Raw genomic sequence first — 57,671 nt, forward strand, 5'->3', positions numbered from 1 at the left:
GGTTACATGCTGATAGAAGCGGCGTTTGTCATTTCGATGTCTGCTTTCAGCATTGCCATTATGTTTCGGATTCTGAGATCGAATGATTCTGTGCTCAATGCCAAGCTTTTAACAGAGTACATCTAGCAGTTGAACTTGTGATGAACGTGTATACGACATACTTATCAAAAAAAGAGAACATCTATTTTTACAATCATCAACGCTTTCAAGAGCGCAACAACGGCCTTGCCCCTCTTGAAATGAGGAACAAGGCCGTCGCCTAATCTTTTATTATTTCATTGTCCACTTGACAGGGAGCTGTTCAGTCTTAAACGGATTTACGCAGGAGTTAGTTAGCGCTAACTCCTTTAATATTTTTATTATAAACCAATGAACTTGATTTTTTAAGTAAAATACCTGGGAAATTATATGAATGCTAAGAAATATTTCCTGGGATATGTAGAGGTTTCGTGACCTATATTATATAATCCTAGCTACTTATCACCCATTTTTTCCTGCTCATAAAACGCCTGCAAGGCCTCTTGCCATGTCGGGATGACAAAGCCAGTCGCTTTCGCCTTGTCCAAGCTCATAGTCGAGTTGAAAGGACGTTTTGCCTTGGCTGGGAATTGGCTAGAATCTACTGGCAAGACTTTTGTATCAGTATCTTTGAGGATTTCCGTCGCAAAATCAAACCAAGTTGTATCCTCTGTCGCATCATTGGACAAATGGTAATAACCAAATGCTTGCTTGGTTTCCACCAAATGTACCATAAATTCTGCCAAGGTCCGTGTCCAAGTTGGACGACCATGCTGGTCATTGACAACTGTCAAAGTATCGCGGGTCTGTGCAAGGTTTTGCATGGTAAAGACAAAGTTCTTACCGTAATTTCCAAATACCCAAGCCGTGCGAATAGTGTAGAACTTATCTGCGTATTTCTCAACGGCCTCTTCACCCAAACGCTTGGTACGGCCGTATTCTGACTGAGGATCGGGTTGGTCATCTACTTGCCACTCTTGACCGACTGGCAACTCCCCATTGAAGACATAGTCTGTTGAGATATAGACAAGGGTTGCACCGTATTTGGCTGCAGCCTTGGCAACATTCTCAGAGCCCGTTACGTTAATCTTGTAGTTGAGTTCCTTGCCCTCATCTTCTGCCATATCAACAGCTGTGTAGGCTGCACAGTGGTAAACAACGCTAGGCTTCACCTCTGCAAAGAAGGCATCTACCTTGTCTGCATCCGTGATGTCCATTTCTGCTACGTCAGCGGCAACATACTCGACACCACGCTCATCCAAGAGATAACGCAATTCTGTACCCAACTGACCATTTGCACCTGTAATTAAAATCATGTTTGCTCCTTATTTCAAGAAAGGCTTGGGCAATTGCCCCAGCCTTCTGTTTTTTTTACTTAATAACTTCTTGCGTTTTTGCGTAGTTGGCTTCAACAGCTTCTTTTTCAGCCTTCCACCAGTCTTGGTTATCTGTGTACCACTGGATTGTTTCTTCCAAACCTTGAGAGAAGTCTGTAAATTGCGGTGTCCAGCCAAGCTCGTCACGAAGTTTGCTTGCGTCAATAGCATAGCGCAAATCATGTCCTGCACGGTCAGTCACGTGGTCGTAAGCATCTTTGGGTTGACTCATTTTTTCAAGAATCAATTCAAGAACTTCCTTATTGTTCTTCTCACCATCGGCACCAATCAAGTAAGTTTCGCCCATGCGACCTTTTGTCAAAATCGCCCAGACACCTGTTGAATGATCATTGGTGTGGATCCAGTCGCGAACATTCTTACCTTCACCGTAGAGTTTTGGCTTGATACCTGCCAAGATATTGGTGATCTGGCGCGGAATGAATTTCTCAATATGCTGGTAAGGACCGTAGTTGTTTGAACAGTTGGAAATGGTCGCTTTGACACCAAAAGAACGAACCCATGCTTTGACAATCAAGTCTGAAGCAGCCTTAGTTGATGAATAAGGTGATGATGGGTTGTAGTTGGTTTCTGCAGTAAATTTCTCACCTGGACCTTCACCATGACCTGGCAAGTCTTCACGCAAAGGAAGATCGCCGTAAACTTCATCTGTTGATACATGATGGAAACGGATGTCGTATTTACGAGCCGCTTCAAGCAAAGTGTAAGTACCGATAAAATTTGTATGGATGAATGGGCTTGGATCGTTGAGGGAGTTGTCGTTGTGGCTTTCTGCCGCATAGTGAACGATTGCATCTGCCTTAGCAGCCAATTTGTCAACCAATTCAGCATCTGCAATGTCGCCAACAACCAGCTCCACACGGTCACCAAGAATAGCTTCCAAGTTGGCCTTGTTTCCAGCATAAGTCAATTTATCCAAGACAGTCACATGGACGTCTGGATGGTTATTGTAAACGTAGTGCACAAAGTTTGAGCCGATGAAACCAGCTCCACCTGTAACGATGATATTTTTATACATTTTTTTCTCCGAAAATGTTTTTTATTTTTTTGAGCTGCTTAAGGTAGCGTGGGGCGCAAGCAACCGCCTTAGGCGTTTCATTGCTTATTTTCGAGCCAAAAGTCTCGAAAATCCCCTGTACCCGAACTTCCAAAGCAGTTCGGGTACTATCGCTACAGCAGCAACTCCCCTTTATAGGCTCGCTTTGCTCGCTTATTTTACTTCAAGATTTCTTTTAAGTAAGCAATCTTAGCAAAGTCTTTTTGATTGTTGTTTTCTGCACGGTAGGAATCTTTTGAAGAGGCTTGGTAGATTTTCAGGTATTGTTCAAGTGTCGGTAGGTAATAGCGAACACCTGCTGTTTCTAGTTCTTCCAAATCTTCTAGCTCTACACCAGCAAATTCAGGCAGTGAATGTAGGCCTCCGAATTCAACAGATAAGCCGTCTTTATGAAATTCATGTTCATGACGGTCAACAAGGACGTAACCTAGTTGGTTCATCATAGCAATCAAGGCATCCGCCTGATAAATCCTTTCGTCGTCTGGGGCTTCCCAGCCACGCGGATCACTTGGAACATGGATGTCCAAATCTCCTGCCTGCCAGTCCCTCCCTGTGCGCCTTTCCAAACCAACTGAGCCCATTAACAAGGGAGTGATTCCTAACTTGTTTAACTGCTCTGCTATTTCCAAAAAGGCTTGAAACATTAGAGGTCCTCTTTTCTCAAAGGCTTGACATCCTTGAGGAATGGATGGTTTTCATCTGCTTCTGAAACTTCTGCTTCTTTTAGGTTTTCCCATTTAATGTCGAGACTAGGGTCTGCGTAGTTGACAAAAGCGTACTTAGGCTTGAGTTCCAATGCCCAATAGTCATTAACCAAGTAGCTGTAGGCCACGAAGTCTGACAAGACTTGGAAACCATTGGCTACTCCGCGCGGAACGAAGATACCTTTTGAAGCATCGATAACGGTTTGGTAGGTATTACCGAAGGTCTCTCCTTCACGAAGATCCACCCAAGTTCCCAAAACCTTACCGCCGTCTGCTACTGAAATGTATTTATCCCAAGGCTCTGCGTGAAGACCACGAAGAACGTTTTTACGAGAGAAGGAAACATTATTCTGCAATTTTCCTTCTGCAAAGAAACTTTCTGGGAAACCAAGTGGCAACATTTTTTCCTTCTGAAAATTTTCCTTGAACCAGCCACGGTTATCTCCGTGCACTGGAATGTCAAACTCCAGCATACCAGGAATAGCATCAACTGGACGAGCCGCAAGCTCTTTACCGAAAAAGTTTTCTGTCATTAAGCCTCTCCAATCAAACGGAGCAAGTATTGTCCGTATTCATTTTTCTTAAGCGGTTGTGCCAATTCATGCACTTGTTCTTTTGTAATGTAGCCCATGCGGTAAGCAATTTCTTCCAAGTTCGCGACTTGAACGTTTTGCAAGCGCTGAACCGTTTCGATGTACTGAGCCGCTTCCAAAAGGCTCTCGTGTGTACCTGTATCCAACCAGGCAAATCCGCGTCCCATAAGCTCTACTGACAAGTCGCCACGTTCCAGATAAGCCTTATTGACATCTGTGATTTCCAACTCGCCACGAGGTGATGGTTTAATATTTTTCGCGATTTCCACAACATCATTGTCATAGAAGTAGAGTCCAGTAACCGCAAAGTTTGATTTGGGAACCTCTGGTTTTTCTTCAATGGAAATAGCGTTCATGTTTTCATCAAACTCAACGACACCAAAACGTTCTGGATCCTTGACTTGATATCCAAAGACTGTCGCACCTTTTTCCTTGCTGGCTGCCCGTTGGAGCATCTTGGTCAGGCCATTTCCATGGTAAATGTTATCCCCTAAGATAAGGGCTACATGGTCATCACCGATAAATTCTTCACCGATGATAAAGGCTTGCGCAAGTCCATCTGGACTTGGCTGCTCTGCATATTCCAAAGAAATACCCAGCTCAGAACCGTCACCCAACATATCCTTGAAGCGTGGAAGATCCTGCGGCGTGGAAATGACTAAAATCTCCTTAATCCCAGCCAACATCAGGGTTGACAACGGATAGTAAATCATGGGTTTGTCGTAAATGGGCATGAGCTGTTTGGAAGCTGCACGCGTCAGCGGATAGAGGCGAGTGCCTGAACCACCGGCTAAAATAATACCTTTCATAGTCTTACCTTCCTGCGTATAATACCAGTCCATTATACCATATTTTCAGCGTTTTTGTCATAAGGAAAAAGCCCCCGAAGAGACTTTCAAGTTTATCCAAGAGCCACGTCCAGAATCATCATGATGATGAAACCAGCCATGAGGCCCAGCGTTGCAATATCCGTATTTCCATTGGTCTGGGACTCCGGAATGAGCTCCTCGACCACGACGAAAATCATAGCACCGGCCGCAAAAGATAGGGCATAGGGTAAAATCGGTGTCATGTAGGTCACCGCCACTGCCCCAATCACAGCAGCAATAGGCTCAACAATGGCCGACATGGACCCCCAGAAAAAGGCCTTACTTCGAGTCGCGCCGTCTGTCCGAATAGGGATGGCCAGGGCTGCTCCCTCAGGAATATTTTGCAGACCGATACCGACTGCTAACCCAATAGCACCTGCAAGGGCAGCAGGACTAAAGTTCGACGCCAGAGCACCAAAGGTTACCCCGACCGCCAACCCTTCAGGAATATTGTGGATAGTTATGGCCAAAAATAGCAGAGCTGTTTTAGACAGATTTTTCCTGTCCTCCTCACCCCCACCTTCGGCCTGAGATTTGTCGTGCCCCAGGTGCAAATGTGGCACCAGAGCATCGACCAAGCGTAAAAAGATGCCTCCAAAAGCAAAACCAAGAGCTGCAGGCACCCAAGCCCAGGCACCATAGGTCTCCTCCGCATAGCTAATCGAAGGAGCCAAGAGAGACCAAAACGAGGCCGCAATCATCACTCCAGCCGCAAAGCCCAACATGGTATCCAAGAGCCTCCGACTAATCGTTTTAAAGAAAAAAACAACCGCTGACCCTAAAATAGTACAGGACCAGGTAAAGAGCCCTCCCAACAAGGCCTGTACAACAACTGATTGTTCCATAAACCAGGTCATAGAAGAACCAACTTTCTAAATCAATATCTTAAGTTCCTCTAGCATAACCCAAATTCAGAAGAATTGCAAGCTCAGATAGTTTGGATAAGTTTTGGAACCGAAAATAGAGCAAAGGTTGTTGCCACTGCCTTCAACCTGACCCTTGCTCACTGGTATCTTTCTATTTTGGTTAAAAAAAGCACCACTAGGGTGCCAAGCATAATTTTTACAAATGTCGAAAGGGATTGGTCGACACGGTTGAAGGCAAGATTTCCACATCCCAGCCGTTTTCAGCCTTCCAGTTCTCTAGCAAATCAGCGATTTTCTTAATAAAGAGCACCTCAATGTGATGACCTGGGTCAATGGCCAAGAGGCCCTGGGTCAGCATGTCCTGACCAGTATGATAGTAAATATCACCAGTGATATAGACATCCGCATCCTTCGCAATCGCATCCTGATAGAATGAACCGCCACTACCGCCACAAATAGCCACTCGACTAACATATTGCTGGGCTTGATGACCATAGGTAACCAGGCGAACCGCATCCAGACCAAAGACGGACTTAACCTTCACTGCCAGCTCCTCCAAGGTCTGCTCTGCTATGGTGCCCACACGACCAATCCCGTGACCTTCAATAGTCTCATGAAGAACGGTTGTCTCCTCTATCCCCAAGAGTTCACAGAACCAGTCGTTCAGACCACCCTCGACCACATCAATGTCCGTGTGGCTGACATAGACCGAAATATCGTGCTTAATCAAATTCAGATAAATCTGATTTTCCAGCTTATCCGCCACCAAATCCTTAATCGGACGGAAAATAGGGGCATGCTTGACAATAATCAAATCCACCTGCTTGTCAATGGCCTCTACCACTGTCGTTTCACGAATATCCAAGGCCACCATAACCCGCTTGATTTCCTTTTTCAGCGTCCCGATTTGCAGACCGCTGACATCCCCTTCCATGGCTAGATGGGGCGGACAAAAGGCTTGATAACGCGCGATGAGTTGACTAGCTAACATGCAAAACCTCCTTGATGTGGTTGATTTTTTGGGAAATAGCAGAGCGGTCATCCTGTCTTTCAAGGGGCACTTGTTCCAGGGCATAAGTGAGCTTATCCAGCTCCTTCAACCATTTATTAACAAAGACAGCAGACTGCTGCTCCAATAAATAAGGTCCAAATCGCTCTTCTGTTGCAGACAAGCTCATCTTTCCTGGCTCCGCTACTAGGATTTCATAGAGTTTGTCATTTTCTTCCAGGATTTCCTCGGCAATCAGACGATATCCACTTTCCTGGAGCCAGCGCCGCACATCGTCCTCTCGGTTATTTGGCTGGAGAATCAAGCGCTCAACGCCTGCTAACTTATCCTGACCGGCCTCCAAGATGTCGGCGATGAGCCTACCGCCCATGCCTGCGATAGTCACAGCAGTAATCTGGTCAACAGCTTCTACGGCCGCCAGCCCATTGGCCAAACGAACCAAAATCCTGTCCGTCTGTCCCGCCTGCTCGACGTTTTGAAGGGCAGACTGATAGGGGCCCTGGACCACTTCACCTGCCACGGCGAAGTCAATCCTACCCTGCTCCACCAAAAAAAGAGGGAGATAAGCATGGTCACTCCCTACATCGACTAAGCGTGCTCCGGTTGGCACGAAAGATGCGACTGTTTCCAGCCGTTTTGATAATTTTGTTTCCATTTTACTCTTTCCAGAGATCCATGGCCGCCAGAAAATCGCTGGATACAGTGACATTCTTGGGCGATGACAAATCTCTTTCTGCATTTTTTGCCTCTACTTGAGCGACGGTGGTAATGCCCTCCCGACGCCAGTTGCGCAGAATAGCTTGAATATATTTCCAGTTGGTCTTATTGTTGAATACGGCCTCTTTGAGGGCTGCTCGAATGAGCTCAACGGAGGTCTTGTCCTCTTCAATCGTCTTCTGCAAATCCTCAATCTCAAAAGGCGACAGGAGACGGCCAAGTTCTCGCTCAAAATCTCCCACAATGGTCTTCAAATCATTAGCAGGAGCAAGAATCTCCACAGCAGATTCCTTAGGCGCAGCAAACAAACCATCCAGCTTTTCTAGGGCTGGGGCTGCATCAAAAATCATCTCAATCTCACCATCTAAGATAATGGTTTTCATCTCCAGCAAGCCTGAATCCTGCAGCTGTTCAATGGCCCGATTCACCTCGGCCACCGTAGCTCCAATGGCCTGAGCGATGTCACTTGGGGCAAGGGTTTCTACTTTACTGGTATTTTGAAAATAGAAAAACTGCCAAACCAAAAAAGTCTGTGATGAGGGAAATACATCCTTAAAATGAAATAGTAAGGCAGAAGGCAGGACCAAGTGGCCCTGCTGAAATTGCTGTGAATAATTCATACTTCCTCTTTATAAACTCGCTGAAAGAGCTGATAATTCTGCGTGATTCCAGTCGTAAGGTGTTTCTTGATAGACCGCATAGTTGACCCAGTTTGTAAAGAATTGTGCTGCTGGCAAATTCCAAGACAGAGCTGGTCTGGTGGTCGGATCATCGTTTTTGAAATAATTCTCTGGCACATGGGGATTTTTCCCAGCCAGGCAATCTCGCTCATATTCCTTAGCCAGAGTGTCACGGTCGTACTCCAAATGACCAAAACTATAGACTTCGCGCAAGTCCTTGCTGGCTAGAATAGACAGGCCGACATCTGCTCCTTGGGATAGAATTTCCAGCTGTCCTAAATGAGCAATATTTTCCGCCTTGACCTCAGTATAGCGGGAATGAGGTGAGCGAAACTCATCATCAAATCCACGCATGAGGGGATTGTTTGCCCCTACTACTTCTTGGCAATAGACGCCGGACAATTTGCGATCCATCTGGTATTTTTCGACACCGTAGCGGGCGTACAGTCCAGCCTGTGCCCCCCAACAAATATGCAAGGTTGAGTAGACATTTGTCTTGGACCAGTCGAAAACCTGGACCAGTTCCTGCCAATAGTCCACTTCCTCAAATTGTAAATTTTCCACTGGAGCACCAGTGACGATGAGCCCGTCAAAGTAGCTATCCTTGACCTCCTCAAAGGTCTTGTAAAATTGGTCCAAGTGGTCAGCGTGAATATTCTTGGATTCATGACTGACCATATGCAGAAATTCCACTTCAAGCTGCAGGGGCGTATTGGCCAAAAGACGGAGCAACTGGGTCTCCGTCACAATTTTTTGGGGCATAAGATTAAGAATTAAAATCTTTATCGGACGGATGTCCTGATGGCTAGCTCGGTCGCTATCCATGACAAAGATATTCTCTTGTCTCAAAATATCTACTGCTGGTAAGGATTTTTCAATCTTGATTGGCATGGGCAACCTCCTAATTATCTTATTATCTATTATAAAGCAGGTGTCCAGACAAATCAAATAGCTTAAAATTAGTACCAGTTATAGATTATAACTATATCCTTGATAGATAATCTTAATAATGCATCAAAACCTTGTAGTCGTAGTCGCCGATAGCTTCTCGGCCTTTGAGGTCATCTAACTCAATCAAGAAGGCACATCCAGCAACAATTCCACCCAATTTTTCAATCATTTCGATTGTTGCTTTGACCGTACCACCAGTAGCCAACAGGTCGTCTACAATCAGGACACGTTGACCAGGTTTGATAGCATCTGCGTGCATAGTCAAGGTATCCACACCGTATTCTTTTTCATAGTCAGCCGAAATCACTTCGCGTGGCAATTTCCCTGGCTTACGAACTGGTGCAAATCCGATACCCAGTTCAAAAGCAACAGGACACCCTACGATAAATCCACGCGCCTCAGGACCAACAATCATATCAATATCCTTGCTAACAGCATACTGCACAATCTCACGAACAGCATAGCTGTAGGCATTTCCATCAGCCATCAAGGGGCTAATATCACGGAATTCGATACCCTCTTTTGGATAGTCAGGAATAGTTGCGATGTAATCTTTTAAGTTCATATTTTTCTCACTTTTTAAAAATAATTTTACTCTTTATTATACCATGATTTTATCTTTTGGCATAATCTAAATCCTATGTCTCTGGAAAATTCCTTTCGCAGTTTAGCTACCTGGGCTGCTCTGCTATTTCCACCTGAGGAAAATATTCCCTGCCGGTTGAAATAGGAATGGTTCCAACCCGCCTTGGACTTGCGCAGTTGGAACCAGTAAATTCTAGCCGGAGACAGATAAGCCCCTGCCTTGGAACGGAGGATTTTCTTACGGTAGACAGGGTCGTGGGGACCAACCGGTTTCATGTCCAGCTGGTAGTGCCTGAGATTATTGGCCCTGGCATAGTTAAAGGAGGCACCGTTGACCTGACCATTTAAGGTCGGAGTCTCATCCAAAATCAAGGCAAAGTTCCCCTTTTCATCCAAAATAAACTCGCTGTGAAAATGGATGAGGATCTTGATGTTGAGGGGCAGGCTCTGTGTTAATTTTTCTCTGCGAAAGAGTTGCTTGTTGTGGAGGCGGGCAGATTGCCGCAGCTGGTAACTCCGGCGTGGCAAAGTAGACAGATAGCTAGTCAAGGCCTGCCAGTCTGATTTCCCCTGCCCGTAGTGCCTGCGGACCCAAGCCGCCTGCTGGTAGGAAATCAAGTAACGGAGCTGGTGAACCTGCTTAGGTAGGCTCTCATCAGGGTAAGCTAAGTCAACTAGCCGAGCAAACTCCCTCCAAAAGGCATGATGTGGAGGCAGATTTTGGTCCATCTGTCCCATTAACCAGGTCAGGTGCTTCTGCTCCAATTCCTCTGGAAATTCAAGACTGGCAATAATCTGGTCCACCAACTGAGCAGAGCTTGCCTGGTCCAAGTTTCTTCTCATTTCCTTCAAAGTCTCCGCACAGGCTAGGCTGGCAAAGGTCAACTGGTCTAGTCTCTTAGCTTGAAGAGGAATGCTACAGGTCCGACACTTACGCCAGGGTAAGAAGGGCAGACAGATAAGGACTGCCAATAATAAGACCTGCCAGATCATGATGAACTACACAGCCAATCATATATTTCTTGGACCGTTCCCAGGGCAAAAAGCTCCTGCTGGACGACCGTTTTCTTCAGGTCTTGGTAAATCTGACTGTCCGAAATCTCCCGCTTCTGGGCATCCTTATTAACCCTCATCACCCCATCTGAAATGGTGACAAACTCCAATTCCTGGAAAATCTGAATCATCTTGACCAGCAAGCTGTCCTTAATTTTCAGATAAGCAGCCAAATCCTTGAGTTTATAACGCACATCAAACTCATCAAACTGGTAAATGGTCTTATAGAGCTTGGCAAATTGCTCCCTACTCCCGTATCCATCCAAATAATAGGGCTTAGCTATCTCATTTTTGAAGTAGATAGCCTCGAATTGATGTTCTTGGAAATAGCTGCGCAGACTTTCTAAATCCTCTGGCAAACTAGCTAGAGCAATGACAGGCGAACTCGTCTGCTCTGCCATGTCCACCAGAGGAATGCCAGCAGGAATCGGATGCTGTTTACTGCGAATGTTATAGAGCTGAACACCGTCCACACGCGCGTCCACCAGCATGAGCTGCAGGCTGGTATTGCCATTCCATCTGTTGACAGAAAGGGTCACAGCCAGCTCCAGATCCTTGGCCTGAGAAAATTCCAGAGCCAGATTGCCCTTGCCAAAGGCAACGACGTCAAATCCGGCTGCTCCCTTACTAATCCGGAGCTTGAGGTGGGCATTGTTTTGCCCCATAGTCCGGGCAGACTCAACCTGAAAATCCTTGACATAAAAGACAGGTTTTTTGTTGTCCATGCCGTAGGGAGCTAGCTTGTCAAAGGATTTTAAAGTATCCAGGGTCAATTCCTCTAGGTCAAGCTCCTCATCAATAACCAGTGCAGATTTCTGAGACAAGTCCAGTTTATTCTCTTCGATAAAGGTCGCTAAAGTGTCCGCCAGCTGGTCTAATTTATCCACTTCCAGCGTCATGCCAGCAGCTCCAGCGTGACCGCCAAAGGCGATAAAGAGGTCCTGGTGGTCCTTGAGGGCTTGGAAAATATCAACAGCCTCCGGTGACCGGGCAGAGCCCTTGGCCCGCCCTTCCTCAATGGACAGGACAATGACCAGCTGGCCCAGCTCTTCCAAGAGACGGCCTGCAACGATCCCCAGCACACCAGGATTCCAGCCTTCCTTGGCTAGAACCTGTACAGGCCGACTGGTATCTAGCATGGTCTTGGCCTCATCGTAAATAGCCTGGACAATATCCTTGCGTTCCACATTTTTAGCATCAATCATGAGGGCAATTTCATGGGCCTCTTCATCGTCAAAGCCAGTCAAGAGTTCAAGGGCTGGATTGGGGTCATCCAGGCGGCCCAGGGCATTGAGGCGGGGGGCAATTTGAAAACCGACCGTTTCTTCATCAAGGCCATCGAGCTCAATCCCAGCAATCTTCATCAATTCTTGTAGGCCAGCCCGCTCAGTTTGTTTGAGCAGAGAAAGGCCGTATTTGACCATAACCCTATTTTCATCGGTCAGGCTGACCATATCGGCTATGGTTCCAATTGCGACTAGGTCCAATAGGTCTGCATGAACCGTCTCCAAAAGTGCGCATGCCAATTTGAAGGCGACGCCACAGCCAGCCAGGTGCTTAAAGGGATAGTTGCCTTCGGGATGCTCTGGATGAACAATGGCATAAGCAGCCGGTAAAGTCGCCTGAAGGGAATGGTGGTCCGTCACAATCACATCAACACCCATCTCTTGGGCATAGGCAATAGCTTCATGACCCGCTACGCCATTGTCAACCGTAACAATGAGAGAAATCCCCTGCTGCTCAATGAAATACTTGTAGACAGACTGGTTGGGGCCGTAGCCATCGGTAAAGCGGTTGGGCAGGTAGACCTGGACCTCCGCCCCTAGCTCCTCCAAGGTCTCCTTCAAAATCGAAGCTGATGTCATGCCGTCCGCATCGTAATCACCATAGATCAGAATCTGCTCGTAGTCCTCAATGGCCCGACGAATCCGCTCAACGGCCTTGTCCATGTCATGCAGTAGATAAGGATCATGCAGGTCTTCAAGGCTGGGCTGCAAAAATTTCTGCAAATCCTCCGCTGTCTGGATGCCCCGCTCGTAGAGGAGCTTGGCTGCGATAGGGTCCAACCCTTCTTTCTTTGCCAATTTGACAAATGTTTCATCAGAAAAACTGGGCATCAATTGCCAGTCATATTGTGGTTTAATCACACTTTTTTCTCCTTAGCATCTATCTTTCCATTATACCATGTTCAAAGGAAAAAACGACAGGGAAAATCTGTCGTTTTCTATAATAAGGGGGCAATAATGCGCATAATGGCTCCGGCCAGTCGTTTGTTCCACGAATAGGTTTTGATAAAGGGCAGGAGCTTGATTTGCTGGGATTTCTTGAAGGACTGGTCAAAGTCTTCCTTGATTGCTGCTAGAACACCTGAATGGTTGTAGATATAAAGACCACACTCGAAGTTTAGATAGAAAGAACGGAAATCCATGTTGACCGTCCCCACCGTTGCCTTTTTGTCATCCACAAGGACCACCTTGGAATGGACAAAACCTGGCTGGTATTCGTAAATTTCGATGCCTGATTCTAGGTAGGTCGGAAAATCTGTCCGAGCAGCCAACATGGCTGATTTTTTATCATAGATATGAGGCAGGAGTAACTTGACCTTGACGCCGCGTTTGGCCGCGTAGGTTAGATTGTCAATCATCTCGTCATCCAAGACCAGGTAGGGCGTCATGATGTAAATGTAATCTGTCGCAGACTGAATCATGTCCAGATAGACACGTTTGGCCACCTCATCTCCATCAAAGGGATTTTCTCCGTAGGGCAGGAAGAAACCTTCGCCATCAATGGTCTCTGTCTCCAAGTCCTTGTGGGATTTGAGGTACTTGAGGTCCTCAGTCTCCCCTTTTTCGTCATAGTTCCACATCTGCAGGAACATGAGGGTAAAGTTGGCAACCGCCTCCCCCCTAATCATGATAGCAGCATCCTTCCAGTAGCCAAACCGAACGATTTTATTGATATATTCGTCCGCAATATTAACCCCACCTGTAAAGGCGACTGCTCCGTCAATGATGGCAATTTTGCGGTGGTCGCGGTTGTTTTGAATAGTGGAAAGGGCCGGGATAATCTGTGAGAATACCTTGGCCTTGATTCCAAAGGTCCGCAGCTGCTTATAGTAGGAATAGGGCAGATTGGTCAGAGAATTGGTCCCGTCGTACATAAAGCGCACTTCCACTCCCTGCTCTGCTTTTTCCTTCAAAACAGCCAGAATAGAGTCCCACATATAGCCCTGGTCCACAATGAAGTATTCCATAAAAATGTAGTTTTCTGCCTTTTTCAATTCCTCCAAAAGAGCTTCAAACTTGGCCTCTCCACTGGAAAAATACACCGCATCCGTATTAGTATGCAGGGCATAACCGACATGGCCACTCATATAGTTGGCTAGCTTGAGCTGCTCCTTATCCTCCTTGGCCAGTGCCTTCATGACCTTGTCAGAAGTGCTGGAGAATTCGCGCAAGCGCTCAGCCTGTTTATAGAAATTCTTCCGATAACGCTTCGTTTCAATATTGGATTGGAGAATGAAATAAAAGAGGGCTCCAAAAATGGGAATGCCACTGACAAATATAATCCAGGTCAGCTTAAAACTAGTATTCATTGGACGATTGATAATGGAAATGGCCACCAGAACAGAAAAAATCTGCATAATGGACCAAAATGCCGGCATATAATTGGTCGCCTCAACCACAAACCAAAAAATCAGAAAGACCGTCAGAGCAAGCAGGCTAATGACAATAAAAGTCCTCGAATAAATAATCTTCCACAGTTTTTCCATAGTCGTCTCCTAAATCTTTATACCAGTATATCACAAATCCCCTAGATTGAAAATACGAAGGGAAAAGAAGGACTGACTTACCCAGCCTGACCAGATGTTGGCCAAGTTAAAAGAAACTTTGACTACAAGCTACCGAAGTATTCTTGGACATACCATCGAAATTCCAGAAACCAACCAAGAATCCTTTAAAGTCGGATTCTATGCTGTCCTCAGGGGCATCAACCACATGGCCAGCAAGCCTGATAATTTGATAAACATGCGCCTCACCTTCTATTCACGCGGTGTGAATAAGGTAGAAGATCCAAAGGCTGTGGCAGAACTGGTCGGACCAGACGGAGAAGTCGTAGGTCGTATTAAGAATGATCAACCAAAATTCTTCCCTGACTATTATGACATCCCAATGTCTCTGGAATAGAATAATGACATGGAAGAAGCCTTTAAAATGATTGACTACTTCAAGCGCAACGGCGTCCTTGTCACCGAGCTGACAGAGAATGCCGGTCCATTTAACAAGGGCGACTTGGTGGTAGATATGGCACAAGCCAAGCGTGGATTTGCCAACCACGTCCTCTACACTGGTTAAGATGAGTCCAAATGGGGAGCTATGTATGCTGAACACCTCTACAAGCAACCTGTAGGCACAGAATTGAAAGCTATTAAGGTCTACGCTCCTTCACACAGCTATAGATGGGCTGGAGATTTTGCCATCCGCGCCAACACCGCCTTGGTAGTGGAACGCAGGGGATTTGAAACCGTTGAAACTCCTGATGAAGCTGATGCAATCATCCTGGAATCCGAACAATTTGATGCCAGCATGTTTGGGCAGAAACCAGTCATTGTTGTCGGTGGTGCGGCTGTGCAGAAACTGGAAGAATTAGGTATTATAGAAGGCTTTAATGCAGAAATGTTTGATGGTGGTTATGACTTTGAAGGACTAATGAAGACAGTCGTTGACGATAGTGACCCTCTGACAAGCGGATATGCCATGAACGACCTCTTCTATTCCAATTCTGGTAACTGGATTGAGGGTATCCCAGAAGGCTTCCGAACCCTGGTTAAAATTGCTGACCAGGATTATTATATCGCTGGCTGGTGGCCTGGTCATGAGGGACTGGCTAGCAAGACTGTCGCTATAGCTGGCATGTATCAAGACCAATCTATCTTTATCTATGCAGGAATCCAACCAACAAGGTTCACCCTGTTCATTTCTTCCGCTGGGTGTCAAATGGCCTCTTCGGTAGCCAATTGGCAACTCTTGAAGACCTACCTCCAGTAGAAATTCTAGTTCCTCAGCCAAAACCAACTAGTCCAGACCAAGCCGATGATGCGCCCGCTCATCCTCTCTACCTATGCCTGTGACTATTCGTTTTGATAAAGCTGAAAGCAAGGAATCTTCTAGTCAACATGAAAACGAAGAAACTAGCTTGCCGAAAACAGGATCAGAGTTCAACTATTTCGCTACAGCACTGGGTAGCGTCATATTAGTGGCTAGTTTCTATTGGAAAAAGCAACACTAAGTTGGTCACCGATTTTCACCTGGAGACAATAAAAAAATAGACCCCCAATTTTAGAAGCTGTGAATACAAGTTCTAAGATTGAAGTGCCTATATATGCAGTCTTGTCTACTGCTAAGGGACAAGGCTGCTTTTATTTATGTCAATTCATTAAAATCCCAGACATCATCTACCCATCCTTCATAGAAATCAGGCTCGTGGCAGACCATGAGGATAGAGCCCTTGTAGGCTTGAAGGGCGCGTTTGAGTTCGTCCTTGGCATCCACATCCAAGTGGTTGGTTGGCTCGTCAAGAACCAAGACATTGTTTTCACGGTTCATGAGCAAACAGAAACGAACTTTGGCCTGTTCACCACCTGAAAGAACTTGAATTTGGCTTTCGATATGCTTGGACGTCAGACCGCAACGGGCCAAAGCTGCCCGCACTTCTGCTTGATTGAGGGCTGGAAAGGCATCCCAAACAGCTTCCAGCGGGGTCTGACGATTGCCACCAGCAACCTCTTGCTCGAAATATCCGATTTCCAGGTACTCTCCACGTTCCACCTGACCATTTAGTGCTGGAATAACCCCCAACAAACTCTTGAGCAAGGTTGATTTCCCGATACCGTTGGCACCGACAATAGCAATCTTCTGGTTGCGTTCAAAGGTCAGATTGAGCGGCTTGCGGGTCAGGACACGGTCATAACCAATTTCCAAATCTGTCGTCTGGAAGATAAAGCGGCTTGGCGTCCGAGCCATTTTGAAATCAAAGGACGGCTTTGGTTTCTCTGCTTGAAGCTCGATAATGTCCATTTTGTCCAATTTCTTCTGGCGGGACATGGCCATGTTTCGTGTCGCAACGCGGGCCTTATTTCGATTAACAAAGTCCTGCAGATCAGCGATTTCTTTCTGCTGGCGTTCGTAAGCCGCCTCCAACTGAGCCCGCTTCATTGCATGAACTTCTTGGAATTGGTAATAATCGCCTGTATAACGGGTTAAGAGTTGATTTTCCACATGATAGACAATGTTAATCACATCATTCAAGAAAGGAATATCATGGGAAATGAGGACAAAGGCATTCTCATAGTTCTGCAAGTAACGTTTGAGCCAGTCGATGTGTTCAGCATCCAGATAGTTGGTCGGCTCGTCAAGGAGCAAGATATCTGGCTTTTCTAGAAGGAGTTTAGCCAAGAGGATCTTGGTCCGTTGACCACCAGATAGCTCGGTCACATCCTTGTCCATGCCATAATCCATAACGCCCAGAGCCCGTGCCACGTCGTCAATTTTGGCATCAAGAGTATAGAAATCACGGCTTTCCAGACGGTCTTGCAGTTCGCCAACTTCTTCCATAAGGGCATCCATATCGGCTCCCTCTTCTGCCATGGACATGTAAATGTCATTGATACGAGCCTCCGTTTTGAACAGTTCATCAAAGGCTGTTCGCAAGACATCACGGACAGACTGGCCTTTTTCTAGTTTAGCATGCTGATCCAAGTAACCTGCAGTCACATAGCGGGACCATTCTACTTTTCCCTCGTCTGGCTGTAACTGGCCTGTCACAATGGACATGAAGGTCGATTTCCCCTCGCCATTTGCTCCAATCAGACCGATATGCTCCCCCTTGAGCAAGCGGAAAGAAACATTCTCAAAAATTGCACGGTCACCAAAACCATGACTTAAATTCTTTACTTCTAAAATACTCATATTTCCTCACAAAAGAGGCTGGAAATCCTTCCAGTCTCTGTCTTTTTCTTAATCCAAACCGATTTCCGCACGCACCACATCTGCGATGGTATCGACATAGTAATCTACCTCTGCGTCGGTCGGTGCTTCTGCCATGACACGCAGGAGTGGCTCGGTCCCGCTTGGACGGACTAAGATACGCCCGTTTCCAGCCATTTCTGCTTCCATTTTTTCGATAATGGCTGCAATAGCTGGCACTTCCATTGCCTTGTCTTTCATACTATTTTCCACACGGATATTGACCAGTTTTTGCGGATAAATAGTGACTTCTGCTGCCAATTCAGACAATTTCTTACCTGTTTCTTTCATGATTTTGGTCAATTGCACAGCGGTCAGCTGACCGTCGCCTGTTGTATTGTAGTCCATGAGGACAACGTGTCCAGACTGTTCACCGCCGACATTATAGCCAGACTTCCGCATTTCTTCAACGACATAGCGGTCACCAACTGCGGTCACGGCTTTTTCAATTCCCTCGCGGTCCAAGGCCTTATGGAAACCGAGGTTAGACATGACGGTTGTGACAATGGTGTTTTTAGCAAGAAGTCCCTTGTCTGCTAGGTACTTGCCGACGATATACATGATACGGTCGCCATCTACCAAGTCACCATTTTCATCAACGGCAATCAGGCGGTCACTGTCTCCGTCAAAGGCAAGTCCAATCTGACTTCCTGTTTCCTTGACCAATTCTTGCAATTTTTCAGGATGGGTTGAACCGACTCCCTCGTTGATATTCAAACCGTCTGGATGTTCAGCCATAACTGTCAATTCAGCACCCAGATCTGCAAAAACTTGACGGGCACTGGTTGCAGCTGCACCATTGGCTGTATCCAAAGCAACTTTCATCCCTTCCAATTCCAAGCCTGTTGACACCAGGAATTGCTGGTATTTACGCAAGCCTTCTGGATAATCCACCACATCACCCAAGCCTTGGGCAGATGGGCGAGGGAGGGTATCTTCTGAAGCGTCCAACAGTGCTTCAATTTCAGCTTCCAAGGCATCGTCCAATTTGAAACCGTCACCCGCAAAGAACTTAATTCCGTTATCTTGAGCAGGGTTGTGGCTGGCAGAAATCATGACACCAGCGCTAGCTTTTTCCGTCCGAACCAAATAAGCCACACCTGGAGTTGCCAAAACGCCTAACTTGTATACATGAATGCCGACTGAGAGAAGGCCGGCAACCAAAGCCGCCTCCAACATCTGTCCAGAAATACGCGTATCACGCGCCACAAAGACACGTGGCGTATCCGTTTCGTGTTGACTGAGAACATAGCCACCAAAACGACCCAACTTGAAAGCCAATTCTGGCGTCAATTCTACGTTTGCTTCACCACGGACACCGTCCGTACCAAAATATTTACCCATTTTTCAATTTCCTCAATATGTATTTGATTTATTTCATTTCTTTTACAGTTACTTGAATATTTGTAGTTCGTTCTGACAAAACAACCGGCAATACATTGCCGTCGGCGTCAACAGCCTGAATGGTTGCCTTACCACTGTAGTCCTTGTCAAGCTCTGCCAAGTCCATGACCACTGCTTCTATGTGGTCGATTTGTGCTAAGGTATCGGCATCAGACGTGACCTTAACCGAGTCTAGGGTCACAGACACCTTGTCTATAGCATAACCTGTTTTGAGCTGATTGCTATAAACCTTTCCTTCAACTGTATAACTCCGGCTAACCTTGTAGCCAATTTTCACCTTCATCTCAGCCGGAGAAAGAGTGGCATTCAAACCAGAAGGCAGGTTGGTCACCTGCAGCTCTACCGCCCGTTGACCAATCTCAAGATTATTTAAATCTGCTGTTACATGGAAGGTCCTGGTCAGTGGATCAGATTCCCGTTGCAAAATAACCCGGTCTGAGCCAGTCAACTCTACAGTCACACTAGGCGAAAAGCCTGAAATAAAATATTTATCACTGTCATAGCTAATATCAATCGGCACATTGGCTAGTGTATAAGTGTAGGTTTCCGACTCTTTCTGCGTTGTTGCACTAGTAGCGACTAAATTATTCTTATAATTGGTCGTGGTAGCATAGAAGAAGAGCAACAAAGACAGGAGAATAGACAGGACCAAATGTCCAATCTGCTTATATTTTTCGTGCATCATCGTCCACCTAACCTCCTCAACCAAGATTTTTTGGCCGCAACTGTCGGCACAAATAGGTCACGCAATTCCTGCTCAAATTCTTCCAAGCTCAGATTATGCCTGAAAATACCATTATGAGCCGTCGAGATGCCGCCTGTTTCCTCTGAAACCACGAAAACAAAGGCATCAGAAGCCTCTGAAAGGCCGATAGCAGCCCTGTGTCGCGTACCAAATTCTTTTGAAATACCCGCACTTTCCGTCAATGGCAAGTAGGCACATGCCACAGCTACCTTTTCGTCTTTAATAATGACAGCACCGTCATGCAGAGGGGTATTGGGAATAAAGATATTGATGAGCAATTCCCGCGAAACATCCGCATCCAGAGGAATGCCTGTTGATTTGTACTCTTGCAAGGTCTGGGCCCTCTCGACAGCTACCAGGGCTCCGATTTTTCGAGGAGACATGTAGGCAACTGCCTGTACATAGGCCTGAACCAGGCTTTCTTCTGTGCTAAGATTGGCAGAAGAAAACAGCTGGGTGGTTCGACCCAATTTTTCCAATACTGAACGCAATTCCGGAGCAAAAATGATAACCGCTGCGATTACCCCATAGGTGATAACCTGGTTCATGAGCCAAGAAATAGTCTGAAGCCCAAGCAAGCTTGCAACAAGCTGGGCGACAATGAACAGGAATACCCCTCGAATAAGGGTCATAATCTTGGTCCCTGCGATCGCCTTGCTAAAATTATAAATCAAATAGAGAACGATACTAATATCGATGAGATGCAAGGCTGCCGTCCAAGGACTGGCTATCAAACTTGACCAATACCCAACATCAAATAATTGGTTTAAGTTTAACATGGATTCCTCAATACTTTCTTTCTTATTTTCTTTTTCAAATGGAAACTAGTATTTCTATTGTACCATATTTTTCCGTCTCTTCCCATGATTAGCTACGCCCTATTTCTGACTATTCTCCATTCTAGAAAATCCCCAACCTTTGTGATAAAATAGACCCATGAAATTAAATACTTTATTAGGAATAGCAGCAGGAAAATCCAGTCAGTTTGTCCTCAACAAACTAGGACGTGGTACTACCCTGCCAGGAAAAATTGCCCTCAAATTCGATAAACATATTTTAGATAGTTTGGCTAAGGATTATGAAGTCGTTGTTGTGACAGGTACTAACGGTAAGACTCTGACCACCGCCCTGACAGTCGGCATCCTCCAAGAAGCCTTTGGAGAAATTACGACCAACACCAGCGGTGCCAATATGATTACAGGGATTACGGCAACCTTTTTATCAGCCAAGAAAAATAAAAATGGCAAGAAGATTGCCGTCTTGGAGATTGATGAAGCCAGCCTGGCTCGTGTGACCGACTTTATCAAGCCTAGCCTGATTGTCTTCACCAATATCTTCCGTGACCAAATGGATCGCTACGGCGAAATTTATACTACCTACCAGATGATTTTGGACGGGGCTGCAAAAGCACCTCAGGCGACCATTCTCGCCAACGGTGACAGCCCGCTTTTCAACTCGACCTCCGTTATCAATCCAGTAAAATACTACGGTTTTGCGACGGAAGAGCATGAGCCACGTCTGGCCCACTACAATACCGAAGGCGTTCTCTGCCCACATTGCCACCAGATTATCCAGTACAAGCTCAACACCTACGCTAATTTGGGTAGCTATATCTGTAACAACTGTGGCTTTAGCCGACCTGAGCTGGATTACAAGTTGACAGAGTTAAAAGAAATCACCAATACTTCTTCTACCTTTGCCATTGACGGTCAGGATTACAAAATCAACATCGGTGGGCTTTACAATATCTACAATGCCCTGGCAGCTGTCAGCGTGGCAGAATTTTTCGGCGTATCTCCTGAGAAAATCAAGGCTGGTTTTGACAAGTCCAAGGCAGTTTTCGGTCGCCAAGAAACCTTTAAATTGGGCGATAAAGATTGTACTCTGGTCTTGATTAAAAACCCTGTCGGTGCAACCCAGGCCATTGAAATGATGAAATTGGCTCCTTACGATTTTAGCCTATCTGTTCTTCTCAATGCCAACTACGCTGATGGAATTGATACCAGCTGGATTTGGGATGCTGACTTTGAACAAATTACCCAAATGGACATTCCACAAGTCTTTGCAGGTGGTGTGCGTTCATCTGAAATCGCCCGTCGCCTCCGTGTGACTGGCTATCCTGAGGACCAGATTACTGAAACGCCGAAACTGGAAGACATCATGACCTTGATTGAGCAATCGAGTAGCCAACATGCTTATATCCTCGCCACCTATACAGCTATGCTGGAATTCCGCGACTTACTAGCTCAACGCCAAGCCGTTGGAAAGGAGATGAAATAATGGTCTATACGTCATTAAAAAGTCCTGAAAAAGACTACACTTACTATCTCCATATCGCCCACCTCTACGGTGATTTGATGAACACCTATGGTGACAATGGCAATATCCTCATGCTTAAGTATGTGGCTGAAAAGCTGGGGGCTCGTGTTCAGGTGGACATCGTTTCACTGACAGATGAATTTGACAAGGATTTCTACGACATCGCCTTTTTCGGTGGCGGTCAGGACTATGAACAATCCATTCTTGCTAAGGATTTACCAACTAAAAAAGATAGCTTGGCAGACTTTATCGAAAACGATGGCGTCATGCTGGCCATCTGCGGTGGCTTCCAGTTGCTCGGTCAATACTACATCGAAGCTGGCGGCCGCAAGATTGACGGTCTAGGAATTATGGGTCACTACACTCTCAACCAGACCAATAACCGTTTCATCGGTGATATCAAAATTCACAATGATGAATTCAATGAAACCTACTACGGTTTTGAAAACCACCAAGGCCGCACCTTCCTAGCTGACAACCAAAAACCCCTGGGCAAGGTTGTCTATGGCAATGGTAATAACAAGGAAGACGGCGGCGAAGGCCTACACTACAAAAACACCTTCGGCAGCTACTTCCACGGACCCATCCTGTCCCGCAATGCCAACCTAGCCTATCGCCTGGTCACTACTGCCCTCCGTAAAAAATATGGACAAGACATCCAAATTGCCAGCTATACTGACATCCTCAGCAAAGAAGTCGCTGAAGAATACGGCGATGTAAAGAGCAAGGCAGAATTTGATAAATAAAGCAAAACCGCTTCTGATATTCAGAGGCGGTTTTATTTTTTATATAGTTCCAATCAAGAGCAATCCCTCAATCGTAATCTCGGTCAACTGACTCAAATCCAACTTGGACTGGTCCACTTGGAAAAAGAGGGGCGTCATGTCTGCCAAGACTTGGGCATGTTCTAGGCTAATCGGCAAGGTCCGACTGACCAGCACTTGCTCCACCTGCCCTAGGTAAGACTTGAAATGGTCCACGATAGCCTGGTTATCATAGAACTCCTTGCGGAGTTGGTCTTTGGCTAAATGGCGGAGCTCCTTGAGGTGATTGGGCCCTGGGACCAGCTTGAGAATAGCCCCACCAGCTTTCAGCACTCTAGCAAACTCCTGATAATTGGCTGGGGAAAAGATGTCCAAGATGCCGTCAATTGTCTTGTCTTGAATAGGCAACTTGGTTAAGTCACCGACAAACCATTTGACCGACTTGGTCCTGTCAGATTTGGCTGCTAGGAGAATGGAATCCTTGGAAATATCAAAAGCAAGAATGTCCAAGTTCATTTTCTCGGCTAACTTACGGGAATAAAAGCCCTCCCCACAGCCGATGTCCAAGACCGACTGTAAGCCCAGCTCTGCTATTTTCCCCTCCAAAGCCGCATAGAGGTGATCGTAATAGCCCGCCTCTAAAAATGCCTGGCGGTTTTCAAAGCTAGACTTGTGGTAGTTGGCGGACTGCTTGACCTGGGGTGCTAGGTTGACATAGCCCTGCTTGGCAATATCGAAGGTGTGGCGGTTGGGGCAGTGAAGACTGCTCTGGTCAAGATCAAGAACCTGCCCACAATGTGGACAGGCGAAAAATTGGTCGCTATTAGCAAAACGTTGGTGTTTGGTCATGTTACTTATTTTCTTTTCTAAAGCGGTGCAGGGCTAGTCCAGAAAGAAGCGTGGCAAAGGCTCCTGTAAAGACCAGCAAGTAGCCGACTGGAATGAGATAAAAATTTTCATGCAGAATGCCCTCGGCATCGATATACTCGACCGAGTTTGCCTTGATGACAAAGCAGACGAAGCCGAGAAGCATGAGAAAACTACCAATAATGGTAATGGTCAGGTGCATCTGGGTACGGCGGCCTTCGCGACCGTCTTTGACAAGTTTTTCTGTCATGTTGTTCATGTCAGTTCCTCCTAAGATAAGGTGATCTAAGGAGATCGAAAAGACAGAGGACATGAGAATCAAGAGTTCCAAATCAGGTAGGTTTTTGTCATTTTCCCAGTTGGAAACGGCCTGCCTGGTCACATTGAGTTTGAGGGCAAACTGCTCCTGGGTCAAGCCTTCCTTCTTACGTAAGTCTTTGATTTGCTGTCCAAAGTTCATTTTTTCTCCTCTCGGGATCCTGTCTAGCAGGTCCTAAACTTATCTTAGCCTATCGGTCAATGATTGCCAAGAAAGACTGGCTTGCTCTGGACTTTTTTAGCGAAAGGTGGTCTTGCTAACTCCGAAAGACTGGCTTGCAATCCTGTTCTATCAAGGGTTTGAGCCTCTTGTCAACTTGCTGTCAACCTAGCCTAATTGCTCAGATAATTCTTCCCATTCTTCCATAAGGTTTTCTTGTTGGGCAGTCAATTGATCGATTTCTTTCTGATAATCGGTCAGCTGACCGATGTCATTAGTTTCTAGCATGGCTTGATTGAGCTCACTCAAACGGTTTTCTATGTTCTCAATTTCAACCTCAATTTGCTCGATGCGGCGGGCCAGTTTGCGTTGCTCTTTTTGGTTTTCCTTTTGGGCTTGGTAGTCCATGGCTCCGGCTGATTGGCTGGTACTTTCTAGCTGGTCAGGCTGGGCTTCTGCTTCCAGCTCTGCCTTTTTCTCCAAATAATAATCATAGTCGCCCAAGTAGAGCGTGGAGCCCGTTTCCGAGATTTCGAGGACCTTGGTGGCGACGCGGTTGATGAAATAACGGTCGTGGCTGACAAAGAGCAGGGTGCCGTCAAAGTCGATGAGGGCATTTTCCAGGACCTCCTTGCTGTCGATGTCCAGGTGGTTGGTCGGCTCGTCGAGGATGAGGAAGTTGTTGTTTTCCATGGACAGCTTGGCGAGGAGCAGGCGGGCTTTTTCCCCACCAGATAGCATGGACACGGACTTTTTGACGTCATCGCCTGAGAAGAGAAAGGCTCCAAGGCGGTTGCGGATCTCCACTTCAGGTGTAGTCGGAAAGGCTGACCAGAGCTCCTCCAAGACCGTGTTGGAAGGTGTCAGGGCCGACTGAGTCTGATCGTAGTAGCCCACTTCCACATTGGCACCTAGCTTGGCTTCTCCTTTGATAAATGGCAGAGCTCCGATGATGGATTTGAGCAGGGTTGTTTTTCCGATACCGTTCGGACCGACAATGGCAATGGCATCCAGCTTTCGTTGGTCAATGGAAATAGGCTGAGAAAGTATTTCTCCATCGTAACCCACCGCAGCATTTTCCACTGTCAAGACTATATTGCCAGAAGTCTTGTCCGACTGGAAAGTCATGTTGGCAGACTTCTGACCAGTTGTTGGCTTGTCCAGTCGCTCCATCTTTTCCAACTGCTTGCGTCTAGCCTGAGCACGCTTGGTGGTCGAAGCACGGACAATATTTTTCTGGACAAAGTCTTCTAGTTTGGCAATTTCCTTCTGCTGCTTTTCATAGTTTTGCAACTCCGTCTGCAACTTCTGCTCTTTGAGCTCGACAAACTGAGAATAATTGCCCACATAGCGATCCAAGGAATGCTTGGTCAAATCCAGTGTCAGTGTCGCCACCTTGTCCAAGAAATAGCGGTCATGGCTGACGATAATCAAGGCTCCCTTGTAATGCACTAGGTAGTTTTCCAGCCAGGCAATGGTTTCAATGTCCAAGTGGTTGGTCGGCTCGTCCAGGACCAAGAGTTCTGGGTTTTCAAGCAACATTTTAGCAAGAGCAAGACGGGTATTTTGACCACCAGAGAGTTCAGAGATTTTCATGTCCCACATGGTCTGGTCAAACTTAAAACCGTTTAAAATGGCACGAATATCCGCCTCGTAGCTAAAACCACCTGCTTGACGAAATTCTTCCGACAAGCTATCGTAGGTCTTCATCAGTTGGTCAAGTTCACTACCAGACAGGCTTCCCATCTGCTCTTCCATACTGCGTAGGCGTTTTTCCGTCATCCGCAGGTCATCAAAGACATGTAGCATTTCATCGTAAATGGTATTTTCCGACTGAAAACGGCTATCCTGTGCCAGATAAGAAAGGGACAAATCACGCTTGGTTGAAATCTCACCACTGGTTGCCGCTTCTTCTCCGACAAGGATTTTGAGTAGAGTAGACTTGCCTGCGCCATTTTTTCCGACAAGAGCAATCCTATCCCGTTCATCTACTTGAATGTTGATATTGTTAAATAAAACTTCGCCCGCAAAGGAGCGCTCAATCTTGTTTCCGTTCAATATAATCATACTCAATATTTTACCATAAAACACTCAAAAACTCCCCCACAGAAAAAGTAGAGGAGTTCCAATAAAAGGGAAGTTCACCATACTTCTATGAACTAATGTCTAGAAATAAGTCTTAAGAAACATTATTCTAGCGACAGTGAATCTTCACCAGTAATAGAACGGACTAACCGTAGTAAATAACTCCAATCAACCTTAAACTGATTAAATCGACTCCTCTGACTATAAACTTGTTTCAACTGATTTTGTATAGAAGATAAAAAACTTAGCGGAACTGTTTCATATACACTTAAATATAGACAAGCTCCAAACAACTTCTGAACAGGAAAATTTAGGCTTGATGAATGTCATCAAGGAACTTCATAGCCAGCATAATGGTATTCTTTGTTATCGTCGTATGACTCGATTTGTCAATCGCAAGCTTGGAACAAGCTACAACAAGAAACGGATTCGACACTTGATGCACATTCTAGGTCTACGTTCCATTATCAGAAGAGCCAAGGGGTATTGTACCAAGACTAGCTTTGTCAATGTAGAGGACAACATTCTCAATCGTAATTTTACAGCTACTGCTCCAAATCAGAAATGGTCTACAGATGTGACTTTCTTGAAGTACGGTCTCGATTGTAAGGCCTACTTGAGTGCTATTAAGGATCTTTATGACGGCTCAATTGTCGCCTATGTGGTTGGTCAGTTTAATGATAACGAACTGGTGTTAGAAACACTTCGTAAAGTCCGAAAAGCTAATCCTGATGCGACACCATTGATTCACAGCGATCGAGGTTCGCAATACACCTCGAAAGATTATTACCGCCTAACGACCCAGTATCAGATGACCCGCTATATGTCTCGTGTTGGTAAGGTGTATTGACAATGCACCAATTGAGAGTTTCTTTGGGAACTTTAAGACGGAGTGCTATGATTTGAAGAAATATAAGACTTTTGAGGAGCTAGTTTTAGATATTGATGCCAACATCTATTTTACAATCATCAACGTTTTCAAGAGCGCAACAACGGCCTTGCCCCTCTTGAAATGAGGAACAAGGCCGTCGCCTAATCTTTTATTATTTCATTGTCCACTTGACAGGGAGCTATTCATACAATCCCTGTGTTTTCCAAATAATCAATCTGAATTACAAAACAATCTGGGTGAGCGATATTATCCGAATCCATACGAGCAATAAATTCAGTTTTAATCTCACTCAAAGCTAGATTTATACTAGTAGAAATACCTAGATTTTTATCAAATATATCCTAGGCCCCGATAAGACTTTATGATGTCTGCAGTCTTATCCTCACTGCCATCATCAACAATAAGGAACTTAAAATCTTGGTAGCTTTGACAGAGGATACTATCTATTGCTTCCTTAACAATAGTCTCCCTATTATAGACTGGCATAATTACAGTTAGCTTTGCCATTATTTCTCCAAAATATTTCCCAACTTAATTAATAGTAACATTATTTTTACAACTATAGTAGCAAAAAATCCAGCTCTGGACTGGATTGGATTTCATCAATTCACAAAGCCTTGCAAGAGTTCCCAATGTTGCCAGACAAGGTATAGCCCGCCTCCGATAATGATAAGCAAAATTAGGAATTTTATCAAGCCTTTGACAAAGCGAACGATAAGCATCAAAATCATGGACACAAACAACCAGCCCCAGGCCGATGAATTGAGTAGATTATCCATACCAGTCAGGCTTGAGCCTGCCATTGCTCGCAAGGGAGCTGGAATTTTCTCTAGCCAGTCGGTGGTCAGACCAAGCTGGCGGACAATGGCTGAGCTGGTTGACTGCAGCCAGACAAAGATACCAGCATTGTAAAGCAAGAGAAAAGCTTGTTCGGGATAACGCTTAATGAACTTAATCAAAATAAATCCTTTCTAGTTGTTTGCATAAAGCTGAATGACCGCATCCACATCTTCCTGCTGAATGCCTGTATAGGACCCTGCAGACTCCATGACAGAAGCTCTGCCATCTTCATGGCCTAAGCCAAGGGCATGCCCCAGCTCATGCTCAGCTGTGTGCAGGATTCGGTCAAATTCATAACCATATTGGGGATTTAAAAGATAGTAACGATTGAGTCTCACCGTCACACTGGTATAAAAATTGGTCAGAAGATTGGTCGTCGAATTGGCCTCCCCAGCAGCCTGGGTAGTACTATCATTGACATCTGTCGCAATAATATCTGCTGCCTCCGGGCTATCGACCAACTCAAACGTAAAGGCACCTGTCTGGTTCCAATTGGCAATGGCCTGCACGTAGGCCTGGCGTAAAATTGGCTCCTGGCTCTCAATATATACCGTAGCACGATTGCTTTCCCACCGTCCATGGTCGCCTGTGTTGACAGTATCCGTAGCCAGATGCTTGATAGTATCGACACCCTCTTGTAGCTTGACTGGAGACTGTCCTTTGACAATCAGCTCCGCCTCCTGCAGAACCCTATCCAAGGTTTGGTAGGCATTTTCCCTCTGAAAAACAAAGAGCAAAGCCAGGGCCAGAGCTGTGATTAAAACAGTCGACCAGATAAAATTCCAAATCAAACTGACCAACCAAGTAAGAATTCTTAGGAAAAATCCAAGGACACTTTTTATTAATTTCATAGACTATACCTCTTTCTGGAGATGGTCAACAGTATAGCAAATAAAGCTAAAATTTACCTTAAAGCAGCTTAGGATAGTCTTTCCTCCAACTCAAAGTCAATCGGCAGCCATTGGAGGACGTACTCGATTTGCTGGTTCCAATAGTGCCACTCGTGCTTACCAGGTCCCTTACTAGCCTCGATGTCCAAGCCCATCTTTTTCAAATCAGCAATAGCCTTCTCATGACCTGCAAAAAGAAAATCTTCCTCTCCACACCAAGCGTAAAACTTGGTTTTCTTATCTGACTGCTTGGCAATCTCTGTCAAATTATTTGGATTCTTAGCATTATGAATGTCTCCGAACACACCCGTCCAGTAGGCTAGATTTCCCAAATCAGCCGTCCCTTCATTGTCAAAATCAAAGGCCAGGGCACCAGAAAGCGAGGCCGCGTATGAAAAACGGTTGGTAGACAGGGCAATCTTGAAGGAACCATATCCGCCCATGGACAGACCAGCAATGAAGTTTTTCTCCCGCTTGTCGGACATATTTGGAAAGAACCGCTTGAGAACCTGCGGCAGTTCAATGGCAATGGCATCGTAATAATTCATGCCGTAGGTCGTATTAGTGTACCAGCCCTTGTCCGTATTAACCATGACAACGATGAGATTGGTATAGCGTACCAATCGTTCTATGGTCGAGCGATTGAGCCAGGAATCCTGATTGCCACCCATCCCATGCAAGAGGTAGAGGACTGGGATATCCTTATCATCAGGATTAGGTATACGATTGCGGTCTGGATAAATGACATTAACCTGCCGTGACATATCCAAGGCCTCCGAATGATATTCAATTTTCATAATAGCCATTTGCTTTCTCCTATTCTAAAGAGCCAGTTTGGACTGGCTCTCATCACTTATTTTCTCTTATTTTACTTCCATAATCACCGGCAAAATAGCTGGGCGACGTTTGGTTTGGTCAAAGAGGAATTTTGCCAGGTCATCGCGGACAGTTGCCTTCAGTTCTGACCAGTCAAAGCTATCCTTGGTGAAGTAGTTTTCCACGCTGGCATTGACCAAATCAGATGCCTCACGCAGGATGTCCTTGCTCTTCTTGACATAGACAAAGCCACGGGTATTGACCCTCGCCTTAGAAATAATGCGTTTCTCACGGCGATTGACCGTCAGAGCCACGATGAAAATACCGTCCTCTGATAGGATTTTACGGTCACGGAGGACCACATTTCCCACATCTCCCATGGCATTACCATCAATCATAATATCCCCTGCTGGAACGGCCCCACTGTGGACAAAATCACCATCCTCATAGGCCATAACATCACCACGTTTGACGATGATAATATTTTCTGGATACATGCCAATTTCCAGCGCAGCCTTGGCGTGGGCGTTGAGTTGGCGATACTCACCTTGAATCGGGAAGAGATACTTGGGTTTCATGATATTGAGCATGAGCTGCAAATCACGCGCATTGCCGTGACCAGACACATGCAGGTTCTTGGCCACAGACTTGACGGTGCCCCCCGCCTTATAAATCATGTTTTCCACACGGGCTACAACCGCTTCCTTAGAAATACTTGGCGTCGTTACGATATAGACCAAATCGCCGTCCTTGATCTCAACATAGCGGTGACGTCCGATTGACATTTTGCGTAAACCATTGAGGGGCTCACCCATACGACCAGTTTCAAGAATAATCAGCTCATGGTCCTCATACTTGTTCATGTCCTTAGGCTTGACCAAGAGACGCTCGCTGACCAACTTCAATTTTTTCAGGGAAATAGCTGTGCGGACAATATTTTCCACGTCATGACCAGTCAGAACGACACGACGACCTGTCCTATCAGCTGCATCGAAAATTTGCTGGATACGGGTAATATTGCTGGCCACTGCTGCTACAATGATACGACCTTCCCAGTCGGAAATGGTATTGTAAATTTCATTGGCCACCTCTTTCATGCTGGCCACCTGAACCTTACTATCCGCATTGGCAGAGTCAGAAAGTAGGGCCAAGACACCCTCGTTACCAATCTCAGCCAAGCGACCAAAATCCGTCTGGTAGAGCTTATCAGCTGCCTGGTCAAACTTGAAATCACCAGTATAGACGATATTGCCCTGGTCAGTCTTGATGACCACACCCAAACTCTCAGGAATGGAGTGGGTTGTCTGGAAGAAGGATACAACCGCATCACCAAAATCAATCTCCGTATCTGCATCGATGACATGGAAATCATTGAATTTTTTGGTAGAATTATTGTTTTTAACAATCAATTTTGCCAATTCCACCGTTAAGTGTGAACCGAAAACCGGTACCTTCACTTTTTCCAGCAGGTAAGGCAGGGCACCAATGGCATCCGCATGCCCGTGGGACAAGAAAACGCCAGCCACACGCTGTTTGTTTTCTTCCAAATAATCAAAGTTTGGCACGACCACGTCCACACCCAGCTGTTCATTTTCAGGATATTTGGCTCCGGCGTCCAATACAAAAATATGCTCATTGACTTCAGCGATGTAGAGATTTTTTCCATTCTCACGTACACCACCGAGCGCCATGATTTTTATGCTACTCATCTTTTCTCCTTTGGGGCAATCATACCTGCCCAGTTTATTTTTTCATACCAACGGTCCTTGCCTCCTCACAGTTCAGACGCAAGTCGAATTACAGTCTGCTACACATGTAGCTGTCATTTCTATTATACAATTTTTCAGGAAAATTTACAAAAAACTCTGCCGATTGTTGACAGAGCTTTATTATCCTATGGCAGGTCGACGATTTGGATATCAAAACCCAAACTTTCTACAAAAGCAAGAACATCCTGGGTTGCCACAAAAATTGTCTTGGTATTTATATTTGGATGAAATGTCAGAATCTTTTCTGTCAAGATTTCCCTATCAAAATAGACTTAAATATCTTTATGGGGATTATTGAGCAAACAAAAAATGGAAACTGTCCCCGCAGGCAATCGCATCTTTTCCCAGAGACTGTCGCTTGAATCCATGCAAATGCGGTTGGCACCAACCATTTCCTTAAAGCCTCCATGTCCAGCTGTTTCTGGTCGTCCATAATCAAGAGATAAAAGGCCGTCTTTTTCTTATTGGTCAAAAACATGGACTTGGTCCGCACACCTTCCATTCCCTCAATATAATAATCAGCCTCCTGGGTTGTCAGGGCAGCAGGATGCTCAACCATACCATAAGAAATTCCCAACTGCTTTAATTTTTAAACCAGTTCTTCATACATAAGGACACCTCTTTTTCTCTATATTGATATTCTATTAGAGAGTATGTTTTAATTCAGTAATAAGAAAAAGAGAATCAAATCGATTCCCTTAATCATGAATATTAGATTTCATCGCGTTTCTTTTTTGCGAGTCCAAAAGTAAGTCCCATTGACATCATACCAACAACTGCCATGATATCTGAATTTACTGATGATGTTTTTGGCAATGTTTTTTCAGATTCTGACTTAGCAGAATTTGATTGGCTTGTGCCTTGAGCAGGAGCAACACCCGCACTCAAAGAAGTAAGGTTAACAGTTCCAGCTGAACCATTTGCACCCGCAGCACCAGCAGCTGCAGCTCCTGAACCTTGAGAAATATTTGAGACTTCCATTGGTGCATTTCCTAGATTTGTAGGAGATACTAGAGTAGTAAGAATAGGAAGTTCACCTTCTGGCAATGCATCAGCTGTAGGAGCTACCGCTGGTACAGCAACAATTGTTCCATCAGGAAGCTGGAAGATATTGTTCCCAGTTGCCAAGCGGTACAAGTTGAGCAGACGAAGATACTCTTCTTTTGCTTCAACAGTCAGAGCTGTTTTATCCTTAAGAATATCATATTGTTCAACCAAGTCTGCTTTTTGCTTCAACAAGAGACCAGCCAAAATAGATTTCTGTGTCTCTAGTCGCTCTTTATCTGCAATCAAGGTTGTTGCATTTGCAACCAATTTCTCTGTCTCAGTAATTTTCTCTTTCAAGCCAGCAATTCTAGCATGAATTTTGACTAATTTGTCTTTGGCAGCCGTTTCAGCTTCTACTGCCTTGTCATAGTCTTCTTGAGCTTGAGCAACTTTTGCCACCTCTGCTTTTTGAGCCACAAGCGCTTTAGCAAGTGCTGTTTGAGCTTGTCCTTGTTTCGTTAGGAGTTGTTGGTTCTGTGCAGTAAGCGAAGCTAAATTCTTCTGAGCAACTGTCAACTGATACTGAGTCTGCTCAAGTGTAGCCTTCGCTGTTGCCAAGTTATCCTTAGTTGTTTGCAAACGATTTTTAGCTGTACGAAGTGTTTGATTCGCTGCAACAACAATAGATGCAGATTCCAAGTTAGTACTTTTCAAGTTAGACAATGTTGTCTCGAGAGTTTTAATTTCTGCCTTGAGCTTGTTAATCGCATTTGTGTTGTCAACTGTTGTGCTAGTAGTACCTGTAATTGGCGTCTGACTAAAGTTTGAACTTACAATATTCGACGAAGGAATCATGTAAATTTGAGTCTGCGTAGCCTTGGTACTGCGGAATTGACTTGAGGCTACTCGAGATGTGGCACCAAGATAATAAGTATCATTGCCTGAATTTTGCAGGAGCGAAATCGTATGACCGAAGTTAGAACCTTCATCGTTAAAGAGCATATAAACCAATGAGTTGTAGAAGAGCCCTTTTAACTGATCGACTGTTGTAGCATGTCCAAAGTCCCCCAAGGACTCATAGCCACGATTATCCGAAGTTTTAAGACCACTTGCTGTTGCTGCGGAACCAATATCTGTGAAATCATGGATAAGTGTGCTTAAACCTTTGCTATTGTAAGCACTTGCAACACGCTTAGCAAAATCTTGGGCTGAACTTGTCACAGCAACTGATGCTAAACCCAGTTGTGTACGAACCCCTTTCAATATCTCTGCTGTAAACTGTGCAATCTCATTTTGGACTTCCTTGGTAAGGTTAGCAGGGTCAATTGTACGAGTTTTATCTGCTGCAATTGATTGGTAGGTGTTCACACCGCTTCCGCCCCATTGAATACCATAAGTTCCTTGTTGACTAGCAACTACAATTTTTGATTTATTTTGATTTGCAACACTAATGAAAGCTGTAGATCCTGTATAACCAGCATTCTCAATTTGTTTAAGAGCAGGGTAGGCTGTGTTGATGTAAGAGCTTGGCAAGGTAATCTTATTGCTACCAACTACAGATTTAACCGTATTTGTTGTCGTCGTAGTTGTTGCTGGTGTATTTGCCAACTCCGTCTTCTTAGCTGACAATTCTGCATTGACTTGACTAATTTCTTTATCTAAGTCTTGCTTAGCAGTTGTTTGTGCTGAAGTCAGCGCCTTTTCAGCATTTGTAACAGCAGTTTCATTTACTTTGACAGCGTTCTCAAGGCTTGAAACTTGCTGAATCTGCTTTGCTTCAGTTGTTTTGAGATTGTCTACTGCTGTTTGAGCACTTTCAAGACCAACTTCAGCTAAGTCTGCTTTAACATCAGCAAGAGCTGTTTCAGCATCTGCCACTACTTGATTAGCTGCTACTTCGCCAGCTTTAGCTGTTGCCAAATCAGTTGCCTCAGTCGCCACAAGTGATTCTGCGGTTGCAATAGCTGTTTCAGCAGGAGCAATCGTTGCTTCCTCGCTAGCAATTTTTGATTCAGTTTGCTCGATAATCTGAGGAGCATTCTCAATAATCGTTTGAGCACTGTCAATTGCAGCAATCTCACTATCAATCTGGTCCAATTGTGCCTGAGTGCTGTCCATTTCCGCAGTTGCAGTTGCCACAACTTCTTCTTGGGCTACTTGCTCAGCTTCAGCTACCTTATAAACGTCTTCAGCAGCGATAACCTCTTCCTCTGTTACTGGAGAAGCTGTTTCACTACTTGTAGAATCGATAGTGGTTGTTGCATCTGTTGCTTCTGTAGTTAATACCTGATCAGCTACTGGCTCTGCCGGCACGACTACTTCACTAGCTTCTACTGCTTGTTGTCCTAGGACGGCCAATGTTGTTGCAGCAGCAAAACCTGCTGTTTTTGCAATCTTCTTCGTCATTCGTTTCTCCTACTTTCTTAGCATGAGTTTAATATAAAAACATATTACAGTTGAGTCATTATTATACTCGCTTTTCTATTCTAACCTTATTTGATAGCATTTGCAAGCTCCGACAGGTATGTTTCCCCTTATTTTTATTTACTTTTTTAAGCTAACTTCATCAAGTCCTTTACCCGCTTGGATTTCTTCAAAACATTAAGTTTTTGTTACAGATTTGTCAAAAATATTTCTAGCAAAAATAGGGAAATTTTCCTGATTATTTTTTGGATTCTTCCACTATTGATTCCGACTTTTTTCAATTTATGCTATACTAATATCAGAACTATACGGAGGTGCCTATGATTAAACTAATCGCCCTTGATATGGACGGAACCCTGCTTAATGAGAAGAAGGAATTGACCCAGCCACAGATTGATACCATCCACCAGGCCGTTGCTGCTGGTGTGACCGTCGTACTCTGCACAGGTCGTCCCCTGGTCGGTGTCAAGCCTTTTGTGGAACAGCTGGGCTTTGACCAAGAAGACGAGTACATCATCGTCAACAACGGTTGCTCGACCCATTTGACTAAGGATTGGAGTCTGATCGACTGGGAGGAGCTGACTCAGACAGACTTGGACTACCTTGACACATTTACAAATACTGATGAGGTTCAACTCACACTCTTCGACGAAGACCATTTCTTTGTCGTTGCACAAAAAGCAAATGAAACCGTTATTCATGATGCCAGTCTGGTTGGGATGACACCTATTTCCATCGACCTAGAAGAAGCAAAATCTGGCAAACACCGCTTCTTTGAAGCCATGTTTGTCGGTGAAAAAGAGGCCATTGATGCTTTTGAAAATACCCACAATCCTGTCCTCAGCCAGAAATATTCGACCGTTCGCAGTCAAGAATACCTGCTGGAAATCCTACCAAACGGTGCCAGCAAGGCCTCTGGGCTGAAAAAATTGGCTGACCGTCTAGGAATATTGCCTGAGGAAATCATGGCTGTTGGCGATGCCAATAATGACTTGGAAATGATTGCCTTTGCAGGACTGGGCATTGCCATGGGAAATGCGAATGAGCAAGTCAAGGCCATTGCCCAAGATATCACCGACAGCAATGAAAACAACGGTGTGGCCAAGGCCATTGAAAAACACATTTTGAACAAGTAAGGAGACCACATGAAATACCCAACACTACTCGAACGATTTTTAGTCTACGTCAAAGAAAATACCCGCTCTGACGAGAACTCAACCACCACTCCATCTACTCAAAACCAGGTTGAGTTCGCACAGAATATACTTCTGCCTGAAATGGAACGGATTGGCTTACAGAATGTCCACTACCTGCCAAATGGCTTTGCTGTAGGAACACTCCCTGCCAACGACCCAAGTTTGACACGTAAGATTGGTTTCATTGCCCACATGGATACGGCTGACTTCAACGCAGATGGTGTCAACCCACAAATCATCGAAAACTACGACGGTAACCCAATCGCTTTAGGAACTTCTGGCTATGAACTCCATCCAAAAGATTTCCCACAACTGGGCAACTACCACGGTCAAACCCTGATTACGACAGATGGTACGACCTTGCTAGGCTCTGATGACAAGTCAGGAATTGCAGAAATCATGACGGCCATTGAGTACCTTGTCCAAAATCCTGACATCATGCACTGCGAAATCCGTGTCGGCTTTGGTCCTGATGAAGAAATAGGTGTCGGTGCTGACAAGTTTGATGCGGAAGATTTTGATGTGGACTTTGCCTACACCATGGACGGTGGACCGCTTGGTGAACTCCAGTACGAAACTTTCTCAGCAGCTGCTGCCAAGATTGACTTCCTAGGACGCAATGTCCACCCTGGTTCTGCTAAAGACCAGATGATTAACGCCTTCCAGATGGCTATTGATTTCCACAATGCTCTTCCTGAAGCAGACCGCCCTGAGAAAACAGAAGGCTATGAAGGCTTCTTCCACTTGATGAACATGGAGGGCAGTGTCGATACTGCTTCTACCACCTACATCATCCGCGACTTCGAGGGAGAAGACTTCCAAGCCCGCAAACAGCTCATGCTGGACATTGCAGACAAAATGAATACCAAGTTTGACACGCCACGCGTTATCGTCAACCTGCAGGACCAGTACTATAACATGAAGAAAATCATCGAGAAGGATATGACACCGATTACCATCGCCAAAGAAGTAATGGAAAACTTGGACATCACTCCTATTATCGAGCCAGTTCGTGGTGGTACAGACGGGTCCAAAATTTCCTACATGGGCATTCCAACACCAAATATCTTTGCAGGTGGCGAGAACATGCACGGCCGCTTTGAATTTGTCAGCCTTCAAACCATGGAAAAAGCTGTTGATGTGATTTTAGGTATTGTAGCTTACAAATAAGAAGGAAAAGTAGGTTTTCTGAAAAATCTGCTTTTTTTGAAAATTGTTCGATATAACTATTGTATTATTCAAATAATACCGTTATAATAGAACCATCAAAAAGAAATGGAGTTTTATTATGACAGAAGAAACATTTGCACAAGGTATTTTAGTTGGGCTTTGGGGAACCGGTATGATTTTTTCACTCATTTGGTATGTCCTCCTTGCCATTTCCAACTTCATCCTCTTTAAAAAAGCTGGCTATGCTGGTTGGAAATCCCTCATTCCTTTCTACAACCTTTATATCCAACAATGTATCACATTCAGCGAAGACAAGGGCTGGTTTATCCTATTCCTACTCATCCCACTTGCTGGACCACTTTATGGCATTTATTTGACTTACTGCTATGGTAAAGCATTTGGTTTGTCTGATATTCAAGCCATCTTCTATGTCTTGTTTACACCACTTTTCAATGTCTACATCGCCTTCAATGACGGAAGCCGTTACCAAGGTCCACAAACTTTCTTTATCGACTAATATCAAATGAAGCAACTTTTTCTAGCTGGAAGGGTTGCTTTTACTTTTTTAAAAAAATATATAAAAAATTTATATAATTACTTGATTTTAGTAAATGATGGGTATATAATTTATATATAAAATAATTACATAAAGATAAAGAGGTGATTTCATGTACTACCCCGTTTCCTCTATCTTGATAGAATTTCTGATTTTGGCCATGCTGGAAAAGCAGGATTCCTACGGATATGAAATCAGTCAAACCATCAAGATAGTGGCCGATATAAAAGAGTCCACGCTCTATCCCATTCTGAAAAAACTGGAAAAGGCCGGTTATGTAACCACTTACAGCCAGGAATTTCAAGGACGCAAACGCAAATACTACACCATTACTCCTGCCGGCCGCAACCACATTCCCTTCCTCAAGGGAGAATGGACAGCCTACAAGGACAATATCGACAGAATTATAGAAGGGAGCCTACGAAAATGACACGCGCAGATTATTTAAAACACCTTGAACAAGCACTCAACAAACTCAATCCAACCGCCAAACAAGAGGCCCTGGACTATTTCCAAGAATACTTCGACGACCGAAATGATGACCAGGCGACTATCTCAGAGCTAGGCGATCCGAGCTCTGCTGCCCAGGAAATCATAGCCAACCTGCCTGAAGATGCCCTGACAGAGAACCAGGAGCCACCACGTGTTGATTTGACCTGGGACTGGAAGAATTTTTTCAATAACTTCAGCTTCAAGGACACCAACCCCCTCGACTTTGAGACTGTGGAGACCCCTTTGCCAAACTTCCAACGCCTTAGCCTTCAGCTGGAGGACCAAACCTTGATAATTGAGAGCTGGGACAAGGACTCCGCCAGCCTCCTCTCCCCCGCTTCTCTTGACGGCAACTACCAGCCCTTTACCTTCTGCCTGGATGGCGACACACTCCTCCTTTCTTCTATGGAGATACCAAAGGGCTTTAGGATGGCTTACTCAGACAGCAGACAAAAAACTGTCCTCAAACTTCCCCAGAAACCTGCCCTGCACACAGCTGATGTTCGTTTGACCGATGCCAATCTGGTTATCAACAACCTGACTGTGGACCGCTTAACGGTAATAGAAACCAGCGACAGCAATCTCTCCTTCAAGCACATCACTGCCCAAAACTGGACCATGGAGGCAAAAGATATCAACCTTACGTGCAAGGATTCTAGTTGTTCAACCCTTGACTGGCAGACAGCAGATTGCAACCTCATGTTGACAGGTCTGAACCTCGGCAAGGGGCATGTGGAGATTGCGGATTGTCACCTTTCAATGAACCAATCCACTTGGCAGGGAGAACTTGTTCTTGAAATCGAAGATTCTGTTGTCACCTTGGGCATGTCTCAAAAGAGCAATCTTCTAGCGGAAACAGACGATAGCCTGATCCATTTGCCCCAGGAAATTGCTGCTCACCTAGAACGTGACGATGATTGGCTCCACCTGGAATACCTGCTGGAGGGCATCACCCCTACTCTGATTTTGGACGCAAGCGATTCCAGTATTACTGTCAAATAAGGAGAAAATGATGACACGTGCAGACTATATGAACCAATTGGCTGGCTATCTCAAACGCCTGCCACAAGAAGATTTCCATGATGCTATGGAACATTTTAATGAATACTTTGACGAGGCTGGACCTGAGAACGAAGACCAGGTCATCGCAGAATTGGGCAGTCCCAAGCATGCTGCTAGTGATATTTTAGCCAATCTCTATGATAAAGAAGTCAGTGGAGAAAAGCCTAGCACCAGCAACCGTCTACTTCTGGTAACCCTGTCTATCTTGGCTGCTCCCATGGGCTTGATTCTGGGTCTGGTGGTCTTGGCTCTCTTTGTGAGCCTCATCCTCCTCGTCCTAGCCCTGGTTCTAGCCATGGCCAGCCTCTGCATCGCCCTGATTAGCCTAGGAATTTCCGGCTTTCTATCAGCCTTTGAACTCTTTACCACTGCTATCAGCTCAGGCATCCTGGTCACCGGCCTATCCTTGATTGGAATAGCTCTGGGAATTTTGGGCATCAAGGCGACCATTTTTATCGGCCACAAGCTCCTGCAGGCCAGCCTTCACTTTATTCAACAGTTATTACCGAAAGGAGACCGCTATGAAACAGCTTAAATCCAGCACACGCTACACTCTCATTACCCTAGCAACTGGCCTCCTTCTGTCCTTGCTGGGTCTCCTACTAGGTGGCTGGCAGGAAATCGGAAATCATCTAGAAAATTCCTACCAGGTCCAGCAGGTTGAATTTGACAACTTGCAAAAAATCAATAGCTCCACCAATCTCACAATCTCTACAAGTGATGTCGAAAAACCGACCCTCTATTTTAAAGTCAGCAAGAAACAGAGCAGTCCTATTGTCTACGACCTGATAAATGGCAGTCTAACCATTGAAGATAATAACGACCAGGGGTTTCGCTATGACGGTTTCCTAGAAGGGATAAAAATGCTCCAAGAGAACCAAACCCAAACCTACACCACACCGACCCTGCTCTTGCCAGCCGGTAGCCACTTGGATGAATTGACCGGCGGACTCTTTGATGGAAATGCCAATCTTGAAGATATGACCGTTGACAAACTGGATATTTCTATCAACAACGGTAACTTCTTGGCCAAGAAAACCACCATTCACTCAGCTAACATCGTAGTCTGGAATGGAGATATTGATTTGCAGGAAGTAAAACTAGAAGATGTGGAAGACTCAAGTAGTGACCAGCTCAACCATTTGACCGTAGAAAATGGCAACATTCGCGCCACTGGGCTGCAAGTTATCGGCAACTATGATGTCTTGGCCTACGACGGTGACATTGACCTGACCATCCATAAGGAAAGCCTGAAGGATCTTGCAATCGAAGAACTTTCTGCTGATGAAGATAGCGAACAAACCACTCATGGCAATCCAAATGCAAAAAACAAGTTGACCCTGCATAGCCAAAATGGCGACATTTATGTTCAGTAAGAGTACACGAAAAGCCCTCCAGTTCGGGGGCTTTTTGACTACTTAAATATCAAAAGTGACAAGAGGGTCAAAATGGCTGGACCTCCTTGGCTCAGGATAATTTTAGGGCTTGAAGTAATCGCACCATAAGCAGCTGCACCGATAACATAGAGGACAAATATGGTCACAATTTCAAGATTGCCAGTCACAATTCCGTAAAGTAGGAAAAGGGCCAGTAAGCCATTGTAGATTCCCTGATTTTTGAACAGGGTGGTTACAGACTTGCGTTGCAGCTCGTCCTTGGCCATATTAAAGACACGGCTGGTCGAGTCCGAATGAGTAGCAAAAGTTTCCAAATACATAATGTACAAGTGTTCCAATGCTACGATGGTAGCTAAAATAGTTGTAAAAATAGACATGCTATATCTCCTTAAGAATAGTTATAGAGGGAGGTCTTTCAAGCCTGCACTTAGCTTGGTCAGAATCTGCTGAAATTGCTCCACTTGGTCAGCTGTTAGAATATGTTCCATAGCCCGTTTGACCACCACATGCTGGCTGGGCGGGCTATCAATCAAATCCTTCTGCGCTTTCTTGGTCGGGTAAACCAAAATTTCACTCTGATTGTCAGGGTTTCGCTCACGACGGATGTAAGCCGCCTCTTCCAAAATTTTCAGATGCCGGCTAATGGCTGCGCGGTCAATTCCAAGCCTCTCCTGCAAGGCTGTTTGGTGAAGTGGTGTCTCCTCTAGCAAAATCTGAAGAATCCGATAACGGGTCAGGGAAATCCCCAACCGCTTTTCAAATAGATTGGTAATGACCTCTTCGGTAATTTTCAGTTGGTAAAGTACCTCTTCCATGCTTGACATGACTTCTCCCATTTGTTGATTTGTCAATCGTTGACCAATCAATTGTACTGCAATCCGAATATTTTTCAACTATTTTGCTCATTATTTATAAAAATCCTTCTTCCCAGAGCTGATTTTGATATAATAAACTAAAACACCAAGGAAAGAGCTAGGGATGAAATGAAACAAAAAGAGCAAGACCTGGTCATTGACGTGCTTATGCTGGCCGGTAGCATCTTACTCCAAAGCGGGGCGGAAATTCATCGGGTGGAGGATACCATGATTCGCATCGCCCATTCTCATGGGATAATGGATGCCAATGTGCTGGCCATTCCAGCGGCCATTTTCTTTTCCATTGACCACACCAACATTTCCCGGATGAAGAGAATTGTCTCCTCCAGCTACAATATGCAGAAGGTCTGCGATGTCAATCAGGTCTCTCGTTCGCTGGTTGAAGGCCAGATTAGCCCTAAAGAGGCCTGGGAAATCCTGTCTGCTATCAAACTGGAAAAAGCACCTTACACGACTGGCCAGCTGATTTTGGCGGCTATTTTTGCCGTTCCCTTCTTTACCCTTATGTTCGGCGGCTCCGCCTGGGATGCTTTTTGCTCTGCTGCTGCGACCGCTCTGGCCTTTCCCCTCTCGCTGCAGATTGAGAAATTTATCGGCATTGATTTTGTGACTACCTTCTGTGGAGCTCTGCTATTTTCCCTAACCGCCTACCTACTAGAGAAATACACCAGCCTGGCTATAAATCCCAACCTTATCAATGCTGGTGCTGTCATGCCCTTTGTGCCTGGTATCACCCTGACCAATGCGGTCCGAGATCTGATGACCAACCATATCAATACCGGCATGACAAAGCTCTTTCAAACGGCTCTGATTATTCTGTCCCTGGGTGCAGGGACCACTGTTGCACTCTTACTCGTGGGGTAACTTATGAATTTTTTACTACAATCTGTAGCTTCTTTTCTAGCCATGATTGCCTTCATGGTCATCCTCAATGTTCCTCGGAAACTTCTGGTTCCCGGAGGACTTCTAGGAATGTTTGTCTGGCTCCTCTATCTCCTACTGCAGGGACCAACCAATCCGCTCATTGCCACTTTTTTGGCAGCGGTCATCGGCTCCATGATTAGCCAGGTCATGAGCATCCTACTCAAGACACCCTCTATTATTTTTTCTCTGGCTATCCTGGCTCCCCTAGTCCCTGGCTATCGGTCCTATATGACAACGACCTATTTTGTTTCTGGAGATTATGCCCAAGCCCTTGCCAATATCACCAGTGTCCTGACCCTCTGCCTCATCATTCCTATCGGCATGGCCAGCGGTACCGTACTCTTGCAAGTGTACAGAGCCATTCAAAAACGCTGGTACCAGACACCGACCACCTAGATTGAAACTAGGTGGTTTTTTTGGTACAATATTAGCTTAAAAAGGAGACCAGATGAACAATCAACCGACAAGCAATCTCAAACTAGCCGAACGTGGCGCACAGATTTCCATTTCAGCCTACATCCTCCTATCCGGGCTCAAACTAGCTGCTGGCGAGCTCTTTCATTCCGATGCACTTCGAGCCGACGCCTTCAACAACCTCTCTGATATCATCGGAAATGTGGCCGTGCTGATTGGCTTGAAAATGGCCCAAAAACCGGCTGATAGAGACCATAAGTTTGGCCATTGGAAAATGGAAGACCTTGCTAGCCTGATTACCTCTTTCATCATGTTTATGGTTGGTTTTCAGGTCCTCTATTCAACCATTGAAAAACTCCTGAGCAAGGAAGTGGTTCAAGTCGATATGCTGGGTGCCCTGGTGGGTATTTTCTCAGCCCTGGTCATGATTGGGGTCTATATCTATAACAGCAGACTGGCTAAAAAAGTCCATTCCAAAGGACTTGAAGCAGCTGCCAAGGACAATTTATCCGATACAGTTACGTCAATTGGAACTTCCGTTGCTGTCTTTGCTGCCGCCTTCAACCTCAGTATTGTCGACAAGGTTGCAGCCATCGTCATCACCTTCTTTATCCTGAAAACGGCCTACGACATCTTCATGCAAAGTTTCTTCAGCCTATCTGACGGTTTTGATGAAGAATTGCTCCACAAGTACGAAGAGGATATCCTCAAGCTCCCCAAGATAGTCTCCGTCAAGTCCCAACGAGGCCGAACCTACGGAGCCAATATTTATCTGGATATTGTCTTGGAAATGAATCCTGACCTTTCTGTTTACGAAAGCCATGAAATCACCGAGCAGGTCGAGCAGCTCCTGATCCTCAAACATGGGGTCTTCGATGTAGACATCCATGTCGAACCCTCTGAAATCCCCCACGATGAAATCTACGAGCATGTTTACGACAAACTCTTCCGTTATGAAACTGAAATTCAGACCCATGCACCAGGCTATGAGGACTTGATTGACCCAGCCTATCTCCTGATTGATGCCAAAGGACGTTATCATGACAAGGATGGTATGCTGGAACAGCACCAGGTCCATTCCACCTACTTATCCAACTATCGGATGACATCTGTCAGTCAAAAATCCAAACTGGTCACCTTTGAAATCGGTGACTATGTCCACACCTCTCTCTGGCGCCGCCACGAAGAATGGACAGTCGTCTTCCATCAGATTTCTAAAAAACTGTAAAGAAAAAAATTCTCAGCCAAATGACGGTTGAGAATTTTTATTTGCTTAGTTTTTCACAGCATCAGTTGCCACATCTTCTCCGAACCATTTTTCAGAGATTTCCTGGAACTTACCTTCTTTATAAAGCTCTGTAAAAGCTTTGTTGATATTGTCTACCAAGGTCTTGTCTGACTTACGAACACCAACACCGAAGGCCTCGTTAGCATAGCCAGCATCAATGATATTGTAGTCATCAATGATACCTTCTTTTTGCAGATAGTAATTGGCATACACACGGTCAATCAAGAGCCCGTCGATACGGTCATTTTTCAAGTCGATAAGGGCCTCGTTGAAGGTCGCATACTGACTAGCATCACCGTCTTTTACCAGGTCCTTAAGAATTTCAGGCTGAGATGTAAATGCATAATAACCTGCAGAACCTGCTTGAGCACCGAGAACCTTGTCCTTCATGCCAGCTGGATCAGCAATAGAAGATGATTTCTTGGTCACCAAAACTTGCTGGTTGTCCATGTATTCATCAGAGAAAAGAACTTTTTCCTTGCGTTCATCTGTAATGGAATAGCCATTCCAAATCATATCAATATTGCCGTTATTGAGCTCTGTCTCTTTCAAGTCCCAGTCAATCGGTTGCCAATCAATCGTAATACCGTATTTTTCAAAAACAGCTGTTGCTAATTCGATATCAAAACCAGTGTATTGACCGTCTTTTTCTTCAAATCCCATCGGGACAAAGGTCTTATCAAAACCAATGGTCACTGACTTGTCTTTTTCATAAGTAGACCAATTGTCTGACTCTGTAGTAGAACTGCCTGAGCCACAGGCTGCAAGGGCCAAACTTGTCACAAGAGCTGTTGTTCCAAGAATTATGTTTTTCATTTTCATCATGTCTTACCTCTTTAATGTTTCGGTTCAATCTTGATAATTTCATCTGCGATATTTTCAGCAAACTGCATATCGTGGGTTACCACAATCTGCGTGATTCCTGTCGCACGGTTTTCCAAAATCAGCTTTTCAACTTCTTTTCGTAGCTCAGGATCCAATGCCGAAGTCGGCTCATCGTAGCCAATAATCTCAGGATCAATCATCATGGCGCGAGCCAGGGCCACACGCTGCTTCTGCCCTCCTGATAGAGAATAAGGATAGGCTGCTGCGTGGTTGGCCAGGCCTAGTGTTTCCAGAAGTTTACGGGCCTTGTCTTCCGCTTCTATAGCCGACATATTTTGTGTCTTAATAGGGGAGAGGACCAAGTTTTCCAATACTGAAAGGTGGGGGAAAAGCTGGAAATCTTGGAAAACAAAGCCCAGCAAATGTCGTTTCTCCAATTCCTCGACTGGCAGTTCTTGACCATTGTAAATCAGAGTACCTTCATCAATGGTCTCCAAACCTGCCAGCATACGGAGAAGCGTAGTCTTACCGCCACCGGATTGACCAACAATGGCGACAATTTTCCCCTCCGGGATGACCAAATCATAGTTGGAGAAAATCTGCTTGTTGCCAAATCGTTTGGATAGATTGCGTAATTCTAACATGACTTCCTCCTATTTGTAGTAATCAAATTTCTTTTCAACCTGTTTAGAAACCAGCGTAACCGCTCCAATCATGAGCAGGTAAATGGCCCCTGCAATAAACATAGGTGCTAGACTAGCATCACGGTTGGCAGCAGTTCGACTGGCCAAGAGCAAGTCACTGACTCCCAGGGCGTAGACCAGAGAGGTATCCTTGACCAGGGTCATGACTTCATTGAAGACACTTGGTAGGACAATCTTGACAACCTGGGGCAAGACGATGTAGCGAATAGTCTGAAGAGGTGTAAATTTCAAGACCTTAGCCGCCTCATACTGACCAGCTGGGATAGCCTCAATTCCTCCACGGAAAATCTCAGAGAAATAAGCCGCATAGTTGAAGGTAAAGGCAGTAATCACCGCTGGCATCCTGTCAAATGTAATCCCCACACTCGGCAAGACGTAGTAGACAAAAATCAATTGCAGGAGCAAGGGAGTCCCTCGCATAATAAGTACATAAAAATGCAAGAGCCACTGCAAGGGCTTGAATTTGATTTGCATGAGGAAGGCAAAGACAGCTCCCAAAGGCAAGGACAAGACTAATACTAAAACAAATACTTGTAAGGAGACTAAAGCACCATCCACCAAGGGGGGCAAGACTTCCAAAATATAATCCATAAACATCTCCCAAAAGAGTTATTATCTTATCTAGTATAGCAGAAAATTGGGCGATTTGAAAGAAATTTGTCAGAATTTTTCATAAATTTCACATAAAAATCGAATATTCATGCAAAAATCCACCAAATTTACAGGTGGATTTGCAAGCTTATTCAACTGTTACTGATTTCGCCAGGTTACGCGGTTTGTCCACATCCAGACCACGTTGGAGCGTCGCATAGTAGGCAATCAACTGGGTTGGGACAACCATGGCAATGGTAGACAAGAATGGGTGAACACTAGTCACTGTGAAGTCATCTTCTTCCTTGGCAATGGCCTCATCAACGATGGTCATGACATGGGCACCACGCGCCACCACTTCCTGGATATTTCCACGGGTGTGGCTGGCCAGATGAGGATTATTTGAAATCAAGGCCAAAACCGGCACACCGTCTTCAATCAGGGAAATGGTACCATGCTTGAGCTCTCCAGCAGCAAAACCCTCACACTGGATATAGGAAATTTCCTTGAGCTTGAGAGCCGCTTCCATAGAAACGTAATAGTCGCTGCCACGTCCGATATAGAAGGCATTTCGAGTTGTACCAAGTAGTTTCTCCACTTTCTCAGCAATAATATCTTTTTCTGATAAAGTAGCCTCGATAGACTGGGCAACAATGGACAATTCGTGTACCAAATCAAATTCCTTGGCATAGGTATTTCCATTGGCATCCCCAACAGCCTTGGCCAAGAAAGCTAGAGTTGCAATCTGAGCAGTATAGGCCTTGGTCGAAGCAACAGAGATTTCTGGACCAGCATGGAGCAACATGGTGTAGTTGGCCTCACGAGACAGGGTAGAGCCTGGAACGTTTGTCACCGTCAAACTTGGAATGCCCATTTCATTGGCCTTAACCAAAACCTGACGGCTATCCGCTGTCTCACCAGACTGGCTGATGAAGATAAAGAGGGGCTTTTGGCTCAAGAGCGGCATATTATAACCCCATTCAGAAGAAATCCCCAGCTCAACTGGTGTATCCGTCAACTTCTCCATGAAGTCTTTTGCGGCAAATCCTGCGTGGTAGGAAGTACCAGCTGCTAGGATATAGATACGGTCAGCATCTTGTACTGCCTTGACAATCTCCGCATCAACTGTTACTTGTTCATCAGTATTTGTGTATGCGCCAATCAATTTACGCATGACAGCTGGTTGCTCATCAATTTCCTTGAGCATGTAGTAAGGATATGTTCCCTTACCGATATCAGATAGATCAAGCTCAGCAGTATAGCTTCCACGTTCGATAGCATTGCCGTCGTAGTCCATAACTTGAACACTGTCTTTTTTCACGATAACCAATTCTTTGTCGTGAATTTCCATATATTCACTGGTTTCACGAATCATAGCCATGGCATCGGAGCAGACCATGTTGTAGCCATCACCCAGACCAATCAAGAGTGGTGATTTATTCTTAGCAACATAAATCGTATCCGCATCTGTCACATCAATCAAAGCAAAGGCATACGAACCTTGGATGATATGAAGTGCCTTTTTGAAAGCCTCCAAAGTTGACAAGCCTTCTGAGGCAAATTGTCCAATCAAATGAACAGCAATTTCAGTATCCGTTTGCCCTTTAAAATCATGGCCTGCCAGGTAGTCTGCCTTGATTTCAGCATAGTTCTCAATCACACCATTGTGGACCAGAATATGGCCAGCTGTTTGGGATGTATGAGGGTGGGCATTGTTTTCAGTTGGCTTGCCATGGGTAGCCCAGCGTGTATGGCCGATACCAGCTGTGCCATCTGTCTTATCCCCTACCTTAGCGGAAAGTTCTGCAATACGACCCACAGCCTTAACCAGGTGGTCTTCTGAACCACCGGTCACAAAAATACCAGCTGAATCATAACCACGGTATTCCAATTTTTCCAAACCTTGAATCAAAATATCTGTTGCGTTTGTATTTCCAACAACACCAACAATTCCACACATATCCTATCACCTCGGTGTTTGCTACACCGACTTTCATTCATTTTCAATAAATTGGTCTAGTCAGATTTTCTACTACAAAGACCAGTAAAAACAGTATATAACAGACTTATAAACTTGTCAATCATTAAATTGGTATAGTCAACTTTTAATTTTCGATGAAAATTTTTGAAAATAAAAGAACCAACCTCTATTGGGTTAGTCCTGTTTCAATAAAGCCAAATTCAGACAAGGGGCTGATTCTAAAGCTCAAGCGCCCTATAATGTCACTCTGATCAATCAAACCAAAGCTGCGGCTATCATTCCGGTCCATTCGATTATCATTTAAGACCAGAATCTTACCTTTGGGAATAACCTGAAACTCCCCGCCTGTTAGTGTTTCAATCGTCAAGTCTTCCGTATAATACTCCTGCTCCGGGATAAGCTCCAAATAATCCTCACGCACAATCTTTTGGTTGCGGTAGAGAACATTATCTAGATAGGTCGCTGTCTCCTCTTCGAGGGCGATAATCCTGCTAACATATTCCTTGCCCTCGTGTTCGTATAGGACAAATTCCCCATGCTTGAGTTCCGTATTCTTTAGGGCGATAATGACATCATTTCGCTTAATGTAGTCATTGGCCATGGTTGAAGTAATACGCACTGGTTCAAACAACCATACCCTCAGCCCAATAATTCCTAAAATCAGCAATACCAACAATAAGAGTTGGCGAAAAAGGTCTCTCTTTACCATAATCTCTCCAATCTCTATTAGTATAGCATATTTTCATGAAAATACTTGACATTTACCCTTGGAGGTGACGATAAATTTCCTGGGCAATGACCTGATTGCCCAGCGGACTGAGATGAAGGCCGTCGCTATAGTACTCCAATTTCCCCTTGGTTATGGGATAGAGATTGATGACAGGCAGGCCCAGCTCCTGACCGATTTGAGGAATGATAGCCTGCAACTCTTCCTCGATAATCTGGTTATTGAGGCCGAAGCGGCTGGTTGGCACGAAAGGCGGGATAACCAGGTAGACGTCTGGCTGGCTGGGCAAATTCATATAACGCTCTGCCATTTCCTTATACTCTTGCTGAAAGCCTTCCTTGTTCCAGTAAGGTCCCCGGCTATCATTGCTACCAATCATGATGATGACGATATCAGCCTCGCTCTCCAAGGATAGTTGGGCATTTTCTTCCTTGAAATAGGGAAAATCTGCTGTCGATTGGAGGGAACGGCCGCTAAGACCGAAGTTGGACACCTGGTAGTTGTGACCCAATTTTTCAGCCAAAATAGACGGATAAGCATCCTTTTCACGATTGTCCAGCCCATAACCATAGGTCAGACTGTCTCCCACTGTTGCTACTTTGACGGCTCCGCTCCCAAGCGTCAGAACCTCTGGATACATAATATCAGACACAATCTCTCTCCTTGATTTCTAGATTCTATTGTAACATGGGGGAAAAAATAAATAAACTCCTGAATTTGTGATATAATGAACATTATGAAGAAACATATCATCATTATTGGTGGAGGCATTGTTGGTTCAACCGCTGCCTTCTACCTTTCTCAAGATAGCAATATTGACCTGACACTGATTGACCACGGTGTTGGTACAGCTACCCGTGCTGCTGCTGGCATTATCTGCCCCTGGATGGCCCAGAAGAAAAACAAGGACTGGTACCGCCTGACCTCGAAAGGTGCTGTCTTCTACCGCCAGTTGGTAGCTGATTTAGAAAGTGCAGGAGCCAAGGACATCCCCTTCAAGCAAACTGGAACCATTGGCCTTAAAAGCAAGCCCGAACTCCTGGACAAAATCAAGAAAATCGCAGAAGACCGCAGGCTAGACACCCCTACCATTGGAGACATCACTACTCTTGAAGGACAAGAAGTCAGCAACTATCTACCACCACTCAAGCCTGATTTCTACGGTATCCACCTGGAAGGCGGCGGCCGTATCGACGGTGGAAAACTGATTGACTTGTTACAGGAAAAGTTTTTGGAAAATGGCGGAGCTCTATTGCAGGGACAGGCTAGACTGATAGATGAAGGAACTGTTCAGCTGGATGGGCGAGAACTAACTGCCGACCACATTATCCTAGCTACCGGTTCCTGGTTGCCAGATATGCTGGAACCTCTCGGCTATCAGGTAGATGTCCGTCCACAAAAAGGTCAGCTTCTGGAATTGGATACAGATTTTGATACCAGCGGCTGGCCAGTCTGCATGCCCTATGGTCAAATTGACATCCTGCCGTTTGAGAATGGAAAAATCATTGTCGGGGCCACCCATGAGGATAACATGGGCTATGATTTGACCCTTGACCCTGAAAAAATCCAAACGATGCATGAAAAATCTGCGGAATTTATGCCTGATTTGGCCAACTACCCTGTGGTTCGCACTCGTATTGGTACCAGGGCCTATACCTCCAACTACGCACCATTTTACGGGACTGTTCCTGAAATGGACAATATCTGGGTGGCCAGTGGTCTGGGCTCTTCTGGCCTGACTAATGGACCCTTTATCGGCTGGCAAATTGCCAAAGAAATTCTGGGCAAGGATACGAATTTTGACAGAAGTCCTTATGAGCCTGCCAATTATATTAAAAGATAATACGACAATCCTGCCAAATGGTAGGATTTTTGATTTGTCTCATGCAAAAAGTCTATCGCTTTCGCAATAGACTTCTCAATTTAATTATTATTGTACGGTGCGCACACGCATTGTGTTTGTAGAACCTGCTACACCTACTGGTACACCAGCAACGATTACAATGTTATCACCTGCAACAACAAGTCCTTCTTCCTTAGCAATACGCTCAGCCAAGTCGAACATATCGTCTGTTGAATTTGGACGGTCTGTCACAACTGGGATGACACCCCAGTTAAGCATCAATGATTTCTGAACTTTCTCAGTGAAAGTAATTGCCAAGATGTCTGCATCTGGACGGTATTTAGAGATAGCACGCGCAGTGTAACCAGTTTCTGAAACTGTTACGACCAACTTGATATCCATTGAGTGGCAAGCATCTTTAACCGCAGATGCCACAACCTCAGTTTTAGATGAACGGTTGAAAGTGTCAGAGTTCAAACGACCGTACTCGTTAAGAAGAGTTTGTGCGTTTTTGTTAACAGTTGCCATAGTGCGAACTGATTCAACTGGGTATTTACCGTTAGCTGACTCACCTGAAAGCATAGTAGCATCTGTACCATCGATAACAGCGTTGAAGACGTCAGAGATTTCTGAACGAGTTGCACGTGGCTTGTCAGTCATTGTTTCCAACATGTTTGTAGCTGTGATAACTGCTTTACCAGCTGCATTGACTTTCTTGATGATCATTTTTTGGTAAACTGGAACCATTTCAAATGGTACTTCGATACCCATGTCACCACGCGCAATCATGATACCATCTGAAGCTTCGATGATTTCATCAATATTGTCGATACCTTGTTGGTTTTCGATTTTAGAGAAGAGTTGTACGTGTTCGTTACCGGTCTCTTTCAAGATAGCACGAACTGACTCAACGTCTTGTGCAGTACGAACGAATGAGATAGCGATGAAGTTAAGACCTTGTTCAAGACCGAAACGGATATCCGCATCGTCACGCTCAGCAAGCGCTGGGAAAGGAATCTTAGTGTAAGGAATGTTTACACCTTTTTGCTTAGCAATAACGCCATCGTTCTCAACACCAACGATAAATTCACGTTTTTCTTCATCTTTGGCAATAACAGTCAAACCTAGTTTACCATCGTCAACAAGAATTTGCTTACCAACTTCAACGTCGTCGAAGATGTCTAGGCCACCAGCAACGTTCAAGGCAATCACTTCTTGAGTTGACTTGATACCTTGTTTTGTAGCAACACGCAATTGGTCACCAGTCTTATAAGCGTACTCACCTTCGCCTGATTCGAACAATTCAGTACGGATTTCAGGACCTTTTGTATCAAGCAAGAAACCTACTTTTTTGCCAGCGATTTCTTCTGCGCGACGTACAGTTGCCATACGTGCACCTTGCTCAGCATGGTCACCATGTGAGAAGTTGAAACGGAAAACGTTAGCACCTTCAGTAATCAATTGAGCAATTTTTTCAGCTGATGCTTCAACATCCAACTGCTCACCCCAGTAACCTGACTCACCGAATTTCTTACCACCGCGGAATTCTACCGCAGGACCAAGGGTTGCAACGATTTTAACACGTTTGTTCATCTTAACTAAACTCCTTCTTATTTCTGGTCTTATGACCTTAATAACTAATTTTCTAGACTATCTATTAGATAGACAAGTTACGGTTCAACTCAGCCATGTCAAGGTCTGCTTTGTGCGGATTGTTAACGACAATCTTACCTTCAGCAGTGAGGCTAAACAAGGCACCTTCTTCGGCAGTACCAAGGATTGGGTTTTCCACCATTTGCTCATTGCGGATACCGACAGCAAGTCCACCACGGCCTTCTTTGAGCAATTTAACAGCGTGAGCACCCATACGTGACGCAAGAACGCGGTCACGAGCTGTTGGTGAACCACCACGTTGGATGTGACCAAGTTCCGTCACACGAAGGTCACTTGTGTCACCTGCTGCCTTCAATTCTTCAGCAAATTGAGCTGCTGGCATAACACCTTCTGCCAAGACAATAATGCTATGTTTCTTACCATTGTCATAACCTGCCTTGATGCGAGCAACAATATCCTTGATGTCAAACTCTTCTTCCGGCACAACGATAACGTCCGCACCTGATGCGATACCTGACCAAAGGGCAATGTCACCTGCATGGCGACCCATTACTTCGACCACAAAGGTACGACGGTGACTAGAAGATGTGTCACGAATCTTATCAATGGCATCCATAGCTGTAGTCACAGCTGTATCAAAACCGATGGTAAAGTCTGTTCCTACGATATCATTATCGATTGTTCCTGGCAAACCAATTGCTGGGAAACCATGCTCTGTCAGGCGCATCGCACCGTGGTAAGAACCGTCACCACCGATAACAACAACGCCTTCAATACCATGTTTTTTCAGCTGTTCAATCCCTTTTAATTGACCTTCCAATTGGGCAAATTCAGGATAACGAGCTGAACCGAGGAAGGTACCACCACGAGAAATGATATCTCCTACTGAGCGTGCAGACAATTCATGGATATCTCCGGCAACCATTCCAGCATAGCCATCATTGATACCGTATACTTCCATTCCTTCTGAGATTGCTTGGCGAACAACTGCACGAATGGCAGCATTCATACCAGGTGCGTCACCACCACTGGTCAAAACACCAATACGCTTCATTATATGCTCCTTCAATTTTCAATTTAACTGCCTTATTATAACACACTTGACTAGATCTTGCTCGTCTTTTTACGCTTTTTCAACGAAAAACCGTTTTCATAGCAAATTCAGCCAACTCTTGCTCTAATTGAGGCGTTTTCATCACTTGAAACTGGTCTACCTGAATGGTCTGATTGCTGTCTTGGTAATGCAGAACGACAGGAATTGATCCCTTATATTTGGCTAAAATTCGAGCAACTGCATGGTCATGCTCCCGGTTTTCCAGTAAAATCCACAACTTTTCCAGACTGACTATTTCTAACTTGTCAGCCACCAGTTGTAACTGTCCCTCCCTTTCCTGGATCTTGCCAGTTACGTAGAGGATATCCCCTTCCTTCAAGAACTGCCCTGTCTGTTGGTAGAGTTCCGGAAAGACCGTGACTTCCGATTTATCTTTCATATCGGTCACTTGTAGAAAGGCCATGGGCTGACCCGAATTCTTGGTCCGAATCCGGCGGATAGACTGAACTTGTATCAGGATGGTCACCCGATTTCCAGCCACCAAATCGCCTAAATCGGTCACAGAACGCTGGGTCTCCTGTCGGAGCTTAATCAGAGGATGAGGACTGATACCGATACCTAGCACGGCCTGTTCCAGCTGGTATTTTTCACTATCATTAAAGTCGTCCGACTGGAGCCAGCTATAGGTCTCCTCCGCAAAAAAGCTACCAAAGGCATCTGCAAAGACAAAGAGATTGTCCAGATTTTCTACTATCTTCTTGCGATTGGACTCAAATTCATCAAATAAACCGATGTGAATGAGCGGAGTCAGCAAATCCTTCTTTTTATACTGGGCAGGCAGTTTCAAGATAAAATCTTCGACCGACTTGTAGGGACGGTTTTCAATCAACCAGAGGGAGAAATCCTTGGGCAGACCCTTGATATTTTTCAAGCCTAGATAAATCTTGGACTTGTCGAACTTGTCATAGTAGGGAATGGTGTTCATCGACAACCTAGCCACCTGAAAGTCAAATTGCAGGGCATCCGTGATATAGGTACTGCTAGAGAAATTCAGCATGACATCAAAGAAGATGTCCGGATAATGGGTCTTGAAATAGGCCATTTGGAAGGCCAGGGCCGAATAGGCGTAGGCATGACTGCGGTTAAATCCATAACCTGCAAACTTGGCCATCATGGCAAAAATCTTCTTGGCCTTGGTTTCCTCATGTCCATTGGCTAGCGCTCCTGCCAGAAAAGCCGCCTCCATGGCCTGCATCTCCTCTGCCTTTTTCTTGGACATGGCCCTGCGGAGCAAATCGGCTTTCCCCAGAGTAAACCCAGCATAAACCTGGGCTATCTGCATGACCTGCTCCTGGTAGAGCATAATGCCATAGGTTGGTCGGAGAATGTTTGCAATGGACGAATCCAGCAAATCAATCTCTTCCTGACCTTGCTTGCGTTTGACAAAATTATCGATATAGTCGCTGGCACCTGGTCGGTTGAGACTGGTTGTCGCTACCACATCTTCAAATCGGTTGGGCTTGACCCTCTGGAGGAGATTGATAGCTCCCGGTTGTTCAAACTGGAAGATTCCCTTGGTTTTGCCAGCAGCAAAGAGCGCCAAGGTAGGCGAATCTTCCAGGTCAATACCGGCAATATCAATAGTTTTCCCATATTTATCAGCCACAGCTTGAGCCATTTTTTGGACAAAGGTCAGGTTACGCAGGCCCAAGAAGTCCATTTTCAACAGACCATTGGCCTCGACAGCATGGGCGTCATACTGGGTAATCAGCATGTCCTCACCCATTTTTAGGGGAATAGTATCCGTCAGCTCTTCATCACTCATAACGACACCGGCTGCGTGGATAGAGGTCTGGCGAGGCTGCCCTTCAATCTGCTGGGCAATAGCAAAAGCCTTCTGGTACTCTATTTTACTGTTGATGAGCTGGCGGAATGAAGCATTGCGCTGATAGGCTGATGCAAGACTGTCTTTAAAAGAAATCTTGCGGGTAATGTTGGTCAACTCGTATTCGGGCGTGCCAAAGCGTTTGAAAACATCCCTTATAGCCTGCTTGGCCCCAAAGGTCGAATAGGTTACAATTTGGGCAGCATGGGTCGAGCCATAACGGTCACGAACATAGTGGATAAAGTCTGGTCGATGAATATCCGGAATATCGATATCAATATCCGGCATGGAATAGCGTTCTTCATTTAGGAACCGTTCGAAGAGCAGATTGTGCTCGACCGGGTCAATGCCTGTGATATTGAGAGCATAGGCCACCAAGCTCCCTACTGCAGACCCCCGTCCCATTCCCATATAGTAGCCCTGGCTACGTCCAAAGCGCAAGAGGTCCCAGACGATAAGGAAATAGTCATCAAAGCCCATCTTGTGAATGACAGCCAATTCCCTATCCAATCGCTCTTGATAACCCGACTCAAATAAGCCTTTTTCTCGCAAGCCTGCCTCAGCCTTCTCGCGGAGTTCTTCTACTGCCGACCGTTGTCTGTTGAAACGTGGTAATTTGAGACTTTTGTCCAAATCATAGGAAATACCTTGAACCAGTTTTTCCAGATTGACCACTGCCTGTGGAAAGCGGCTGCTAAACAAGTCTTTCAGACTATCTGCCGATAAAAGGACCTGGCCTGGCTCCAAGTCAGGGACTTGGTTGAGCTGGACATTATCCCGAATTGCCCTCAGCACCTGGAGGGCCTGAGCCTGCTCTCGGTCAAACAAACGAACGGGATAGAGAGGCAAGATAGGTTGTGTAAACTCTTGGACAGGTGTTTCCAGGCCCACGCCAATATAAAAATCCATCCCCAGGTCTAACTGGTCAATTCCTGGAAAATAAGGCAGGATAAGGGCCACATCTTGCAGATACTGACGAATGCTCTCAAAATCATCCTGTCCCAGCATCTTGGCCGTTGATATCTTAAGGAGATTGCGATAGCCAGTCGTAGACAGGGCTACTAATTTCGTGGCAATTGGATGCTCATAGCCAGCCAAATCCCAGTCGCACTCACAACCAATGACAGGCTGTAGACCAACTAATTGACAGCTTTCCATAAAACTGTAGGCTGCATAGAGATTATCCCTATCCATCATCCCAATGGTCCGATAGCCCAGCTCTTTGGCCTGCTGGACATAGCGGTCAATGGTGACCATGCTATCCATAAAGGTATAGACGGTTTTGGTATCTAATTGTGCTAGCATGGCTACCTCCTTTTTCTATATTATATCAAAAATTCCTTCTAATTTTTTTCAAAATATCGTCTCTTTTCGCTTGCATTCTTAAAAACATTATTGTATTATGTAATCAGAACAAGAACACAGGGAGTCTGTCTCCCAGAAAGGATTCTCTTATGGCTTGGAAATTTGATAACAATATGCCCATCTATATCCAAATCACCAATACAATTAAATTACAAATTGTAACCAATCAATTAAAACCTGGAGATAAGTTGCCAACCGTGCGGGACCTGGCTGAAATTGCCGGTGTCAACCCAAACACGGTCCAGCGGGCCCTGTCCGACTTGGAGGCAGAAGGTTTTGTCTACTCCGTCCGCACAACAGGCCGCTATGTGACAGACAACCAGGAACTGATTACTCAGACCCGCCTCCACCTGGCGCAAAAGGAATTGGAAAACTTTGTCAACAATATGCTGGACCTCGGTTTTAGCCAGGACGAATTGACCGAACGATTGGATGATTATTTGAAAGGAATTAGCTATGAATAACCCATATACTTTAGTCGAACTGCAACAAGTTTCAAAATCTTATGGCGGAGCTGTTGCCCTCAACAATGTCAACCTGAAATTAGGCGCTGGAAAAATCATCGGTCTCTTAGGACCAAATGGTTCTGGTAAGACGACGTTAATCAAACTCATCAATGGACTATTGCAACCTGAGTACGGTCAAATCCTTATCAACGGCCGCACTCCTTCACCAGAGACCAAGGCTATCGTGTCCTATCTGCCAGATACGACCTATCTGAACGAACATATGAAGGTTTCAGATGCCCTCACATTCTTCACGGATTTTTACGCAGATTTTGACAAGGAACGGGCCATCCATCTCTTGCAGGACCTAGGAATTGACCTCAACGCCCGTATGAAACACCTGTCAAAAGGAAACAAGGAAAAGGTGCAGTTGATTTTGGTCATGAGCCGCCAGGCCCAGC

55 protein-coding genes and 4 pseudogenes (1 of these 59 running past the window's edge) are annotated in these 57,671 nt (G+C 45.2%); 18 read left to right on the forward strand and 41 right to left on the reverse strand.

Annotated elements, in window-relative coordinates; genetic code table 11:
- The 15 genes and pseudogenes from ACHBIE_RS07845 to cls form a co-directional block, all read right to left on the reverse strand.
- Positions 1–138 (reverse strand): annotated as a pseudogene (locus ACHBIE_RS07845) (IS481 family transposase); the annotation flags it as partial.
- A 335-nt stretch (positions 139–473) separates the two neighbouring features.
- The gene (rfbD, locus tag ACHBIE_RS07850; RefSeq protein ID WP_394733105.1) at positions 474–1,334 is read right to left on the reverse strand and encodes a dTDP-4-dehydrorhamnose reductase; all 861 of its coding nucleotides are present in this window, start codon (positions 1,332–1,334) and stop codon (positions 474–476) included.
- 55 nt (positions 1,335–1,389) lie between these two features.
- Positions 1,390–2,430 (reverse strand): dTDP-glucose 4,6-dehydratase, encoded by a 1,041-nt coding sequence (gene rfbB / locus ACHBIE_RS07855; RefSeq protein ID WP_394733106.1) that lies wholly within the window; start codon positions 2,428–2,430, stop codon positions 1,390–1,392.
- 197 nt (positions 2,431–2,627) lie between these two features.
- Positions 2,628–3,113, reverse strand: coding sequence for a phosphoribosylanthranilate isomerase (locus ACHBIE_RS07860; RefSeq protein WP_105122678.1), 486 nt, complete (start codon positions 3,111–3,113; stop codon positions 2,628–2,630).
- Positions 3,113–3,706, reverse strand: coding sequence for a dTDP-4-dehydrorhamnose 3,5-epimerase family protein (locus ACHBIE_RS07865; protein WP_105122677.1), 594 nt, complete (start codon positions 3,704–3,706; stop codon positions 3,113–3,115). Before ACHBIE_RS07865 ends, ACHBIE_RS07860 begins: the two co-directional genes overlap by 1 nt.
- Entirely contained in the window at positions 3,706–4,575 is an 870-nt protein-coding gene (rfbA, locus tag ACHBIE_RS07870; RefSeq protein WP_105122676.1) for a glucose-1-phosphate thymidylyltransferase RfbA, read from the reverse strand. Before rfbA ends, ACHBIE_RS07865 begins: the two co-directional genes overlap by 1 nt.
- A 92-nt stretch (positions 4,576–4,667) precedes the next feature.
- Complete coding sequence (locus ACHBIE_RS07875; RefSeq protein ID WP_105122675.1) at positions 4,668–5,492, reverse strand: ZIP family metal transporter; 825 nt, start codon at positions 5,490–5,492, stop codon at positions 4,668–4,670.
- A 205-nt stretch (positions 5,493–5,697) separates the two neighbouring features.
- A complete protein-coding gene (locus tag ACHBIE_RS07880; RefSeq protein WP_105122674.1) occupies positions 5,698–6,492 on the reverse strand; it encodes a Nif3-like dinuclear metal center hexameric protein in 795 nt (264 codons plus the stop codon).
- Positions 6,482–7,165, reverse strand: a complete 684-nt coding sequence (locus tag ACHBIE_RS07885; protein ID WP_105122673.1) for a tRNA (adenine(22)-N(1))-methyltransferase TrmK — start codon at positions 7,163–7,165, stop codon at positions 6,482–6,484. Before ACHBIE_RS07885 ends, ACHBIE_RS07880 begins: the two co-directional genes overlap by 11 nt.
- A 1-nt stretch (position 7,166) precedes the next feature.
- Entirely contained in the window at positions 7,167–7,847 is a 681-nt protein-coding gene (locus ACHBIE_RS07890; protein WP_394733107.1) for a DnaD domain protein, read from the reverse strand.
- Between the two features lie 9 nt (positions 7,848–7,856).
- Entirely contained in the window at positions 7,857–8,798 is a 942-nt protein-coding gene (metA, locus tag ACHBIE_RS07895) for a homoserine O-succinyltransferase (RefSeq protein WP_394733108.1), read from the reverse strand.
- A 112-nt stretch (positions 8,799–8,910) separates the two neighbouring features.
- Positions 8,911–9,423: an adenine phosphoribosyltransferase gene (locus ACHBIE_RS07900; RefSeq protein ID WP_105110758.1), complete on the reverse strand. Its 513-nt coding sequence runs from the start codon at positions 9,421–9,423 to the stop codon at positions 8,911–8,913.
- 26 nt (positions 9,424–9,449) lie between these two features.
- The gene (locus tag ACHBIE_RS07905) at positions 9,450–10,436 is read right to left on the reverse strand and encodes a DUF3114 domain-containing protein (RefSeq protein WP_105122670.1); all 987 of its coding nucleotides are present in this window, start codon (positions 10,434–10,436) and stop codon (positions 9,450–9,452) included.
- The gene (recJ, locus tag ACHBIE_RS07910) at positions 10,433–12,643 is read right to left on the reverse strand and encodes a single-stranded-DNA-specific exonuclease RecJ (protein ID WP_105122669.1); all 2,211 of its coding nucleotides are present in this window, start codon (positions 12,641–12,643) and stop codon (positions 10,433–10,435) included. The genes ACHBIE_RS07905 and recJ overlap by 4 nt, the downstream gene beginning before the upstream one ends.
- A gap of 77 nt (positions 12,644–12,720) precedes the next feature.
- On the reverse strand, positions 12,721–14,268 hold the full coding sequence (gene cls / locus ACHBIE_RS07915; RefSeq protein WP_394733109.1) for a cardiolipin synthase: 1,548 nt from the start codon (positions 14,266–14,268) through the stop codon (positions 12,721–12,723).
- A 160-nt stretch (positions 14,269–14,428) separates the two neighbouring features.
- Between cls and ACHBIE_RS07920 the strand changes: the two are divergent.
- Positions 14,429–15,603 (forward strand): annotated as a pseudogene (locus tag ACHBIE_RS07920) (hypothetical protein); the annotation flags it as partial.
- A gap of 14 nt (positions 15,604–15,617) precedes the next feature.
- Complete coding sequence (locus ACHBIE_RS07925) at positions 15,618–15,785, forward strand: LPXTG cell wall anchor domain-containing protein (protein WP_105122668.1); 168 nt, start codon at positions 15,618–15,620, stop codon at positions 15,783–15,785.
- A 134-nt stretch (positions 15,786–15,919) separates the two neighbouring features.
- Here ACHBIE_RS07925 and ACHBIE_RS07930 read toward each other — a convergent pair whose 3' ends face one another.
- Genes ACHBIE_RS07930 through cdaA form a run of 4 tightly spaced genes read right to left on the reverse strand, consistent with a single transcriptional unit; the run spans position 15,920 to position 20,449 of the window.
- The gene (locus ACHBIE_RS07930; protein WP_394733110.1) at positions 15,920–17,464 is read right to left on the reverse strand and encodes an ABC-F family ATP-binding cassette domain-containing protein; all 1,545 of its coding nucleotides are present in this window, start codon (positions 17,462–17,464) and stop codon (positions 15,920–15,922) included.
- A gap of 48 nt (positions 17,465–17,512) precedes the next feature.
- On the reverse strand, positions 17,513–18,865 hold the full coding sequence (gene glmM, locus ACHBIE_RS07935) for a phosphoglucosamine mutase (protein ID WP_394733111.1): 1,353 nt from the start codon (positions 18,863–18,865) through the stop codon (positions 17,513–17,515).
- A 28-nt stretch (positions 18,866–18,893) separates the two neighbouring features.
- Positions 18,894–19,607, reverse strand: coding sequence for a YbbR-like domain-containing protein (locus tag ACHBIE_RS07940; protein ID WP_105122729.1), 714 nt, complete (start codon positions 19,605–19,607; stop codon positions 18,894–18,896).
- Positions 19,607–20,449: a diadenylate cyclase CdaA gene (gene cdaA / locus ACHBIE_RS07945; RefSeq protein ID WP_105110752.1), complete on the reverse strand. Its 843-nt coding sequence runs from the start codon at positions 20,447–20,449 to the stop codon at positions 19,607–19,609. The genes ACHBIE_RS07940 and cdaA overlap by 1 nt, the downstream gene beginning before the upstream one ends.
- Positions 20,450–20,606: 157 nt before the next feature.
- Here cdaA and murT point away from each other — a divergent pair, with 157 nt between their 5' ends.
- The gene (murT, locus tag ACHBIE_RS07950; protein ID WP_105122664.1) at positions 20,607–21,950 is read left to right on the forward strand and encodes a lipid II isoglutaminyl synthase subunit MurT; all 1,344 of its coding nucleotides are present in this window, start codon (positions 20,607–20,609) and stop codon (positions 21,948–21,950) included.
- Positions 21,950–22,735, forward strand: a complete 786-nt coding sequence (gatD, locus tag ACHBIE_RS07955; protein WP_394733112.1) for a lipid II isoglutaminyl synthase subunit GatD — start codon at positions 21,950–21,952, stop codon at positions 22,733–22,735. The genes murT and gatD overlap by 1 nt, the downstream gene beginning before the upstream one ends.
- A 39-nt stretch (positions 22,736–22,774) precedes the next feature.
- Here gatD and ACHBIE_RS07960 read toward each other — a convergent pair whose 3' ends face one another.
- The 3 genes from ACHBIE_RS07960 to ACHBIE_RS07970 form a co-directional block, all read right to left on the reverse strand.
- Positions 22,775–23,602 carry a putative RNA methyltransferase gene (locus ACHBIE_RS07960; RefSeq protein ID WP_394733113.1) on the reverse strand — a complete coding sequence of 276 codons (828 nt, stop codon included), beginning with the start codon at positions 23,600–23,602 and terminating at the stop codon, positions 22,775–22,777.
- 1 nt (position 23,603) lies between these two features.
- On the reverse strand, positions 23,604–24,080 hold the full coding sequence (locus ACHBIE_RS07965; RefSeq protein ID WP_105122661.1) for a DUF3955 domain-containing protein: 477 nt from the start codon (positions 24,078–24,080) through the stop codon (positions 23,604–23,606).
- A 186-nt stretch (positions 24,081–24,266) separates the two neighbouring features.
- A complete protein-coding gene (locus ACHBIE_RS07970; protein ID WP_125266222.1) occupies positions 24,267–26,165 on the reverse strand; it encodes an ABC-F family ATP-binding cassette domain-containing protein in 1,899 nt (632 codons plus the stop codon).
- 304 nt (positions 26,166–26,469) lie between these two features.
- On the opposite strand from ACHBIE_RS07970, the pseudogene ACHBIE_RS07975 reads away from it, so the two are divergent.
- Positions 26,470–27,219: pseudogene (locus ACHBIE_RS07975) on the forward strand (IS3 family transposase); the annotation flags it as partial.
- A gap of 38 nt (positions 27,220–27,257) precedes the next feature.
- Here ACHBIE_RS07975 and ACHBIE_RS07980 read toward each other — a convergent pair.
- The 8 genes and pseudogenes from ACHBIE_RS07980 to ACHBIE_RS08015 form a co-directional block, all read right to left on the reverse strand.
- On the reverse strand, positions 27,258–27,413 hold the full coding sequence (locus ACHBIE_RS07980; RefSeq protein ID WP_105122658.1) for a glycosyltransferase: 156 nt from the start codon (positions 27,411–27,413) through the stop codon (positions 27,258–27,260).
- The gene (locus ACHBIE_RS07985) at positions 27,406–27,582 is read right to left on the reverse strand and encodes a glycosyltransferase family A protein (protein ID WP_105110744.1); all 177 of its coding nucleotides are present in this window, start codon (positions 27,580–27,582) and stop codon (positions 27,406–27,408) included. The genes ACHBIE_RS07980 and ACHBIE_RS07985 overlap by 8 nt, the downstream gene beginning before the upstream one ends.
- 95 nt (positions 27,583–27,677) lie before the next feature.
- On the reverse strand, positions 27,678–28,034 hold the full coding sequence (locus ACHBIE_RS07990; protein WP_238140723.1) for a hypothetical protein: 357 nt from the start codon (positions 28,032–28,034) through the stop codon (positions 27,678–27,680).
- A gap of 12 nt (positions 28,035–28,046) precedes the next feature.
- Entirely contained in the window at positions 28,047–28,766 is a 720-nt protein-coding gene (locus ACHBIE_RS07995; RefSeq protein WP_105110742.1) for a M57 family metalloprotease, read from the reverse strand.
- A 68-nt stretch (positions 28,767–28,834) separates the two neighbouring features.
- Positions 28,835–29,611 carry an alpha/beta hydrolase family protein gene (locus ACHBIE_RS08000; RefSeq protein WP_105122655.1) on the reverse strand — a complete coding sequence of 259 codons (777 nt, stop codon included), beginning with the start codon at positions 29,609–29,611 and terminating at the stop codon, positions 28,835–28,837.
- 57 nt (positions 29,612–29,668) lie between these two features.
- Positions 29,669–31,330 (reverse strand): ribonuclease J, encoded by a 1,662-nt coding sequence (locus ACHBIE_RS08005; protein ID WP_105122654.1) that lies wholly within the window; start codon positions 31,328–31,330, stop codon positions 29,669–29,671.
- A 185-nt stretch (positions 31,331–31,515) separates the two neighbouring features.
- Positions 31,516–31,949, reverse strand: a pseudogene (locus ACHBIE_RS08010) (YbaK/EbsC family protein).
- A gap of 152 nt (positions 31,950–32,101) precedes the next feature.
- Entirely contained in the window at positions 32,102–34,783 is a 2,682-nt protein-coding gene (locus ACHBIE_RS08015; RefSeq protein ID WP_394733114.1) for an SEC10/PgrA surface exclusion domain-containing protein, read from the reverse strand.
- Between the two features lie 338 nt (positions 34,784–35,121).
- Here ACHBIE_RS08015 and ACHBIE_RS08020 point away from each other — a divergent pair, with 338 nt between their 5' ends.
- From ACHBIE_RS08020 to ACHBIE_RS08050, 7 genes are all read left to right on the forward strand, one after another.
- A complete protein-coding gene (locus tag ACHBIE_RS08020; protein ID WP_105122294.1) occupies positions 35,122–35,937 on the forward strand; it encodes a Cof-type HAD-IIB family hydrolase in 816 nt (271 codons plus the stop codon).
- 9 nt (positions 35,938–35,946) lie between these two features.
- Entirely contained in the window at positions 35,947–37,167 is a 1,221-nt protein-coding gene (pepT, locus tag ACHBIE_RS08025) for a peptidase T (protein WP_394733115.1), read from the forward strand.
- Between the two features lie 118 nt (positions 37,168–37,285).
- On the forward strand, positions 37,286–37,684 hold the full coding sequence (locus ACHBIE_RS08030; protein WP_394733116.1) for a DUF5684 domain-containing protein: 399 nt from the start codon (positions 37,286–37,288) through the stop codon (positions 37,682–37,684).
- Between the two features lie 151 nt (positions 37,685–37,835).
- The gene (locus ACHBIE_RS08035; protein WP_394733117.1) at positions 37,836–38,153 is read left to right on the forward strand and encodes a PadR family transcriptional regulator; all 318 of its coding nucleotides are present in this window, start codon (positions 37,836–37,838) and stop codon (positions 38,151–38,153) included.
- Positions 38,150–39,217 (forward strand): DUF1700 domain-containing protein, encoded by a 1,068-nt coding sequence (locus ACHBIE_RS08040; protein WP_394733118.1) that lies wholly within the window; start codon positions 38,150–38,152, stop codon positions 39,215–39,217. Before ACHBIE_RS08035 ends, ACHBIE_RS08040 begins: the two co-directional genes overlap by 4 nt.
- Before the next feature lie 10 nt (positions 39,218–39,227).
- Complete coding sequence (locus tag ACHBIE_RS08045; RefSeq protein WP_172021938.1) at positions 39,228–39,812, forward strand: HAAS signaling domain-containing protein; 585 nt, start codon at positions 39,228–39,230, stop codon at positions 39,810–39,812.
- Positions 39,799–40,653: a DUF4097 family beta strand repeat-containing protein gene (locus ACHBIE_RS08050; protein ID WP_394733119.1), complete on the forward strand. Its 855-nt coding sequence runs from the start codon at positions 39,799–39,801 to the stop codon at positions 40,651–40,653. The genes ACHBIE_RS08045 and ACHBIE_RS08050 overlap by 14 nt, the downstream gene beginning before the upstream one ends.
- A gap of 38 nt (positions 40,654–40,691) precedes the next feature.
- Here the strand turns inward: ACHBIE_RS08050 and ACHBIE_RS08055 are convergent, their stop codons facing one another.
- Both ACHBIE_RS08055 and ACHBIE_RS08060 read right to left on the reverse strand, forming a co-directional pair.
- Positions 40,692–41,051 (reverse strand): DUF1304 domain-containing protein, encoded by a 360-nt coding sequence (locus ACHBIE_RS08055; protein ID WP_105111845.1) that lies wholly within the window; start codon positions 41,049–41,051, stop codon positions 40,692–40,694.
- A 21-nt stretch (positions 41,052–41,072) separates the two neighbouring features.
- Positions 41,073–41,498: a MarR family winged helix-turn-helix transcriptional regulator gene (locus ACHBIE_RS08060; protein ID WP_394733135.1), complete on the reverse strand. Its 426-nt coding sequence runs from the start codon at positions 41,496–41,498 to the stop codon at positions 41,073–41,075.
- Positions 41,499–41,657: 159 nt separating this feature from the next.
- Here ACHBIE_RS08060 and ACHBIE_RS08065 point away from each other — a divergent pair, with 159 nt between their 5' ends.
- Genes ACHBIE_RS08065 through ACHBIE_RS08075 form a run of 3 tightly spaced genes read left to right on the forward strand, consistent with a single transcriptional unit; the run spans position 41,658 to position 44,115 of the window.
- Entirely contained in the window at positions 41,658–42,413 is a 756-nt protein-coding gene (locus ACHBIE_RS08065) for a threonine/serine exporter family protein (RefSeq protein WP_394733120.1), read from the forward strand.
- 3 nt (positions 42,414–42,416) lie between these two features.
- Positions 42,417–42,869, forward strand: a complete 453-nt coding sequence (locus ACHBIE_RS08070) for a threonine/serine exporter family protein (RefSeq protein ID WP_105122300.1) — start codon at positions 42,417–42,419, stop codon at positions 42,867–42,869.
- Between the two features lie 52 nt (positions 42,870–42,921).
- A complete protein-coding gene (locus ACHBIE_RS08075) occupies positions 42,922–44,115 on the forward strand; it encodes a cation diffusion facilitator family transporter (protein WP_105122301.1) in 1,194 nt (397 codons plus the stop codon).
- Positions 44,116–44,160: 45 nt separating this feature from the next.
- On the opposite strand, the gene ACHBIE_RS08080 is transcribed toward ACHBIE_RS08075, so the two are convergent.
- The 6 genes from ACHBIE_RS08080 to ACHBIE_RS08105 all read right to left on the reverse strand — a co-directional run bounded on the left by ACHBIE_RS08080 (position 44,161) and on the right by ACHBIE_RS08105 (position 49,655).
- Entirely contained in the window at positions 44,161–44,997 is an 837-nt protein-coding gene (locus tag ACHBIE_RS08080; RefSeq protein ID WP_394733136.1) for an amino acid ABC transporter substrate-binding protein, read from the reverse strand.
- A 14-nt stretch (positions 44,998–45,011) separates the two neighbouring features.
- Positions 45,012–45,644 (reverse strand): amino acid ABC transporter ATP-binding protein, encoded by a 633-nt coding sequence (locus ACHBIE_RS08085; RefSeq protein ID WP_105111848.1) that lies wholly within the window; start codon positions 45,642–45,644, stop codon positions 45,012–45,014.
- A 9-nt stretch (positions 45,645–45,653) separates the two neighbouring features.
- Complete coding sequence (locus tag ACHBIE_RS08090; RefSeq protein WP_105111849.1) at positions 45,654–46,295, reverse strand: amino acid ABC transporter permease; 642 nt, start codon at positions 46,293–46,295, stop codon at positions 45,654–45,656.
- A gap of 148 nt (positions 46,296–46,443) precedes the next feature.
- Positions 46,444–48,255, reverse strand: a complete 1,812-nt coding sequence (gene glmS / locus ACHBIE_RS08095) for a glutamine--fructose-6-phosphate transaminase (isomerizing) (RefSeq protein ID WP_105111850.1) — start codon at positions 48,253–48,255, stop codon at positions 46,444–46,446.
- A 187-nt stretch (positions 48,256–48,442) separates the two neighbouring features.
- On the reverse strand, positions 48,443–48,985 hold the full coding sequence (gene lepB / locus ACHBIE_RS08100; protein WP_170242993.1) for a signal peptidase I: 543 nt from the start codon (positions 48,983–48,985) through the stop codon (positions 48,443–48,445).
- A 52-nt stretch (positions 48,986–49,037) separates the two neighbouring features.
- Positions 49,038–49,655: a GDSL-type esterase/lipase family protein gene (locus ACHBIE_RS08105; protein ID WP_394733121.1), complete on the reverse strand. Its 618-nt coding sequence runs from the start codon at positions 49,653–49,655 to the stop codon at positions 49,038–49,040.
- Between the two features lie 84 nt (positions 49,656–49,739).
- Here ACHBIE_RS08105 and ACHBIE_RS08110 point away from each other — a divergent pair, with 84 nt between their 5' ends.
- Positions 49,740–50,846 carry an NAD(P)/FAD-dependent oxidoreductase gene (locus ACHBIE_RS08110; protein WP_394731364.1) on the forward strand — a complete coding sequence of 369 codons (1,107 nt, stop codon included), beginning with the start codon at positions 49,740–49,742 and terminating at the stop codon, positions 50,844–50,846.
- An 87-nt stretch (positions 50,847–50,933) separates the two neighbouring features.
- On the opposite strand, the gene pyk is transcribed toward ACHBIE_RS08110, so the two are convergent.
- The 3 genes from pyk to ACHBIE_RS08125 all read right to left on the reverse strand — a co-directional run bounded on the left by pyk (position 50,934) and on the right by ACHBIE_RS08125 (position 56,704).
- Positions 50,934–52,439 carry a pyruvate kinase gene (pyk, locus tag ACHBIE_RS08115; protein WP_105111854.1) on the reverse strand — a complete coding sequence of 502 codons (1,506 nt, stop codon included), beginning with the start codon at positions 52,437–52,439 and terminating at the stop codon, positions 50,934–50,936.
- Positions 52,440–52,503: 64 nt separating this feature from the next.
- Complete coding sequence (gene pfkA / locus ACHBIE_RS08120; RefSeq protein ID WP_394733122.1) at positions 52,504–53,514, reverse strand: 6-phosphofructokinase; 1,011 nt, start codon at positions 53,512–53,514, stop codon at positions 52,504–52,506.
- A 79-nt stretch (positions 53,515–53,593) separates the two neighbouring features.
- Entirely contained in the window at positions 53,594–56,704 is a 3,111-nt protein-coding gene (locus tag ACHBIE_RS08125) for a DNA polymerase III subunit alpha (protein WP_394733123.1), read from the reverse strand.
- Positions 56,705–56,853: 149 nt separating this feature from the next.
- On the opposite strand from ACHBIE_RS08125, the gene ACHBIE_RS08130 reads away from it, so the two are divergent.
- Positions 56,854–57,228, forward strand: a complete 375-nt coding sequence (locus ACHBIE_RS08130) for a GntR family transcriptional regulator (RefSeq protein ID WP_105122307.1) — start codon at positions 56,854–56,856, stop codon at positions 57,226–57,228.
- Positions 57,221–57,671 carry the 5' portion of an ABC transporter ATP-binding protein gene (locus tag ACHBIE_RS08135; protein ID WP_394733124.1) on the forward strand. It continues 257 nt past the right edge of the window, so the window shows 451 of its 708 coding nt (coding positions 1–451); it begins with the start codon at positions 57,221–57,223; its stop codon lies beyond the right edge, outside the window. The genes ACHBIE_RS08130 and ACHBIE_RS08135 overlap by 8 nt, the downstream gene beginning before the upstream one ends.

This window comes from Streptococcus sp. A23 (genome assembly GCF_043674155.1).
Taxonomy (GTDB): Bacteria; Bacillota; Bacilli; order Lactobacillales; family Streptococcaceae; genus Streptococcus; species Streptococcus suis_V.

Excerpts from the sequence above, each read along its gene's own strand:
- rfbD (WP_394733105.1), bottom strand. The coding sequence starts at position 1,334 with ATGATTTTAATTACAGGTGCAAATGGTCAGTTGGGTACAGAATTGCGT.
- rfbB (WP_394733106.1), bottom strand. The coding sequence starts at position 2,430 with ATGTATAAAAATATCATCGTTACAGGTGGAGCTGGTTTCATCGGCTCA.
- ACHBIE_RS07860 (WP_105122678.1), bottom strand. The coding sequence starts at position 3,113 with ATGTTTCAAGCCTTTTTGGAAATAGCAGAGCAGTTAAACAAGTTAGGA.
- ACHBIE_RS07865 (WP_105122677.1), bottom strand. The coding sequence starts at position 3,706 with ATGACAGAAAACTTTTTCGGTAAAGAGCTTGCGGCTCGTCCAGTTGAT.
- rfbA (WP_105122676.1), bottom strand. The coding sequence starts at position 4,575 with ATGAAAGGTATTATTTTAGCCGGTGGTTCAGGCACTCGCCTCTATCCG.
- ACHBIE_RS07875 (WP_105122675.1), bottom strand. The coding sequence starts at position 5,492 with ATGACCTGGTTTATGGAACAATCAGTTGTTGTACAGGCCTTGTTGGGA.
- ACHBIE_RS07880 (WP_105122674.1), bottom strand. The coding sequence starts at position 6,492 with ATGTTAGCTAGTCAACTCATCGCGCGTTATCAAGCCTTTTGTCCGCCC.
- ACHBIE_RS07885 (WP_105122673.1), bottom strand. The coding sequence starts at position 7,165 with ATGGAAACAAAATTATCAAAACGGCTGGAAACAGTCGCATCTTTCGTG.
- ACHBIE_RS07890 (WP_394733107.1), bottom strand. The coding sequence starts at position 7,847 with ATGAATTATTCACAGCAATTTCAGCAGGGCCACTTGGTCCTGCCTTCT.
- metA (WP_394733108.1), bottom strand. The coding sequence starts at position 8,798 with ATGCCAATCAAGATTGAAAAATCCTTACCAGCAGTAGATATTTTGAGA.
- ACHBIE_RS07900 (WP_105110758.1), bottom strand. The coding sequence starts at position 9,423 with ATGAACTTAAAAGATTACATCGCAACTATTCCTGACTATCCAAAAGAG.
- ACHBIE_RS07905 (WP_105122670.1), bottom strand. The coding sequence starts at position 10,436 with ATGATCTGGCAGGTCTTATTATTGGCAGTCCTTATCTGTCTGCCCTTC.
- cls (WP_394733109.1), bottom strand. The coding sequence starts at position 14,268 with ATGGAAAAACTGTGGAAGATTATTTATTCGAGGACTTTTATTGTCATT.
- ACHBIE_RS07925 (WP_105122668.1), top strand. The coding sequence starts at position 15,618 with ATGCCTGTGACTATTCGTTTTGATAAAGCTGAAAGCAAGGAATCTTCT.
- ACHBIE_RS07930 (WP_394733110.1), bottom strand. The coding sequence starts at position 17,464 with ATGAGTATTTTAGAAGTAAAGAATTTAAGTCATGGTTTTGGTGACCGT.
- glmM (WP_394733111.1), bottom strand. The coding sequence starts at position 18,865 with ATGGGTAAATATTTTGGTACGGACGGTGTCCGTGGTGAAGCAAACGTA.
- ACHBIE_RS07940 (WP_105122729.1), bottom strand. The coding sequence starts at position 19,607 with ATGCACGAAAAATATAAGCAGATTGGACATTTGGTCCTGTCTATTCTC.
- cdaA (WP_105110752.1), bottom strand. The coding sequence starts at position 20,449 with ATGTTAAACTTAAACCAATTATTTGATGTTGGGTATTGGTCAAGTTTG.
- murT (WP_105122664.1), top strand. The coding sequence starts at position 20,607 with ATGAAATTAAATACTTTATTAGGAATAGCAGCAGGAAAATCCAGTCAG.
- gatD (WP_394733112.1), top strand. The coding sequence starts at position 21,950 with ATGGTCTATACGTCATTAAAAAGTCCTGAAAAAGACTACACTTACTAT.
- ACHBIE_RS07960 (WP_394733113.1), bottom strand. The coding sequence starts at position 23,602 with ATGACCAAACACCAACGTTTTGCTAATAGCGACCAATTTTTCGCCTGT.
- ACHBIE_RS07965 (WP_105122661.1), bottom strand. The coding sequence starts at position 24,080 with ATGAACTTTGGACAGCAAATCAAAGACTTACGTAAGAAGGAAGGCTTG.
- ACHBIE_RS07970 (WP_125266222.1), bottom strand. The coding sequence starts at position 26,165 with ATGATTATATTGAACGGAAACAAGATTGAGCGCTCCTTTGCGGGCGAA.
- ACHBIE_RS07985 (WP_105110744.1), bottom strand. The coding sequence starts at position 27,582 with ATGGCAAAGCTAACTGTAATTATGCCAGTCTATAATAGGGAGACTATT.
- ACHBIE_RS07995 (WP_105110742.1), bottom strand. The coding sequence starts at position 28,766 with ATGAAATTAATAAAAAGTGTCCTTGGATTTTTCCTAAGAATTCTTACT.
- ACHBIE_RS08000 (WP_105122655.1), bottom strand. The coding sequence starts at position 29,611 with ATGGCTATTATGAAAATTGAATATCATTCGGAGGCCTTGGATATGTCA.
- ACHBIE_RS08005 (WP_105122654.1), bottom strand. The coding sequence starts at position 31,330 with ATGAGTAGCATAAAAATCATGGCGCTCGGTGGTGTACGTGAGAATGGA.
- ACHBIE_RS08015 (WP_394733114.1), bottom strand. The coding sequence starts at position 34,783 with ATGACGAAGAAGATTGCAAAAACAGCAGGTTTTGCTGCTGCAACAACA.
- ACHBIE_RS08020 (WP_105122294.1), top strand. The coding sequence starts at position 35,122 with ATGATTAAACTAATCGCCCTTGATATGGACGGAACCCTGCTTAATGAG.
- pepT (WP_394733115.1), top strand. The coding sequence starts at position 35,947 with ATGAAATACCCAACACTACTCGAACGATTTTTAGTCTACGTCAAAGAA.
- ACHBIE_RS08030 (WP_394733116.1), top strand. The coding sequence starts at position 37,286 with ATGACAGAAGAAACATTTGCACAAGGTATTTTAGTTGGGCTTTGGGGA.
- ACHBIE_RS08035 (WP_394733117.1), top strand. The coding sequence starts at position 37,836 with ATGTACTACCCCGTTTCCTCTATCTTGATAGAATTTCTGATTTTGGCC.
- ACHBIE_RS08040 (WP_394733118.1), top strand. The coding sequence starts at position 38,150 with ATGACACGCGCAGATTATTTAAAACACCTTGAACAAGCACTCAACAAA.
- ACHBIE_RS08045 (WP_172021938.1), top strand. The coding sequence starts at position 39,228 with ATGACACGTGCAGACTATATGAACCAATTGGCTGGCTATCTCAAACGC.
- ACHBIE_RS08050 (WP_394733119.1), top strand. The coding sequence starts at position 39,799 with ATGAAACAGCTTAAATCCAGCACACGCTACACTCTCATTACCCTAGCA.
- ACHBIE_RS08055 (WP_105111845.1), bottom strand. The coding sequence starts at position 41,051 with ATGTCTATTTTTACAACTATTTTAGCTACCATCGTAGCATTGGAACAC.
- ACHBIE_RS08060 (WP_394733135.1), bottom strand. The coding sequence starts at position 41,498 with ATGTCAAGCATGGAAGAGGTACTTTACCAACTGAAAATTACCGAAGAG.
- ACHBIE_RS08065 (WP_394733120.1), top strand. The coding sequence starts at position 41,658 with ATGAAACAAAAAGAGCAAGACCTGGTCATTGACGTGCTTATGCTGGCC.
- ACHBIE_RS08070 (WP_105122300.1), top strand. The coding sequence starts at position 42,417 with ATGAATTTTTTACTACAATCTGTAGCTTCTTTTCTAGCCATGATTGCC.
- ACHBIE_RS08075 (WP_105122301.1), top strand. The coding sequence starts at position 42,922 with ATGAACAATCAACCGACAAGCAATCTCAAACTAGCCGAACGTGGCGCA.
- ACHBIE_RS08080 (WP_394733136.1), bottom strand. The coding sequence starts at position 44,997 with ATGAAAATGAAAAACATAATTCTTGGAACAACAGCTCTTGTGACAAGT.
- ACHBIE_RS08085 (WP_105111848.1), bottom strand. The coding sequence starts at position 45,644 with ATGTTAGAATTACGCAATCTATCCAAACGATTTGGCAACAAGCAGATT.
- ACHBIE_RS08090 (WP_105111849.1), bottom strand. The coding sequence starts at position 46,295 with ATGGATTATATTTTGGAAGTCTTGCCCCCCTTGGTGGATGGTGCTTTA.
- glmS (WP_105111850.1), bottom strand. The coding sequence starts at position 48,255 with ATGTGTGGAATTGTTGGTGTTGTTGGAAATACAAACGCAACAGATATT.
- lepB (WP_170242993.1), bottom strand. The coding sequence starts at position 48,985 with ATGGTAAAGAGAGACCTTTTTCGCCAACTCTTATTGTTGGTATTGCTG.
- ACHBIE_RS08110 (WP_394731364.1), top strand. The coding sequence starts at position 49,740 with ATGAAGAAACATATCATCATTATTGGTGGAGGCATTGTTGGTTCAACC.
- pyk (WP_105111854.1), bottom strand. The coding sequence starts at position 52,439 with ATGAACAAACGTGTTAAAATCGTTGCAACCCTTGGTCCTGCGGTAGAA.
- pfkA (WP_394733122.1), bottom strand. The coding sequence starts at position 53,514 with ATGAAGCGTATTGGTGTTTTGACCAGTGGTGGTGACGCACCTGGTATG.
- ACHBIE_RS08125 (WP_394733123.1), bottom strand. The coding sequence starts at position 56,704 with ATGCTAGCACAATTAGATACCAAAACCGTCTATACCTTTATGGATAGC.
- ACHBIE_RS08130 (WP_105122307.1), top strand. The coding sequence starts at position 56,854 with ATGGCTTGGAAATTTGATAACAATATGCCCATCTATATCCAAATCACC.